Annotated in this window: 69 protein-coding genes and 1 tRNA gene (1 of these 70 cut by a window edge); 34 read left to right on the top strand and 36 right to left on the bottom strand. The window is 58.1% G+C overall.

What is annotated here, in order from left to right; all coding sequences use genetic code 11:
* A protein-coding gene (locus tag TPEN_RS00350; RefSeq protein ID WP_011751744.1) for a thiamine-phosphate synthase family protein crosses the window boundary here: on the bottom strand, window positions 1–712 show its 5' portion. 251 nt of this gene lie to the left of the window's left edge; the window shows 712 of its 963 coding nt (coding positions 1–712); the start codon lies at window positions 710–712; the stop codon falls past the left edge of the window.
* 183 nt (window positions 713–895) lie between these two features.
* Here TPEN_RS00350 and TPEN_RS00345 point away from each other — a divergent pair, with 183 nt between their 5' ends.
* Genes TPEN_RS00345 through TPEN_RS00335 form a run of 3 tightly spaced genes read left to right on the top strand, consistent with a single transcriptional unit; the run spans window position 896 to window position 3762 of the window.
* Entirely contained in the window at window positions 896–1498 is a 603-nt protein-coding gene (locus TPEN_RS00345; protein WP_011751743.1) for an ECF transporter S component, read from the top strand.
* 37 nt (window positions 1499–1535) lie between these two features.
* Window positions 1536–3062, top strand: coding sequence for an ABC transporter ATP-binding protein (locus TPEN_RS00340; protein ID WP_052884968.1), 1527 nt, complete (start codon window positions 1536–1538; stop codon window positions 3060–3062).
* Entirely contained in the window at window positions 3046–3762 is a 717-nt protein-coding gene (locus TPEN_RS00335) for an energy-coupling factor transporter transmembrane component T family protein (RefSeq protein WP_011751741.1), read from the top strand. Before TPEN_RS00340 ends, TPEN_RS00335 begins: the two co-directional genes overlap by 17 nt.
* On the opposite strand, the gene TPEN_RS00330 is transcribed toward TPEN_RS00335, so the two are convergent.
* The 7 genes from TPEN_RS00330 to TPEN_RS00300 form a co-directional block, all read right to left on the bottom strand.
* Window positions 3723–4529 (bottom strand): PH domain-containing protein, encoded by an 807-nt coding sequence (locus TPEN_RS00330; RefSeq protein WP_011751740.1) that lies wholly within the window; start codon window positions 4527–4529, stop codon window positions 3723–3725. The two genes, TPEN_RS00335 and TPEN_RS00330, sit on opposite strands and share 40 nt — an antisense overlap.
* Before the next feature lie 31 nt (window positions 4530–4560).
* Complete coding sequence (locus TPEN_RS00325) at window positions 4561–5082, bottom strand: ECF transporter S component (protein ID WP_011751739.1); 522 nt, start codon at window positions 5080–5082, stop codon at window positions 4561–4563.
* 23 nt (window positions 5083–5105) lie between these two features.
* Window positions 5106–5537: a hypothetical protein gene (locus TPEN_RS00320; RefSeq protein ID WP_011751738.1), complete on the bottom strand. Its 432-nt coding sequence runs from the start codon at window positions 5535–5537 to the stop codon at window positions 5106–5108.
* A 13-nt stretch (window positions 5538–5550) separates the two neighbouring features.
* On the bottom strand, window positions 5551–6258 hold the full coding sequence (locus TPEN_RS00315; protein WP_148677854.1) for a purine-nucleoside phosphorylase: 708 nt from the start codon (window positions 6256–6258) through the stop codon (window positions 5551–5553).
* Window positions 6259–6348: 90 nt separating this feature from the next.
* The gene (locus TPEN_RS00310; RefSeq protein WP_011751736.1) at window positions 6349–7128 is read right to left on the bottom strand and encodes an FkbM family methyltransferase; all 780 of its coding nucleotides are present in this window, start codon (window positions 7126–7128) and stop codon (window positions 6349–6351) included.
* The gene (locus TPEN_RS00305) at window positions 7128–7847 is read right to left on the bottom strand and encodes a purine-nucleoside phosphorylase (RefSeq protein WP_011751735.1); all 720 of its coding nucleotides are present in this window, start codon (window positions 7845–7847) and stop codon (window positions 7128–7130) included. Before TPEN_RS00305 ends, TPEN_RS00310 begins: the two co-directional genes overlap by 1 nt.
* 22 nt (window positions 7848–7869) lie before the next feature.
* Window positions 7870–9216 carry an amidohydrolase family protein gene (locus TPEN_RS00300; RefSeq protein ID WP_011751734.1) on the bottom strand — a complete coding sequence of 449 codons (1347 nt, stop codon included), beginning with the start codon at window positions 9214–9216 and terminating at the stop codon, window positions 7870–7872.
* Between the two features lie 396 nt (window positions 9217–9612).
* Between TPEN_RS00300 and TPEN_RS00295 the strand changes: the two genes are divergently transcribed.
* Window positions 9613–10377 (top strand): thioredoxin/glutaredoxin, encoded by a 765-nt coding sequence (locus TPEN_RS00295; protein WP_011751733.1) that lies wholly within the window; start codon window positions 9613–9615, stop codon window positions 10375–10377.
* Between the two features lie 62 nt (window positions 10378–10439).
* Here the strand turns inward: TPEN_RS00295 and TPEN_RS10095 are convergent, their stop codons facing one another.
* Complete coding sequence (locus TPEN_RS10095) at window positions 10440–10571, bottom strand: hypothetical protein (protein ID WP_011751732.1); 132 nt, start codon at window positions 10569–10571, stop codon at window positions 10440–10442.
* Window positions 10572–10771: 200 nt separating this feature from the next.
* On the opposite strand from TPEN_RS10095, the gene TPEN_RS00290 reads away from it, so the two are divergent.
* Window positions 10772–11179 (top strand): hypothetical protein, encoded by a 408-nt coding sequence (locus TPEN_RS00290; RefSeq protein ID WP_011751731.1) that lies wholly within the window; start codon window positions 10772–10774, stop codon window positions 11177–11179.
* Window positions 11180–11182: 3 nt separating this feature from the next.
* On the opposite strand, the gene TPEN_RS00285 is transcribed toward TPEN_RS00290, so the two are convergent.
* Window positions 11183–11259, bottom strand: a tRNA-Gln gene (locus TPEN_RS00285).
* Window positions 11260–11386: 127 nt separating this feature from the next.
* Here TPEN_RS00285 and TPEN_RS00280 point away from each other — a divergent pair.
* The 3 genes from TPEN_RS00280 to TPEN_RS00270 all read left to right on the top strand — a co-directional run bounded on the left by TPEN_RS00280 (window position 11387) and on the right by TPEN_RS00270 (window position 13763).
* Window positions 11387–11860, top strand: coding sequence for an archaellin/type IV pilin N-terminal domain-containing protein (locus TPEN_RS00280; RefSeq protein WP_052884967.1), 474 nt, complete (start codon window positions 11387–11389; stop codon window positions 11858–11860).
* 214 nt (window positions 11861–12074) lie between these two features.
* Complete coding sequence (locus tag TPEN_RS00275) at window positions 12075–12392, top strand: hypothetical protein (protein WP_148677852.1); 318 nt, start codon at window positions 12075–12077, stop codon at window positions 12390–12392.
* A gap of 33 nt (window positions 12393–12425) precedes the next feature.
* Window positions 12426–13763 carry an APC family permease gene (locus TPEN_RS00270; protein WP_011751728.1) on the top strand — a complete coding sequence of 446 codons (1338 nt, stop codon included), beginning with the start codon at window positions 12426–12428 and terminating at the stop codon, window positions 13761–13763.
* Here the strand turns inward: TPEN_RS00270 and TPEN_RS00265 are convergent.
* From TPEN_RS00265 to upp, 6 genes are all read right to left on the bottom strand, one after another.
* A complete protein-coding gene (locus TPEN_RS00265) occupies window positions 13751–14152 on the bottom strand; it encodes a hypothetical protein (RefSeq protein WP_011751727.1) in 402 nt (133 codons plus the stop codon). The genes TPEN_RS00270 and TPEN_RS00265 overlap by 13 nt on opposite strands.
* A gap of 92 nt (window positions 14153–14244) precedes the next feature.
* Window positions 14245–15012 carry a sulfite exporter TauE/SafE family protein gene (locus TPEN_RS00260; RefSeq protein WP_011751726.1) on the bottom strand — a complete coding sequence of 256 codons (768 nt, stop codon included), beginning with the start codon at window positions 15010–15012 and terminating at the stop codon, window positions 14245–14247.
* 124 nt (window positions 15013–15136) lie between these two features.
* A complete protein-coding gene (locus tag TPEN_RS00255; RefSeq protein ID WP_011751725.1) occupies window positions 15137–15559 on the bottom strand; it encodes a type II toxin-antitoxin system VapC family toxin in 423 nt (140 codons plus the stop codon).
* Complete coding sequence (locus TPEN_RS00250; protein ID WP_011751724.1) at window positions 15540–15773, bottom strand: hypothetical protein; 234 nt, start codon at window positions 15771–15773, stop codon at window positions 15540–15542. The genes TPEN_RS00255 and TPEN_RS00250 overlap by 20 nt, the downstream gene beginning before the upstream one ends.
* A 41-nt stretch (window positions 15774–15814) precedes the next feature.
* Window positions 15815–16147, bottom strand: coding sequence for a hypothetical protein (locus TPEN_RS00245; RefSeq protein WP_011751723.1), 333 nt, complete (start codon window positions 16145–16147; stop codon window positions 15815–15817).
* A gap of 25 nt (window positions 16148–16172) precedes the next feature.
* Window positions 16173–16826 carry a uracil phosphoribosyltransferase gene (upp, locus tag TPEN_RS00240; RefSeq protein WP_011751722.1) on the bottom strand — a complete coding sequence of 218 codons (654 nt, stop codon included), beginning with the start codon at window positions 16824–16826 and terminating at the stop codon, window positions 16173–16175.
* An 81-nt stretch (window positions 16827–16907) separates the two neighbouring features.
* On the opposite strand from upp, the gene TPEN_RS00235 reads away from it, so the two are divergent.
* Window positions 16908–17801, top strand: a complete 894-nt coding sequence (locus TPEN_RS00235; RefSeq protein ID WP_011751721.1) for a damage-control phosphatase ARMT1 family protein — start codon at window positions 16908–16910, stop codon at window positions 17799–17801.
* A 73-nt stretch (window positions 17802–17874) separates the two neighbouring features.
* Window positions 17875–18708 carry a formate dehydrogenase accessory protein FdhE gene (locus TPEN_RS00230; protein ID WP_011751720.1) on the top strand — a complete coding sequence of 278 codons (834 nt, stop codon included), beginning with the start codon at window positions 17875–17877 and terminating at the stop codon, window positions 18706–18708.
* A gap of 9 nt (window positions 18709–18717) precedes the next feature.
* Here TPEN_RS00230 and TPEN_RS00225 read toward each other — a convergent pair whose 3' ends face one another.
* Window positions 18718–20046, bottom strand: coding sequence for a TldD/PmbA family protein (locus tag TPEN_RS00225; RefSeq protein ID WP_011751719.1), 1329 nt, complete (start codon window positions 20044–20046; stop codon window positions 18718–18720).
* Window positions 20043–21434 (bottom strand): TldD/PmbA family protein, encoded by a 1392-nt coding sequence (locus tag TPEN_RS00220; protein ID WP_011751718.1) that lies wholly within the window; start codon window positions 21432–21434, stop codon window positions 20043–20045. The genes TPEN_RS00225 and TPEN_RS00220 overlap by 4 nt, the downstream gene beginning before the upstream one ends.
* A gap of 77 nt (window positions 21435–21511) precedes the next feature.
* Between TPEN_RS00220 and TPEN_RS00215 the strand changes: the two genes are divergently transcribed.
* Both TPEN_RS00215 and amrS read left to right on the top strand, forming a co-directional pair.
* Window positions 21512–22525 (top strand): phosphatase domain-containing putative toxin, encoded by a 1014-nt coding sequence (locus tag TPEN_RS00215; protein WP_011751717.1) that lies wholly within the window; start codon window positions 21512–21514, stop codon window positions 22523–22525.
* Window positions 22526–22576: 51 nt separating this feature from the next.
* Entirely contained in the window at window positions 22577–23665 is a 1089-nt protein-coding gene (gene amrS, locus TPEN_RS00210; protein ID WP_011751716.1) for an AmmeMemoRadiSam system radical SAM enzyme, read from the top strand.
* On the opposite strand, the gene TPEN_RS00205 is transcribed toward amrS, so the two are convergent.
* Complete coding sequence (locus TPEN_RS00205; protein WP_011751715.1) at window positions 23662–24684, bottom strand: NAD(P)/FAD-dependent oxidoreductase; 1023 nt, start codon at window positions 24682–24684, stop codon at window positions 23662–23664. The genes amrS and TPEN_RS00205 overlap by 4 nt on opposite strands.
* 70 nt (window positions 24685–24754) lie before the next feature.
* Between TPEN_RS00205 and TPEN_RS00200 the strand changes: the two genes are divergently transcribed.
* Window positions 24755–25189 carry a hypothetical protein gene (locus TPEN_RS00200; RefSeq protein WP_011751714.1) on the top strand — a complete coding sequence of 145 codons (435 nt, stop codon included), beginning with the start codon at window positions 24755–24757 and terminating at the stop codon, window positions 25187–25189.
* On the opposite strand, the gene cyaB is transcribed toward TPEN_RS00200, so the two are convergent.
* The 3 genes from cyaB to TPEN_RS00185 are packed head-to-tail and all read right to left on the bottom strand — an operon-like array spanning window position 25170 to window position 26415.
* Window positions 25170–25712: a class IV adenylate cyclase gene (cyaB, locus tag TPEN_RS00195; RefSeq protein WP_011751713.1), complete on the bottom strand. Its 543-nt coding sequence runs from the start codon at window positions 25710–25712 to the stop codon at window positions 25170–25172. The two genes, TPEN_RS00200 and cyaB, sit on opposite strands and share 20 nt — an antisense overlap.
* Before the next feature lie 2 nt (window positions 25713–25714).
* The gene (locus TPEN_RS00190; RefSeq protein WP_011751712.1) at window positions 25715–26140 is read right to left on the bottom strand and encodes a hypothetical protein; all 426 of its coding nucleotides are present in this window, start codon (window positions 26138–26140) and stop codon (window positions 25715–25717) included.
* A complete protein-coding gene (locus TPEN_RS00185) occupies window positions 26131–26415 on the bottom strand; it encodes a hypothetical protein (RefSeq protein ID WP_011751711.1) in 285 nt (94 codons plus the stop codon). The genes TPEN_RS00190 and TPEN_RS00185 overlap by 10 nt, the downstream gene beginning before the upstream one ends.
* A 124-nt stretch (window positions 26416–26539) precedes the next feature.
* On the opposite strand from TPEN_RS00185, the gene TPEN_RS00180 reads away from it, so the two are divergent.
* Window positions 26540–27607: a helix-turn-helix domain-containing protein gene (locus TPEN_RS00180; protein ID WP_052884964.1), complete on the top strand. Its 1068-nt coding sequence runs from the start codon at window positions 26540–26542 to the stop codon at window positions 27605–27607.
* Between the two features lie 39 nt (window positions 27608–27646).
* Entirely contained in the window at window positions 27647–28063 is a 417-nt protein-coding gene (locus TPEN_RS00175) for a hypothetical protein (RefSeq protein ID WP_011751709.1), read from the top strand.
* On the opposite strand, the gene TPEN_RS00170 is transcribed toward TPEN_RS00175, so the two are convergent.
* The 4 genes from TPEN_RS00170 to TPEN_RS00155 form a co-directional block, all read right to left on the bottom strand.
* Window positions 28060–28530, bottom strand: a complete 471-nt coding sequence (locus tag TPEN_RS00170; RefSeq protein ID WP_148677851.1) for a ferritin-like domain-containing protein — start codon at window positions 28528–28530, stop codon at window positions 28060–28062. The two genes, TPEN_RS00175 and TPEN_RS00170, sit on opposite strands and share 4 nt — an antisense overlap.
* Window positions 28451–28951 carry a putative metallopeptidase gene (locus TPEN_RS00165; RefSeq protein ID WP_011751707.1) on the bottom strand — a complete coding sequence of 167 codons (501 nt, stop codon included), beginning with the start codon at window positions 28949–28951 and terminating at the stop codon, window positions 28451–28453. Before TPEN_RS00165 ends, TPEN_RS00170 begins: the two co-directional genes overlap by 80 nt.
* Complete coding sequence (locus TPEN_RS00160) at window positions 28932–29858, bottom strand: NAD-dependent epimerase/dehydratase family protein (protein ID WP_011751706.1); 927 nt, start codon at window positions 29856–29858, stop codon at window positions 28932–28934. The genes TPEN_RS00165 and TPEN_RS00160 overlap by 20 nt, the downstream gene beginning before the upstream one ends.
* A gap of 177 nt (window positions 29859–30035) precedes the next feature.
* Window positions 30036–30398, bottom strand: a complete 363-nt coding sequence (locus TPEN_RS00155) for a hypothetical protein (RefSeq protein WP_011751705.1) — start codon at window positions 30396–30398, stop codon at window positions 30036–30038.
* Between the two features lie 92 nt (window positions 30399–30490).
* Here TPEN_RS00155 and TPEN_RS00150 point away from each other — a divergent pair, with 92 nt between their 5' ends.
* The gene (locus TPEN_RS00150; protein ID WP_052884963.1) at window positions 30491–30745 is read left to right on the top strand and encodes a hypothetical protein; all 255 of its coding nucleotides are present in this window, start codon (window positions 30491–30493) and stop codon (window positions 30743–30745) included.
* A complete protein-coding gene (locus tag TPEN_RS00145) occupies window positions 30733–31152 on the top strand; it encodes a PIN domain-containing protein (RefSeq protein WP_011751703.1) in 420 nt (139 codons plus the stop codon). The genes TPEN_RS00150 and TPEN_RS00145 overlap by 13 nt, the downstream gene beginning before the upstream one ends.
* Here the strand turns inward: TPEN_RS00145 and TPEN_RS00140 are convergent.
* Entirely contained in the window at window positions 31149–32351 is a 1203-nt protein-coding gene (locus tag TPEN_RS00140) for a pyridoxal phosphate-dependent aminotransferase (RefSeq protein ID WP_011751702.1), read from the bottom strand. The two genes, TPEN_RS00145 and TPEN_RS00140, sit on opposite strands and share 4 nt — an antisense overlap.
* Before the next feature lie 203 nt (window positions 32352–32554).
* Between TPEN_RS00140 and TPEN_RS00135 the strand changes: the two genes are divergently transcribed.
* The 5 genes from TPEN_RS00135 to TPEN_RS00115 are packed head-to-tail and all read left to right on the top strand — an operon-like array spanning window position 32555 to window position 35777.
* A complete protein-coding gene (locus tag TPEN_RS00135; RefSeq protein ID WP_011751701.1) occupies window positions 32555–33856 on the top strand; it encodes a DsbA family protein in 1302 nt (433 codons plus the stop codon).
* A 17-nt stretch (window positions 33857–33873) separates the two neighbouring features.
* Window positions 33874–34131 carry a hypothetical protein gene (locus TPEN_RS00130; protein WP_011751700.1) on the top strand — a complete coding sequence of 86 codons (258 nt, stop codon included), beginning with the start codon at window positions 33874–33876 and terminating at the stop codon, window positions 34129–34131.
* A 24-nt stretch (window positions 34132–34155) separates the two neighbouring features.
* The gene (locus TPEN_RS00125) at window positions 34156–34695 is read left to right on the top strand and encodes an ECF transporter S component (protein WP_011751699.1); all 540 of its coding nucleotides are present in this window, start codon (window positions 34156–34158) and stop codon (window positions 34693–34695) included.
* A 13-nt stretch (window positions 34696–34708) separates the two neighbouring features.
* Complete coding sequence (locus TPEN_RS00120; RefSeq protein ID WP_052884962.1) at window positions 34709–35185, top strand: DUF4430 domain-containing protein; 477 nt, start codon at window positions 34709–34711, stop codon at window positions 35183–35185.
* Window positions 35166–35777, top strand: a complete 612-nt coding sequence (locus TPEN_RS00115) for a DUF4443 domain-containing protein (RefSeq protein ID WP_011751697.1) — start codon at window positions 35166–35168, stop codon at window positions 35775–35777. Before TPEN_RS00120 ends, TPEN_RS00115 begins: the two co-directional genes overlap by 20 nt.
* Here TPEN_RS00115 and TPEN_RS00110 read toward each other — a convergent pair.
* Both TPEN_RS00110 and TPEN_RS00105 read right to left on the bottom strand, forming a co-directional pair.
* Window positions 35713–36414 (bottom strand): HAD family hydrolase, encoded by a 702-nt coding sequence (locus tag TPEN_RS00110; RefSeq protein ID WP_011751696.1) that lies wholly within the window; start codon window positions 36412–36414, stop codon window positions 35713–35715. The genes TPEN_RS00115 and TPEN_RS00110 overlap by 65 nt on opposite strands.
* Window positions 36414–36653 (bottom strand): hypothetical protein, encoded by a 240-nt coding sequence (locus TPEN_RS00105; RefSeq protein ID WP_148677848.1) that lies wholly within the window; start codon window positions 36651–36653, stop codon window positions 36414–36416. Before TPEN_RS00105 ends, TPEN_RS00110 begins: the two co-directional genes overlap by 1 nt.
* 82 nt (window positions 36654–36735) lie before the next feature.
* Here TPEN_RS00105 and TPEN_RS00100 point away from each other — a divergent pair, with 82 nt between their 5' ends.
* From TPEN_RS00100 to TPEN_RS00080, 5 genes are read left to right on the top strand one after another with little or no spacing between them, the layout of a single operon-like run.
* The gene (locus tag TPEN_RS00100; RefSeq protein WP_052884960.1) at window positions 36736–37440 is read left to right on the top strand and encodes a hypothetical protein; all 705 of its coding nucleotides are present in this window, start codon (window positions 36736–36738) and stop codon (window positions 37438–37440) included.
* Between the two features lie 41 nt (window positions 37441–37481).
* Window positions 37482–37994 carry an Lrp/AsnC family transcriptional regulator gene (locus TPEN_RS00095; RefSeq protein WP_011751693.1) on the top strand — a complete coding sequence of 171 codons (513 nt, stop codon included), beginning with the start codon at window positions 37482–37484 and terminating at the stop codon, window positions 37992–37994.
* Between the two features lie 34 nt (window positions 37995–38028).
* Window positions 38029–38469 carry a nucleoside 2-deoxyribosyltransferase gene (locus tag TPEN_RS00090; RefSeq protein WP_148677847.1) on the top strand — a complete coding sequence of 147 codons (441 nt, stop codon included), beginning with the start codon at window positions 38029–38031 and terminating at the stop codon, window positions 38467–38469.
* Complete coding sequence (locus TPEN_RS00085; RefSeq protein WP_011751691.1) at window positions 38466–39242, top strand: molybdopterin-binding domain-containing protein; 777 nt, start codon at window positions 38466–38468, stop codon at window positions 39240–39242. The genes TPEN_RS00090 and TPEN_RS00085 overlap by 4 nt, the downstream gene beginning before the upstream one ends.
* Before the next feature lie 32 nt (window positions 39243–39274).
* On the top strand, window positions 39275–39631 hold the full coding sequence (locus tag TPEN_RS00080; RefSeq protein WP_011751690.1) for a cupin domain-containing protein: 357 nt from the start codon (window positions 39275–39277) through the stop codon (window positions 39629–39631).
* 351 nt (window positions 39632–39982) lie between these two features.
* On the opposite strand, the gene TPEN_RS00070 is transcribed toward TPEN_RS00080, so the two are convergent.
* Window positions 39983–40720 (bottom strand): ABC transporter ATP-binding protein, encoded by a 738-nt coding sequence (locus TPEN_RS00070; protein WP_011751689.1) that lies wholly within the window; start codon window positions 40718–40720, stop codon window positions 39983–39985.
* A gap of 1 nt (window position 40721) precedes the next feature.
* Window positions 40722–42215 (bottom strand): ABC transporter permease subunit, encoded by a 1494-nt coding sequence (locus tag TPEN_RS00065; RefSeq protein ID WP_011751688.1) that lies wholly within the window; start codon window positions 42213–42215, stop codon window positions 40722–40724.
* 78 nt (window positions 42216–42293) lie between these two features.
* Between TPEN_RS00065 and TPEN_RS00060 the strand changes: the two genes are divergently transcribed.
* The gene (locus tag TPEN_RS00060) at window positions 42294–42776 is read left to right on the top strand and encodes an AAA-associated domain-containing protein (RefSeq protein WP_011751687.1); all 483 of its coding nucleotides are present in this window, start codon (window positions 42294–42296) and stop codon (window positions 42774–42776) included.
* Window positions 42777–42910: 134 nt separating this feature from the next.
* Here TPEN_RS00060 and TPEN_RS00055 read toward each other — a convergent pair whose 3' ends face one another.
* Window positions 42911–43411, bottom strand: a complete 501-nt coding sequence (locus TPEN_RS00055) for a hypothetical protein (RefSeq protein WP_011751686.1) — start codon at window positions 43409–43411, stop codon at window positions 42911–42913.
* 39 nt (window positions 43412–43450) lie between these two features.
* Window positions 43451–44110 (bottom strand): adenylate kinase family protein, encoded by a 660-nt coding sequence (locus TPEN_RS00050; RefSeq protein WP_011751685.1) that lies wholly within the window; start codon window positions 44108–44110, stop codon window positions 43451–43453.
* Between the two features lie 91 nt (window positions 44111–44201).
* On the opposite strand from TPEN_RS00050, the gene TPEN_RS00045 reads away from it, so the two are divergent.
* From TPEN_RS00045 to TPEN_RS00025, 5 genes are all read left to right on the top strand, one after another.
* Window positions 44202–45605 carry a transglutaminase-like domain-containing protein gene (locus tag TPEN_RS00045; RefSeq protein ID WP_011751684.1) on the top strand — a complete coding sequence of 468 codons (1404 nt, stop codon included), beginning with the start codon at window positions 44202–44204 and terminating at the stop codon, window positions 45603–45605.
* Between the two features lie 132 nt (window positions 45606–45737).
* On the top strand, window positions 45738–46613 hold the full coding sequence (locus tag TPEN_RS00040; RefSeq protein WP_052884958.1) for a QueT transporter family protein: 876 nt from the start codon (window positions 45738–45740) through the stop codon (window positions 46611–46613).
* A gap of 41 nt (window positions 46614–46654) precedes the next feature.
* On the top strand, window positions 46655–47431 hold the full coding sequence (locus tag TPEN_RS00035; protein ID WP_011751682.1) for an energy-coupling factor transporter transmembrane component T family protein: 777 nt from the start codon (window positions 46655–46657) through the stop codon (window positions 47429–47431).
* A complete protein-coding gene (locus TPEN_RS00030; protein WP_148677846.1) occupies window positions 47410–48249 on the top strand; it encodes an energy-coupling factor ABC transporter ATP-binding protein in 840 nt (279 codons plus the stop codon). Before TPEN_RS00035 ends, TPEN_RS00030 begins: the two co-directional genes overlap by 22 nt.
* Window positions 48246–49055, top strand: coding sequence for an energy-coupling factor ABC transporter ATP-binding protein (locus TPEN_RS00025; RefSeq protein WP_011751680.1), 810 nt, complete (start codon window positions 48246–48248; stop codon window positions 49053–49055). The genes TPEN_RS00030 and TPEN_RS00025 overlap by 4 nt, the downstream gene beginning before the upstream one ends.
* Window positions 49056–49057: 2 nt before the next feature.
* On the opposite strand, the gene TPEN_RS00020 is transcribed toward TPEN_RS00025, so the two are convergent.
* Together TPEN_RS00020 and TPEN_RS00015 are read right to left on the bottom strand one after the other, a co-directional pair.
* On the bottom strand, window positions 49058–50344 hold the full coding sequence (locus TPEN_RS00020) for an MFS transporter (protein WP_011751679.1): 1287 nt from the start codon (window positions 50342–50344) through the stop codon (window positions 49058–49060).
* 1 nt (window position 50345) lies between these two features.
* Entirely contained in the window at window positions 50346–51233 is an 888-nt protein-coding gene (locus TPEN_RS00015) for an alpha/beta hydrolase (RefSeq protein ID WP_011751678.1), read from the bottom strand.
* A 151-nt stretch (window positions 51234–51384) separates the two neighbouring features.
* Here TPEN_RS00015 and TPEN_RS00010 point away from each other — a divergent pair, with 151 nt between their 5' ends.
* Complete coding sequence (locus TPEN_RS00010; protein ID WP_011751677.1) at window positions 51385–52482, top strand: M42 family metallopeptidase; 1098 nt, start codon at window positions 51385–51387, stop codon at window positions 52480–52482.
* Between the two features lie 5 nt (window positions 52483–52487).
* On the opposite strand, the gene TPEN_RS00005 is transcribed toward TPEN_RS00010, so the two are convergent.
* Window positions 52488–53339: a phosphatase PAP2 family protein gene (locus TPEN_RS00005; protein ID WP_011751676.1), complete on the bottom strand. Its 852-nt coding sequence runs from the start codon at window positions 53337–53339 to the stop codon at window positions 52488–52490.
* Window positions 53340–53368 lie beyond the last annotated feature (29 nt).

The raw sequence follows: 53368 nt of genomic DNA, 5'->3' as shown, positions 1-53368 counted from the left end.
GTAGACCCATGCTTACCAGTGCCTCCTCGACTATCTCGTCGTACTTGATGTTTATCACCGCCCGGTACTTTCCGTTTATCGACAAGAGTATCCCGCTCAAATGTCTGCTGGCGCCGAACTCCGGTTGCCTGTAGAGTATCTCGCCGCTCTTCGACCTGGAAATACGCCCGGGGACAGCCGCTACGTCGTAAATGCTCTTCGCCCCTGGAATAGCCATCGCTATGTTCGTCAAAACCTCCGGGATGAGCAAACCGAAGTACTCGGAGGACCACAGGACGATCAAGGCCCGCTCCATGTCCGCCATTACAAGCCCCCTGCTTACATCGAGATTCGGGTAGACAACCTTAGTACATATGTAGCACTCACTTTTTCTCCAGCCGTACTTCTCATGGGCCTTGCAGGCATCCCCGGAAGCCGCTATCAACCACCAGTACCTGTTAGACAGGAAGCCAGCCTCGTTTATGTTCCCTTGGCTTAGAATCTTGGCTATCTTCCTGGCAACGACCCTTATCTCGTTCTCCGGGACGTCCAGCCCCGTACTACCGTACCTGGATCCTTGCTTTTCTCGGAGAATCTTGCTGACAGCAGCCTGAGTAACCCCAGTGAGCCGAGCTATATCCGTTTGAGACATGTTCAGCTTGCGTAGCTCTGAGACGAGAACCCTCCTGAGGTACGGGACGAACACGCTGGAAGCGACGGTCTCCGGGAACATTACCCCCAGCTCTACTTGTAGATAACCGAATTATAAACATATCCTTTGAATGCATTAACCGCTAGAGGATATAACTTGGTTAAATTGAAAGATTCTTCCTCATAACCGAGTTATATAAAATAATTGTGCTTAACCTTAAGGCTACGGGAAAATTTATAACCAGGTTTTGTAGTTTTCAACGCGATGAGGGAAGAAAAACTCAGAGTAGAAGAACTGGTGCTAACAGCCGTTCTATCGGCAATCATAGGGGCTGTGTTCCTTGTATGGTCTAACGTAGTCTGGGGTGCATCGAAGCTGGTTCTCGGGCTTACGCTTACACCGATTATCTACGGGATGTGGTTCATAGGGGCAACCGTGCCTGCCTACATCGTGAGAAAACCGCTAGTAGCTCTTCTCGGCGAGTTCCTGGCAGCCGTGCTAGAGCTATTCTACGGGTCTCAGTTCGCCTCCACGGTTCTACTCTACGGCTTCATGCAGGGGCTCATGTCCGAGCTCGTATTCTTCGCCACTAGGTACAAGAGGTGGGACTGGGCGACAATGGCTCTCGCAGGAGCGGCGCCCGCGCTGTGGGCTGCCCCCGCGGACACCGTGCTCTACGGTATAACCAACCCCCTGTCTCCCGGCCAAAGGGTAGTTTTCTGGAGCCTCTACTTCGTGAGCGGAGCCTTGATCGCCGGGGTACTCGTTAAAGCTTTGATAGACTACGTTGCAAAGAGCTCTTCGCTGCTAGACTACTTCGCCGTCGGAAAATCGGTGAAAAAGATTGGCGGAAGTACTAGTCAATAATTTATCTGTTTTTTACCATTCGTCCGGCTTACAGGTTTTGAAGGGCGTCTCGTTCCAGCTTGACCGCGGGGAGTGCCTCTTACTGCTGGGACCCACGGGTAGCGGGAAGAGCACGCTTCTACTCACGCTAGCCGGGGCAATACCGCAGGTGATCCCGGCTAGCGTCAGCGGCGAGCTAAGCGTGGGGGGTAAAAACCCCGTCGAGGAGGGGCTCCTCGGGATGGCTGGGAAAGTGGGGCTTCTCTTCCAGGACCCTGAAGCCCAAGTTGTCATGCCGACGGTTTTCGAGGAAGTAGCATTCCCCATGGAGAACCTCCTCGAGCCCCCAGAGCGCATCGTGGCGAGGGTAGGCGAGCTACTCGACTTGGTGTCTCTTAAGCGCTATGCGCGTAGCGAGGTGGACACGCTCTCCACGGGCCTAAAGCAGAAGTTAGCGCTAGCAAGCGTCCTGGCCATGGATCCCGAGGTGTTCCTGCTCGACGAGCCCACGGCGCATATAGATCCGCGAACAGCCAAGGAGATATACGCGCTCGTTAAGCGGCTGAAGGACGAGGGGAAGACCTTCATACTCGTAGAGCACAGGGTGGAGTACGTAGCGGGAATAGCAGACAAGGTACTCTACCTGGAGGACGGCAGAGGCGTCCTAGCCAGGAGCATCGGAGAACTCGTGGAAAAAGTCGGCGCCGAGAAGCTTGTAGACGCGGGCGTTTGGATACCGCCCGAGTACCTCCCGCGGAAAAACCCCGCAAACCCCCGCACAGCTGGTACACCTAGGGAGAACCGCGAACCGCTGGTAGACGTTTCATCCCTAGAAGTGAGGGCAGGCCCCGAGGTCATACTGAGGGATGTATCGTTGCGGGCGAGGAGAGGCGAGGTAACGCTTGTCATAGGGCCGAACGGGAGCGGGAAGACAACCCTCCTGAAGGCAATAGCCGGGCTTGTAAGGCCGAGTAGCGGCGAGGTGAGGGTAGCCGGAGGAAGACCCTCGCCGAGGCTCGTGGCTTTCGTCGCGCAGATACCGGACCACCAGTTCACGGAGAGAACGGTTGTGGAGGAGGTTGCCAGCGTGCTCGGAGGTTCCAGGCGGGAGGAGAGGCTGAGAAGAGCCCGAAGAGTGCTTGAAGCGAGAGGGCTCGGGCACCTCTCCGACAGGGTTGTCTACGAGCTGAGCCAGGGCGAGAAGAGGCTCGTATCCTTCGTGGAGATGTACATGCTGGACAAGCCAGTCTACCTGCTCGACGAGCCGACCTTTGGGCTCGACTTCAAGTACAGCCTAACCGTAGCTAGGAGTATCGCGGAGCTCGCATCCTCCGGAAAAGCCGTCGTCGTGGTTACGCACGACTCCTGGATACTGCCCCTGCTCAGCCCCAAAGTCTACGGCCTGTCACATGGAAGGATAGTCTTCGAAGGGGAGCTTCCCGAGCTACTGACTAAGAGCGACGTCTGGAAATACCTCAACTTCGAGCCGCCAGCCCCCCTTAAGGGTCTCGCGAACATTGAAGAGGCTAGGATAGCCGTGCAAGAGTACGCTGAGAGGTTGAGGAACTATGGCGAGGTTGCCTAGCCCTAAGGACTTCCTATCGAGCCTAAACCCTCTGACCAAGCTAGCGCTGTTCCTCGTGGGAATATTCCAGGTAGCCCTGCTCGGAGACCCGAAGTACGCGCTTCTCCACCTCCTCCTGTCCTCCACCCTCCTAGCACTCGTGAGGCCGAAGGTTGGGAAAGCGGAGTTCGCGGCGGCCCTCTCGACCCTCGTGGGCTACACGTGGGTGAACACCGCCCTCTACATCTACAACTACTCCATGAGCCCGTGGGACGCCGCTAGAAACGCGTTGCAGCTAACGGCGCGCGTAGCGATCATAATACTCTACTCGATGACGTTCGTCGCCACCACGACCCCGAAGGCCTTAACCGTGGCGCTCACAGAGCAGCTGGGTGTACCCTACGTGTACGCGTTCATGTCCTTCGTCACGCTCAGAATGGCGCCACTCATAAGGAGAGACCTAGAGAACATGATTGCCTACAGGAGGATAAAGGGGTACTTCTCCTGGAAGGCTCCCCACAGGTACGTAGCGTCCTACGCGTTCCCGCTACTCTTCCTCGCCGTTAGGCGTTCGATCACGCTAGCATTATCCATGCAGGCGCGCGGCTTCGGCAAGTACGCCGAGCGCACGAACCTCGAGAAAACCCGTTTCCGCAGAGGAGACCTCTTATTCGCACTCGCCTACCTCTCGGCGGCGGCTGCCCCGGCGCTTCTCCCCTGAGGCGCGCACCCGAGCAGTATTAGGTCCCTAACTCTGTCGGGGTTCTTCACCCCGTAGAGACAGTTCCACTCCCTCGGTGCAATATCCCTTACAATCCTCCCCCCACCGACACCCACGGCTAAGCCTTTAAACGCGGACGCCCCAGCCGCGCCGACGCTGAAAGTCTCTCCCAGCCCAAGCCCACTGGGAGTTACTGGGACAACGTGCCCGAAGCCCAGGAGCCTCCCGAGGAGAGGCTTAACCACTATCACGTCGCTAACCATGTCTCCGCTAATGTACCGCTCAACCCTCCTGAGAAGGCCGCCCGTAATCCCGACCTTCCTGTACCCCACGAAGTACCTGTAAGTCCTCCTCCGCAGGTCTACGGCAAGAACCCAGCCCGCGGAGAACAAGGATAGAAGTGCCAGCCTCGCTCCAAGCCCTAGGCTCAACCCGAGAACAACCCTTAAAGCCTCGACGCCTACGAAAGCCACCAGACTAAACGCGAGTAGCCCTACCCTGACGTTAATTATCCAGTCTAAGAGGGCTACGAGGATCGCGAGCAAGGCGCCCAAAACGTAGAGAAGCCCCTCTACCGGGCTCATCCCTGGCAAAGCCCACTTCAGTACAAACGCAAGGCTGCTCGAGAGCCCGGCGAGTACCGGTGGGAGGAGCCCCGCGGAGGACTCCAGGGCCGCCACGGCGACAGTAGGTACCAACCCTCTGAGGTAGGATCCCAGGTAGGAGGCCGGAGAAGGGCTACCGCTCCAGCAGATATCCTCGCCCACAAGGTACAGTGTGTATTTGGAGGAAAAAAGTTTACTTTCGGAGAAGCTCCTGGGCCCTCTTAACCGCCGGAGCCTTCTCGAGGGCTTTAAGGAGTAGCGACGCGAGTACTATCGAAACGAGGGTTTGCCCGAAGATGTCCCTGGCAAGCGATACGAGCGCTGGCCCGAGCCCCTTGACGTAAACGTTCACAACGAAGTAGGTGAACGACATCACAAGCCCGGCGGCTACCATGAGCACTAGCTGCGTTTTGAACTTCTTACCGGCGCCGTAACCCGCTATGAAGCCCTGCAGCCCGTGCGCTACGAGCGTCACGTACCACCTCGGGTAGCCTACGAGGAAATCGGCGATCACGGGGCCAACGAGCCCTACCACGAGCCCCATCCACGGCCCGAAGAGTAGCGCGGAGACGTAGATTATAGTGTCTCCAACGTGCGTGTAGCCGCCGGTTGGGGACGGGAGGGCTAAGCCGGGAAAGTACGTTAGGACGGCGGTTAGGGCGGAGAGTATAGAAGCAAGCGCTATGAATAGGCTCGCTCTTCCTTTTCCGGCCACAAGGTAAGGTGTAGCCTAGCTCCTTATAAGCTTTTATCGAGGAGCCTCTGAACCCTAGACAGGTACCGCGCCGTCTTCACGGCTTTTTCATCAACCTCCACGACTTTTCCCTCTTCGATCACCAAGTGCCTAGTCCTCGGGCTCCGACCGGTAACCTTCTTCGCCTCCTCGACAGCGTGGTGTAGCTGAACGCAGTGAGGCGAGCCGTCAACGGTGAGTACGACGACCTCCTCTACGTCCACGCGGGCAAGCATCGATGCCAGCTTGAGCGCGACGACATTGAAGTGCTCAGCCTCTAGGCAAACGGCTAGGTCCACGCGCCCCTCGCTGTACTCGCGGAGCAACTCGGGATACTCGTAGGCCAGGCAGGAGCCGTACACGAGGAGCTTCCTCTTCTCTCGTATCTCCTTGCCCGCCACGTTGAACTCCGTTAGACGCCTAGGGCAGACGCCCACGGGCTCCCACCCGCTACGGGCTCTTCGCGAGAACGTCTAGGGCTACCTCGGCGCCCTTGACGAGCCTTTCCTCCAGCTCGCTCTCGGAAACCATTCTCTTGCCCGGTTGCACCAAGCTACCGTTAACCAGGAGTATGGCGGCGCTCCTCGCACCCCTCAGGCGCGTAACGGCGAAGAGGGTGGCGCACTCCATCTCCACACTGACGGCGCCGAACGAAGCCCACCTCGATATGACCTCGCCTGTCTCCGCGTAGAAAGCATCGCTACTAACGACCGGGGCGGTCCACACCTTCAGCCCCGCGGATCTAGCCTCGCTCGCGAGGAGCCACGCGAGCTCTAAGTCGGGCGAGGGGGAGACACAGATGTCCCCGAAGTACTGCAGGAAGAGCCCTCCGGGGTGGTGGAACGCCGAGGAAGGAACCACGAAGTCTCCCACCTCGACCTCCCCCCTTATAGCTCCGGTCGTGCCGAGACGCACGAGGGTCCTGCCCCCCAGCTGTAAGAGCTCCTCGAAGACTATCGCCGCGCCCGCACCCCCCATGCCGTGGGTAGCCACGGACACCTCGACGCCCCTCCAGAAGCCGTTGTAGACTAGGAGGCCTCTGTTCTCGTTCACCAGGCGGGCATCTTCGAGCATCCCTGCGACAAGCCTAGCCCTCCCGGGGTCGCCGACTACGAGCACTCTCCCAGCTACGCGCTCAGCCTTTATGTGGTAAGGCATGGTCATGTACGGGCGGGCGAGGGATATAGGCTTTACCGCGCCCCGCCACCTCTCCTAGGCTCTCATAGCCCCTCAAAGAGCTGGGAGAATTTACCGCTTAGCCCACCCGTACACGAAGACCTGGAACGGCGCCTCGTAGTCGTAGTACGTAGCCACGTGGAACCCCCGCTCCAGTAGCTCCACGACCCTGGACGGGGAGGAGTACGGCGGGTGAACCTCCACGACGACCCTGTCGACGCAGCCCGGCGTTAAAACGTCCCTGGAAGCTCTGAGTACGCGTTCCTCGACCCCCTCGACGTCGACTTTCAACAGTGACGCGTGTCCCACGTCGAGCCGTCTCCACAGGCTGCTCAGCGAGAGCTGGGCGACCCGTGCAACTCCGGAAACCCTGGAGAAGCTTGAAGAGTATTCCTCCAGTAGCGAGGAGTTCACAGGGTCCTCCGCCACGAAGAGCCTGCCAACCCCGTCGCTCTCCCCCACGGCCAAGCAGTACGCCTCGGAGCGTACCCCGTTCATGCGCAGGTTGTGCCTGAGGTACCGGCACGCCTGGGGGTTCGCCTCGACGGCTACGAGCCTCGCGCCGGGGCTCTCGGAGTGCACCTTTACGCTGAAGAAGCCCACGTATGCCCCGAGGTCCACGACTGTGGAGCCTCGCGGCACCCGGGTGAACCCGGGGATCCTGTCGTAGTCGTGCTTGACGAAGACGTGCTCCAGGTTTCTCAGTGAGGAGTCCGCCCACCCCTTCGGGACGACGAACCTGTGGGCTCCGAACACCAGTACGGCGTGGCTCGACGACAGTACGCGCTGGGACTCGTACAGCAGTTCTCCGAGTAGAAAAAGGATTTTTTCGGCCCTTTCCCTGGAAGGCATCAAACTTTCACGCTTATAACCGCGTCTAGCACGGCTCTCGAAGCCTTGTCGACAGCCTCGCGTAGCTCCTCGGCCGTCGCCATCTTCTTGTAAGCCTCACCGATCACGTCGCTCACGACGAAGGAGGCACCGGTCTTCACGCGCCTAAGCCTGCCGACGACGAACAGCGTGGCAGCCTCCATGTCGACGGCTATCATGCCCCTGTTTATCCACCTGTTCAGGTACTCTATACCTGAGTAGAAGTTATCGCTGCTAACCACGGGCCCCAGGAAGTACTTCAACCCGTGCCTCGAAGCGCTCTCGACGAGTGCGCTGAGCACGTCGTAGTCCGGCACGGCGGCCATGCACTCGCCGGGGCTGTAGGTATTCATTGTTCCCCCACCGCTGTACGAGGCGCCCGTCGCTATCACGAAGTCCCCTACGCGCATCTCCGGCAGGAAGCCGCCGCAGGTGCCGAACCTGACTATCAGCTTCGCACCCAGCATTATGAGCTCCTCGAAGACTATCGCGGCGGAGGGAGCACCTATCATGTGGGTAGCAACAGTCACGGGTACCCCCTTGTACGTGCCGGTGTATACCAGGAAGCCCCTGTTCTCGTTCACCAGCCTGGGGTTATCGAGGTAGCTTGAGAGTTGCTTCACTCTGGCGGGGTCCCCCGAGGCGATAACCCTGGGGGCTATGTCCTCCGGCTTTGCGAGTATGTGTAACGGCTTAGCCACGGTTACCTCGATGCATGCGCGGCTATATTTCTTTATCCCTCCCTATTATGCTCTCGAGCTCGGGGCTCTCGTCGAGCGCCCTCCTCAAGAGCATCCTCGCCTCGGCCTCGGCCTGGCTGACAATCCTCTCCTCGTCGAGCGAGACGTGCCTCCCACCCTTCAGTACTACCCTGCCGTTAACAATCACCGTGTCCACGTCACCGCTACTAGCGGCGTAGACTATGTTCGAGAAGGGGTCCAGGAAGGGTCTAAGCCTCACGCTGGAAAGGTTCACGAGCACGAGGTCTGCCAAGGCCCCCTTACCGACGAAGCCGCCGCGGACCCCCACAAGCCTCGCGCTGAGCCTTGTAGCCATCTCCAGGACGTCGTAGGCCCTCCAAACACCGCTCTTCTCGAGCTTCATGCGCTGGCCGTAGACCAGGAGCCTCATCTCTTCGAAGAAATCCACGTTGTCGTTGTAGCACGGGGCATCCGTGCCTATCGCGACGTTGCCGCCAAGCTGCCAGTAGTCATAGGCGTGGAACGGGGTACCGGACATGAAGTACGTGGAGGGGCACTGGACGATCACGCTACCACTGTGCGCCAGAAGGGCTTTCTCGTTCTCGTCCACGTAGTTCGCGTGAGCCACTATGCTCCTCCCTCCTAGGAGCCCCAGCCTCAAAGCATACCTCACAGGGGTATAGCCGGTCTCCTCCTTCACTGTTTTAAACTCACGTAGAGTCTGCGCGAGGTGCATGTGTACGAAGAGGTTCTTCTCCCTGGAGAGCTCCGCGAAGTAGAGCAGGTTATCCCTGCTGACGGTGTCGGGAGCGTGGGGCGCCAGCACGGGTGTGATCAGCTCGTGCCCCCTCCACCGCTCGACGAAGTCCAAAGCCTCCCTAAGCTCGCGCTCCCCGGTGAAGGGGCCATCCCTATCCATGTACGTATGCCCCAGAAGCCCCCTCAAGCCCAGCTCTACCAGCGCCCTCGCGACGTCCCGCATGAAGAAGTAGTGGTCAGCCACAAGCACCACGCCACTCTTCAAAGCCTCCAACCCGCCTAGCAGGGCGAAGCGGTAAACCGACTCCCCGCTCAGCAACCGCTCCAGCGGCCAGAAAACCCTGTAGATAACGTCGCCGGCGTCCGCCGCCAACCCCCTGAAACCCGCCATCGCGATGTGAGTATGCAGGTCGTAGAAACCCGGCAAAACGACCTTTCCACGACCATCGATAACCTCGTCGGGAGCCCCGTAGCTCGCGACAAGCGAGCTATAATCCCCCACGGCCGCCACAACGTTGCCGTCAACGAGGATCGACTGGTGCCTAAGCACGGGCCTCGCGCTGTTCATCGTCAAGATTGTGTCAGCGTCGCGGATAACCAGCGTAGCCACAGAGAGCTTAGGCGTTAACGGGGCAAATAAACCTAAGCCTCAAGTTGCGGCGCCCCACGCCTAGCCCACCCCAAAATAAATATTTCGTTTAAAATAACGTCCTAGAATCTTATCCTAAATGCTAGATTTTAATAGAAAACCTGTGATACAATACATGGGAGTAAAATGCACACGCCGCTAACTGGAAAAAAGCGGTTGAATTTTCGCAGGACAATTCCCGGGGAACTGATACCGGAGAACGTTGAACGAAGCACGAATAACGTTATACGACAAACGTAATACGAATTTCGAAAAACGAAAACCAAGTTATAAAATAGATAAATCAGGGAAGAAAATTCTCCCACACAAAGGATACCTCAGCGTAACAGATAAATCCCACGGAAAAATTCCCCTCCTATGTTAACGGTCTACGTGCACCCCAGGTGCGCCGACTCCTACAGAGTCTACCGGCTACTAAGCTCCCGCACACCGCAAAGCACCCGGATAACTTATCTCGACACGGAGAAGTACCCATTCCGGGCCCTCGAGTACGGGGTATTCTCTGTGCCGGCGTTCTCCCTGAACGGTAGGCTGGTGCTCCAAGGGTACTTCGAAGACGAAGAAGTGGTATCGCTGGCTAGCGGTGCCGGTCTCCGCGTCTCGTCCCTCGATGAAGCTTTCTCCAGGCTCTTGAAGAGCGTCTACTACTCCCTCACCGTGGCGTCCGCGGTTTACGTCGCCGGAGACCTTTCCGTCGTGGCGGGCTCGAAGAGCTACTTGATGTCGGCTAGCGGTGCGTTCTTTGTTCCGGAAGGCGAAAAGTTCCCGGAGTACGCGGCGCGGAGGCTCTCGCAAACCCCCTTCTCGGAGGTCGAGCAAGGGCTGCTCAGGAACATTGCGGGCAACTTCGCGAGGGACCTCTACTGGCTAACCGGCGAGGTCCCGACGAGGGAGCGGGTCGAAAAGCTAGGCGAGGGGTTCTTCGAGGCATGGCTGCTCGCGAGGGCGAGCATCGGGAGAGTCTTCGTGCCTCAGTCCTCTCCTCGCCCCGGGCTCAGGGAGAGAGTGTCGAAAGCTTGGAGCTACGTACTCGGCGTAATCGATAAGGCCGGTGCGAGAGTCAAGGAGGAGCAGGAATCCATACCGCAAGGCTGGGTGGAGGAGGCATCCGCGCAGGCCTAGAACCCCGGCGGAGCCTCGACCGTAAAAGATGGCGGAAAAGAAGGGGCCCAGAGACTTTCTTTCTACTTAAGCCCCAGCTCCCGTAGCACACCTTCCGCGACGCGCCTAGCCCACTCCGACCGGGCATCGTAGGCGACGACAACCTTACCGGTGTCCTTAACGTCCACCTCTCTCTCCGCCTTGCCGAACTTCACGCCCTACCACCCGCACACCTCCTCGCGCCGGGGGTTTAATTCTTTCCCGGTGATTCATCATGACAAAACGAGGCGGGCGCCGGGGCGTTGAGGGGGCTAAATTCGCCTCGAAAAAACTGTTTTTTCGAGGGGGTTGTTGCCCGTGGCCGGGCGCGTTTTCCCGGGGTTCTTCCCGGGGCCATCCGCGGACTGTTTTGTAGATGCAAAACCGCGCAACCGATATAAGGGGCTTCCGCGCCGAAAAAGCCGTGGAAGTGCCCGGGGAAGTAGTGGTACTGGTGGTAGTGGTGGCAGTGGCTGTCGCGGCGGCCTTCTGGCTGGCGAACATGGCTACCCAGCAGATGGGCCTAGAGATCCTCGACCTCAAAGCGTCGGCCAGCAGGTCCGGCGGTAAGACGGTCGTAACGGTGTACGCGTGGAACAGGGGCACGAAGCCCGCAACGATAGTCGCGGTGAAGGTGAACGGCCAGGTCTACGAGCAGCGGGTAGCCGTGGAGCCCGGCTCGTCAGCGTCGATAACGGTGGAGGCTCCGCCCGCGGACGCCCTAGAAGTAGTCGTGGTTACGGCTAGCGGAAGGGAATACCCCCTCATAGTGGGCGTGCCGTAGAAGTGGTAGCCCGGCGGGGATTCGAACCCCGGATCTGCGGGTCCAAAGCCCGCCATGCTTGACCGCTACACCACCGGGCTCGCCTAGAAAAAGGGGCGCCGGGGGATTTAAACCTTCAGCTTTAAAACGCGCGAGAACAGCGTGGCCGGTAAGCCTTCCCAGCCTTCCACGCGCAACCTTTTTAAGTCCTAAGCAGTTAAAAAAATGATGGCGGCGCAGAAAAGAAGGGGCATCAGCCCCGTGATAGCAACGGTCATCATCGTCGCCGTAACGATCGCTATAGCAATAGCGGTAGCATTCTGGATGACGGGCATAGTTGGCATCTTCACAGGCACAGTCGAGAAACTCGAAATAGTATCGCTTTATGCTGTGCCCAATGCTCAAGGAGGGTGGGATGTAACAGTTATCGTTAAAAATACTGGTACGATCTCGACGAGCATTGACAATATATTCATTAATGGAGTACCCGTAAAGAACTGCAACCCCGCAATAACTCCAAATCCTGATGTTACTGCTACTCCTCAACCTCTTAAGCCTGGTGGAGATCCCCTCACAATAACGTTTACTCTCGGAAATGGAAATGAATGCGGCGGGACAAAGTTTACTAGTGGCGTTAGTATTGAGGTGAAGCTTCACAGCACTGGTGGTAAGGAGTACCCCAAGCTAATAACCCTGCCGTAAAAATTAGGACAAGGATGGGTATGCAAAAGCAATCTTTTTTAATGTATTCTCTCATTGTAACCCAGAAAGAAAAACAATCATAAAGAGAGTGAGTAACTTGTGCACACTTATCGATTGAGTGGCAGCATTTGTGCTTGGAATGTCGTCACCTTTGGGCCTGTTCTTTTCTTTCTGTGCGCTAGGTATATTTACCTGCGTGTTTTTCGTGTTTTCGATGAGCGAGACGATTGAGTTTGAATTGGTTAGGCCCGTGAATCCGGCTGGAGTGAGCTTCATCAAGTACCTTTGGGGGGCTATAGGGGCGAGGAACAGGTCTTTGCTGGAGGACAGGGAGAGGAGGGGCGAGCTTACAAGGTTGATCCAGAAGCTTGGCTTCGCGCTCGAAGAGAAGGTTGGGGGCAACAAGCTGGTGACGGGCAGGGTTGTCTTGACGCTGGAGAACGGTAGGCCTGTGAGGCTAGCGCTCAGGGACGTGAAGGTCTGGGCGGAGACTGGGGCGCTGGAGGGAGAGGTTGCCGTAGAGCTCAAATAAAGATTTTTTAATGTTTCTGCGCCTTTCTATACCGTGTCGCGGCTTAAAAGAGAGCTTGGGCTGGGCTACGCGACGCTGTTCGGCGTTGGGTTGATACTCGGCGCCGGTATATACGTCTTGATCGGGAGGGCTGCGGGCATCGTGGGCGACGCTGTGTGGGCTAGTGTCGCGTTCTCCGGCGTCATAGCCGTTGCGACGGCTTTTTCTTACGCGGAGCTTTCCTCTATCTTCGCGAAGGCTGCGAGCACGTATACCTACGTGAGGGAGGCTTTCCCGGGGGCTGGGCTTCTGGCTTTCTTCGCCGCGTGGATGCTGTTCTTCGGCGGTGTCGCGGGGGCGGCTACGGCGGCGCTGGGCTTTGCCGGGTACTTCTCCAGGCTGGCGGGGCTGGGGGAGGGCTGGGTGGTCCCGGTCACCGTGGCCCTGCTCGCCGTGCTGTCTGTGCTGAACTGGTGGGGGATTAAGGAGTCGGCTTTCCTGAGCGCTGTCTTCACGGTGATAGAGGCGGGCGGGCTCGTGCTCGTGGTGTTGCTGGGCTTCCTCTTCCCGGCGAGGAGCCCCGGCTACCTCTCCTTCAACCCCTCCGTCGACCCCGTGATGGCTGTACTCGTGGGCGCCGCCGTGTTCTACTTCGCGTACACGGGCTTCGAGTACCAGCCGACGCTCAGCGAGGAGACCGTGGACCCCGAGAGGGTTATCCCGAAGTCCATAGTCCTAGCGGTCTCCGTGACGACGTTGCTGTACCTGCTCGTCTCCCTGTCTGTCGTCAGGCTTATGAGCTGGGAGGAGCTCGGCGCCAGTAAGGCCCCGATGGCTGACGCGGCTTCGAGGGCGTGGCCCCCCGCGTTCCACCTCTTGATGTTCATAGCCCTCTTCGCCACGACTAACACCTCGCTCGGCTTCCTCGTCTCGGCCTCGCGGCTAGCCTACGGGCTGGCGGAGGAGGGGGTTGCGTGGAGCGGCTTCGGGAGGGTTGACGGGTGGAGGAGGACTCCTCACGTAGCCGTCGCCTTCACGGGTGTTCTCGCCGCCCTGCTCGTCTTCGCGACGGACTACCTGCCCAGCGTCACCGGGTGGAGGCTGAGCTTCGGGGGGCAGGAGTACCAGCTGATAGACCTCGTCGGGAAGACTGCCAGCCTGGCTGTTCTCCTCGCGTTCTTCGTCGTGAACGCCGCCGTGGTCGCCTTGAGGAGGAGGGAGGGCCTCTCGAGGCGCTTCAGGGTTCCGCTCAACGTCGGCGACTTCCCCGTGTTGCCCGTGCTGGCGGACATACTCATAGCCGTGTTCGTCGCTCTGAGCTTCTGGGACTGGATCGTCTGGCTGAGCACAGCCCTCGTAGCCGCGCTGGGGCTCCTGCTCTACAAGCGCTGAGCTCTTAAAACCGGTGCTTTTTCTGGTAGTGTCGCCGCGGCGACTCTCTCGACTGTAACCTCTATCTCTACCTTGAAGTCGTCCTCGGAGGTCCTGGGGGACACCGCGCCTAGGCGGAGCGCCCCCGACTCCCCGGGGTGTACGAGTACTTCGAGCGTTACCCCCGGCTTCGTGCTGCGACCCACGTACGACGTCTTGCCGCCCGCCTCCAGCTTAACTATCGTGTAGGACACGAACCCCTCGATCCTCCTCAAGGTGAACCTGTAGACCAGGGTCTCCGGGGAGCGGTTCCCGAGCTCAACCTCGACCGTTCTGCCGGGCTCAAGCTCGAAGGTCAAAGGTTCACCGGAGCCCTTGAACCTCAGCTCTACTACTACCCTGCTAGCCATGCGTACCACGTGCTCCCCGAAGCCCAGCGCTTTAAAAGGATTTTAGTTCAAACGCTCCCGCAACCCTTCCCGGGCGTGCGAATGCGCGCCTGCTAGCCCAGGGCTTTCAGCACCGTGTATACTCCTACGGCGGCTATGAGCGCCGAGTATGCTAGCGCTACTTTCTCCCTCGGAGCCCTCGTGGACACGTGTACTCCGAGCCTCCCGCCAAGCACTCCGCCGGCGAGGTAGGCGGCGGCTATGGCGTAGTCCGCGTAGCCCGCCGAGGCGTAGACCGCGGACGTCGATAGCCCGAAGAGCCCTACGGCGAGGAGGGACGTGCCTATAGCCTTCTTGACGTCTAGCCCTGCCCAGAGGAGGGCTGGGGCTACGAGGAAGCCTCCGCCTATCCCGAGGAAGCCGGAGACGAAGCCTACGAGGGCGCTCCCGGCGGCGAGCCGTTTGAGGGAAGTCTTCCCGCCTGCGTACCTTCTCTTCGAAGCTACCCAGAACGAGAGGAGGACCATGGCTACCCCGAGGAGCGCTAGGAGTAGTTGCCCCTTCGTCTGCCTCCCGAGTAGCGCGCCTAGCGTCGAGGCGACGGTGCCTATACCGGCGAACACGGCGCCTGCCTTTAGCTCGGCGTTCCCGCTTTTCAGGTGCATCGCGAAGTTTGCGAGCGCGTTGAGCCCCACGGCTACGGAGGTCGTGCCTATCGCGACGTGGACGGCGGTGTCCTGGTCTAGGACCGAGGAGAGCCCGGCGAAGTAGAGTAACAGCGGTATCGCGAGTATGCTGCCTCCTCCCCCGACGAGCCCCAGCGCGAACCCTACGAGGACTCCGGATACGGCGGATAGGGCGTAGAGCGTTAAGGGGTACATCGGTTGTGGCTCCGCGGCGGGGGTTATACGCGTTGTGTCAAGGTTTATATCTGTGCGTACAGCTGGTAGTCTCGGTGATGAGGGTTTCTGGTCCCGAGGGGTGAGGAGAGCTTGATTGGCTGAGCTATAGGCTCGAGATGAGCTTTACCCTCCCCGAGTAGGGCTCGCCGAGCCTTCTCGCGAGCTTCTCGTCCGCCGTGTATACGTAGGTGTCCCTGAGGACTGCCAGCGCCACGTAGGAGGCGTCGTACACCGTTACGTCGCACCTATAGGAGATCTCTAGGGCTTTCCTCGCGTACTCGCCCTTGAGGGGGTAGAGCTTGAAGGAGTAGGCTTCGAGTGCTTCGAGTACCTGCGCCATTTCCTCCTCCGAGAAAAGCCTCTTGTAGTACAGCGCGTTGAGAACCTCGTACACGAGGAGCTCTGGGGCTACGAGCTCTACCTCCCCCTCGACGTACATGTCCCTTACTTTCAGCGCTTTATCCGAGCCCTCCTCCTCGACGAACCACTTCACAACCACGCTGGCGTCAACTACCGCTTCTCGCATCCCTGAACCTCCTCACGATGTCTTCGGCTTTTTCCTCTCCTCTGCTCCTCTTCCTAACTCTCTCGTTTATGAGGACTGCTTTCGCGAGGTTCTTTCTCCTCTCCTCGGCTATCTTCTCCCTGATAGCCCTCCTTATGAACTCGCTCCAGTTGATCTTCACGCTCTCCATAAGCCTCTTCGTCTCCTCGTCTATCCTTACGGTGATCACTGCCATTACTGTAATTCGCGTAAAGCTCGTATATAAAGGTCGCGGGGCTACCCTGCGAGCTCGGCTACAAGCCTCTTGACCTCGTGGTACGCGACGCCCAGGGATATGTCCCTGTAGACCGCCACTACGTAGCTCGTGAAGCCGTACTTCGCGTAGACGAGCCCGCCCCCCTCGCCCTCCGCCACTAGCACCTTCACGCCTATCCCCCTAGCCTTCCTCAAGACCTCCGAGGCGAAGGAGAAGGCCTCCGCCGCCCGCTCTACCTGTTCCCGCGTAATCTCCCCGGCGAGGTATACCTTGCCCCCCTCGACCGCGGCGACCCCCCTGAACCCCCTCGCCCTCGAGAGAAAGCTTCTCAGCACCCCCTCCCTGGAGCTCAAGCCGTGCACCCCGTCGGGCTGGGCTTCAGCCGAAAGCCCTGTCCCCGGCGTCGCCGAGCCCGGGCACTATGAAGGCTTTATCGTTGAGCTCCGGGTCCACGCTGAGGGTATAGATCCTGGCCTCCGGCTCGACGGATAAAACCCTCCTTATCCCCTGCTCCGTGGATATCACCGTGGCTACGTAGAGCCTCCCGTAGGAGTAGCCGCCTCCCTTCAGCCTCTCAATCACGCTCGCCAGCGTGGAGCCTGTTGCGAGCATGGGGTCTACTATTACCAGGTTCTCGGCGTCCGGCGGCATGGAGACGTAGGGAACGGAGACCTCGAGCCTCCAGTCCCGCGGCGGCGCGTCGGCCTCTAAGCGCTTCGCGGCGACGAAGCCCAGCGCGGCGTCGGGGAAGACTTCCAGCATCCCCATCGCCATCGGTAGCGCGGCCCTGAGGACAGCGACTATCGCCAGTTTTCCAGTAACCCTGACGCAGGGAGCCCTGCGTCCGAGCGGTGTCTCGACGGAGCACTCTTCGGTGGGGAGCTCCTCTGCTATCTCGTACGCCTCGAACACGCCTGCCTTGAACAGCAGCTCCCTGAACTCCCTGCGCGGAGTATCCCTGGATCTCAGCTTGCCGAGTATCTCCTGTAGCACCGGGTTCCCGAGAACCTTGACGCTACCCAAGGAAACCACCAGCCACTACCCGGTATCGGTATATAAGCGTTTTCACACGACGCGCAGGGTATATAAGGGGCCCGGAGGGCTGGGTGTACCGTGAGGATACACCCGGAGTGCGTGCTCTGCATCTACAGGACGAGGGCTGGGGAGGTGCTGGCGTCCAACCTCTCCGACGAGGCGAAAGTGGAGGCTCTGGGCAAGCTCACTGTTTTCTACGGCGGGCTCGTGGAGCCGTCGTCCTCCACGGTCGTCCTGGCGTGGAAGGCTTTCAGGAAGGTCAAGGAGCTGTTGGGAGCCGAGGACCCCTACAGGTATTTCAAGGAGCAGAGCCACGCGGCGGCAATGAGCGTTGTCGAGAGGCTCGCGGCGAGGGCTGAGGGGCTGGAGGGCTACGAGAGGTTCAAGTACTTCCTGTCGCTGAGCGTCGCGGCGAACCTCGTGGACCCGGGGTCCCCGATGGGGGTTTCGCCGGAGCAGCTCCTCGAGAAGGCCTCCTCGCTGAGGTTCGCGAGGGACGAGACGGACAGGCTCTACCTAACGCTCCTGCAGAGCTCTAGGGTCACGTACCTGCTGGATAACTGCGGCGAAGCGGTGTTCGACGGGCTCGTCCTGAGGGAGCTCAGGAGGATGGGAATCCAGCTCAAGATAGTGGCGAAGGGTGCTCCCTACCAGAACGACGTGACGCACGACGACGCCCTGAGGATGGGCTTCCAGGAGCTCGGCGAGGTCGTGAGCACGGGGAGCGATTTTCCCGGGGTGGTCCCGGGCTACGTCTCGGAGGAGGCTGTGAAGGCCCTCGAGTGGGCAGACGTCGTGATATCGAAGGGCATGGCTAACTTCGAGGCTTTCCTGATGAGCCCGCCGAAGACCGCGGTATTCGTAGCTTTCGTGGCAAAGTGCAGGCCCATAGCGCAGGCAGCCAGGGTGAACCCCGGCGACGCCGTCGCCGCCTTCCTGAGGTACCCTCAAGGGCTTAGGCAGTCCCTTTGAGGAGCGCGCGCTCCGCAGTCGCCAGGTTTTTTAATGTGTTTTTCGCATAGGTATCCGCCGAGAGATGAGTTAAATGAGCAAGGGAAACTTGAAGGAAAAGCTGAAGGAGATACAGAAGGACATTCCCATCGAGGAAGGTTCTCTCGCTACGTACGTAGGGCTCATAGAGGTGCAGGAAGAGGCTAAGGGGTTCTACGCCGAGAAGTTCAGGGATATAGACGTGGAGAAGGTTCAGGAGGGCTTCAAGGAGGGTAAGCCCGCTTTCCTGTCGCTACCCCTTGAGATAAGCGAGGAAGACATCGAGAAGGCCTACGCGGCGGTGACGGGCTACCTCTCCGAGAGCCTTCCGGAGACCAGGGAGCCTATAGCGAGGATAGAGGAGTCCAGGAAGACCGGGGAGCTCAGGCTGAAGGAGCTCTCGGACGCACTGTTCGCAGGCGACGAGGAGCATGTCCATGGGGTGGCGGAGAGGGTTGGCGTGGACCCGGAGATACTGGAAGCCGTGATCGCCTGGTCCCTTCAGCCGATATTCCAGGCCCTCTCGGACGCCGTCAGCTCGAAGGTAGACTTCTCGACGTGGACCAGCGGGCGTTGCCCTGTGTGCGGCGGCCCGACCAAGCTCGAATACGTCGACGCGGGTGGTCACGCGCATCTCCGGTGCCAGTTCTGCGGGACGGAGTGGGGCTACCCGGAGGGGAAGTGCCCGTACTGTGGTAACTCGGACAGGAAGACGGTGGTCGAGATCCCCGTTAAAGGCGAGGACAAGTTCAAGCTGATGGTTTGCTACAAGTGCGGTGGCTACTGGAAGGTCGTCGACGAGAGGGTTGTAGGGGGAGGCGTACCGAGGGAGCTCTACGACATATGGTCCTTTAGGCTGGACCTGCTGGCGACGGGAGGAGAAAGGTAGAATCTTTTTCTAGCCTGATACCGTGACTTTTCCTACGAGCGTTTCGGGCAGGTAGAAGCCGGTGTAGGTATTCCTGGGGGTTCTGGAGAACCTCAACGTGGGGGCCGACTGGTATATGTTCCCGGCTATCGTTACGGGCTTGAGGGGTTTAAGTTCCCCGTTCTTGACGAGGTATGGGTTCGTGGCTACAACGCTGAAGTTACCCGTGACGTAGTTCACCGTGTGAACGCTTAGGAGGCTTCCGTCCACAACGACGGCGGCGTCTCGCGCTAGCTCCTCCTCGGACTCGTCTCCTCCCTCCACTACCATGTTCGAGCGCGACACCGTGTACGAGCCCCTAGCCCTACCGGCGTTACCGGTGCTCTTCGTCGACATCCTCCTGGCGGTGTACGTGTTGTGCAGGTAACCCCTAAGCACGCCTCTTTCGACCAGCAAGGTCCGCCTGCGCGGCACACCCTCGGCGTCGAAGAGCGAGGTCTCAATGCCTCCGGGGAGGGTTCCGTCGTCTAGGAGCGTCATCTCTCCGAGGACCTTTTCGCCAACCTTGTCTCTCAGCGGGCTGAGCCCCTCGAGGACGTTCATAGCGTTGAGCGCGGGTACGAGCAGGTAGTCCAGGAGCTCCGCCAAGGGGTAGGGCTTGAAGAGCACGTTCCCGGTTACCGAGGATCCCAGCTTCTCACCCCTAGCCGCGTCGAGCGCCAGCCTGCTGGCTCTCTCCGCTAGCCCCTCCAGCTCCGCGACCATGCTCCTCGAGTGGATGAACGCGAAGCCCGTCCCCTCTCCGCCCGCGTGCGAAGCCTTCGTGGAGAGGTACACGCCCATCGACGTCCCCCTGTCCTCCGCTCTCAGCCCCCTGCTGTTGTAGACGTAGCTGTAGCCGGAGGCCGCGCTCGCCCCCGACCCGGTGACCTTCACGTCCGGGAATCTTCCCCGCACCTCCTCCGCCAGCTCTCTAACCGCGGCGATAAGCCAATCCGCGCCCAAAGTCGCTACCCCCTCGTCGAAGCCCACCCAGCCGTGCGTCGGCCCCTCGGGGTCGGGTAGCCCTCCCCAGTGTGGGTCCTCCTCGGCTACCCTCGCCATCGCCACCCCCCTCTCGAGGATTTCGGAGAGGACGTCCCTGTCCAGGGAGGTCGCCGTGACGATGGCGACCCTCTTGCCCTTGGCCACGCGTATCCAGACGTCCACGGATGCCCGCGAGAGCGCCTTGGGGTAGGCGCCCTCCGACTTGACGCTCCTCTCCCTGTACACCGAGAAGCTAGCCTCCGCCTCGTCCGCCCCTAGCTCGAGGGCGCGTTTTACGAGCCACTCCGCCAAGTACGGTATCTCTCCGATCATCTCTCACCACCCACGAGCAAGCGGGAAACTCTGAGCGTCGGTCCACCGTCGCCTACGTGGACCATCTGTCCCCACTTGCCGCAACCGCCGAAGGGGCTCGTGGATATTTCTACGTTTTTACCGGCGGCATCTACGTACTTCAGCATCTCGAGTATGTTCCCCGCCAGTACGACGTCCCTGACTGGCTGCTTCAGCTCCCCGTTCTCCACTATATACCCTATCCTGGCGTTGAACGTGAACGTGCCGTCCTCCTCCACCTGCCCGCCCGCCGGCTTGTCCAGCAGTATGCCGTGCCTAGTCTCCCTGATTATCTCTTCCTCGGTCCAGTCGCCGGCCTCGAAGAACGTGTTGCGCATGCGGACGATCACGTCGTGGGCAAAGCTCTGCGCGCGCCCGTTGCCTGTAGGCTTCATCCCCGTGAGTGCCGCGCTCTCCCTGCTGTGCAGGTAGCCCTTGAGCACCCCCTTCTCCACTAGGATCGTGCGCTCCGTGGGAACCCCCTCGTCGTCGGCGAGCAACACGTAGCCTCCCCTCTCGTCGAACCCGGAGTCGACTATTGTTACCTGCTCGCTTGCGAGTACCTCTCCCAGCCTCCCGACCAGCGGGCTGGACCCGGCGAACACCCCGTCGCCTTCCGTCAAGTGCCCGAAGCTCTCGTGGGCGAACACCCCCGTGAGCTCGGGGCGGGTGATGACGGTCTGTAGCCCGGCGGGAGGCCTAGACGCGTTCAGCGCGGCCCTAGCGACCTCGAGTGCCTTCTCGGCTATAGCCTCGGGCGCGCGGTCCCCCGTGAACGCCTCGAGGCCCTTCGACGCTCCGTAAGTCTCGGTCCCGTCGCCCACCCTGCCGTTCTCCCTAAGCACGGCGGTAGCCGAGACGCCCGTAACGAGCCTCTCCGAGGACACCTCCAGCCCCTCGCTCGTATAGACCTCCACCCTCCCGTAGTACGCCCCGTACCTCACGACAGCCGAGGAGGCGCCCCCGGACTTTAGGGTCTCGTAAGCCCTCTTGACGAGGTCGAGCTTCTCCGCGAGCTCTGCGCGCGCCGGGTGCCTCTTCACGCCCTCTATGCTGTACCGCCTCTTGGAGGCCTCCACCTCCGCTAGCCTCTTGTTGCCGGGCCCCAGAGCCCTAGCCGCCTTGAAGGCCTCTTCGAGCGCCGAGAGCAACCCATCCCTGCTCAAGTCGAAGGTGGATGCGAAGCCGAAGTTGCCGTTGTAGAGCACCCTTACGCCGACTCCCCTCAGGCGCTGGTTGCTCATAGAAGCTATCCTGCCGTTAACGTAGGAGATGATCTCGCGGGTGCTCTCCTCGAACCGGACCTCGGCGAACTGTACGCCCAGAGAACCCGCTTTCCCGAGTACCAGCTTCACGTCGTCTTCGTGCATCAAAGTATACGCGGGCACGCCCTTTATGAGCTTAGCGTCGCGGAGAGGTTTTTAACGCCGATCCGGACCTAAAGCACGTGGCGAGGTTTAGGGATCTCGGGGGCGGGCTCTACTGGTCGTCGTGCCCAGACGACGACCTACTGGAAACCCTCGCAAAGCGGGGGCTCGGGCTCGTCGTAGACCTCACCGAGGAGGAGTGCCAGTACAGCGTTCCGAGCGGGGTCGACAGGGTGAACTACCCCATCCCGGACTTCTCCTTCAGGGCCTTCGAGGGGGTCCTCGTGAAGGCAGTCCTCCCGTCGCTACGCTACCTGGAGAGCGGTAGAGGGGTTCTCGTGCACTGCTACGGCGGGATAGGTAGGAGCGGGAGCACTGTCGCCATGATCCTCGCGCTTAGGGACGGTTCCTCTTTTGAAGGCGTGCTCCGCAGGTTGCGGCGCCTCGGGTACGAGAACGAGACGCTGTCGCAAGCTCTAGCCGTGAGGTGGTTCTACCGCGTCAAGGGGCTTCTCGACGTCGGCTTCCTCGAAAGGCTCCTCCTGGAGCTCGAAGACGAGGGGTACTGGAAGTTCTTGGACCACGCGTCGAGCGTTGCCGGCGTCGCTCTCGACGTGCTCGAATCCCTCTCCGGTATCTACGGCTTCGATAGGAGGGACTACGTGAACGCCTACCTGGCGGGACTCCTGCACGACGTGGGAAGGGTTCTCGGCCCCGAGGAGAGGCACCACGAGGTTGGGGCTGAGTGGGTTAAGAGAAACCCCCTCCTAAGGGGGGTCTGCGACGTCGACATAGTCTCGTTTGCCGTGTACCACCACAGGAGGAAGACCAGGCTGACGGAGGACCCGCGCATCGAGAGGCTCGGGGTAAAAGCGGGAGTCATAGCGGCGGCCGTCAGGCTCGGAGACGCCTTCAAGAACGCCTACGCCGGCGAGGGGACCTACGTGGGCACAGAGCTGCGCGGCTCGAGGCTCGTGATTGTAATCAACGGCCACCTCAACAAGGGTGTCGACAAGCGGAGAATCGAGGAGAAGGCGAAGGCGCTCGAAGAGCTCGATAGGAGCATCGCTGTGGAGGTCGAGGAGGAGCTCTAGCGTAGCGCTTCGGTAAAGGTTTTAAAGGCGCGGGGCGTTTATTCTCGTAGAATGAGCGATAAGTTGCTGGGTAAACCGTTCGTCAGGGAGGCGGCATTCTGGGAGCCGGTTCAGGGGAAGCCGGGCTACGTGAAGTGCAATCTCTGCAACAGGAGGTGCGTGATAGCCCCCGGTAGGTTCGGGGTTTGCGGTGTGAGGAAGAATATCGACGGCAAGCTTTACACGCTGGTCTACGGCCTCTTGACAGCCGCGAATCTAGACCCTATCGAGAAGAAGCCTCTCTCCCACTTCTACCCGGGTAGCGCGGTGTTCTCGGTGTCCACGCCCGGCTGCAACTTTTTCTGCCAGTTCTGCCAGAACTGGGAGATAAGCCAGAGCAGGCTGGAGAGAGGGCTCTACGGGCACTACTACCCCCCGGAGGACGTCGTAAGGGAGGCTAAGAGGCTGCAGGCGGACGGGATCTCGTACACCTACAACGAGCCAACGATATTCTACGAGTTCATGCTGGACACTGCGCGCCTAGCGAAGAAGGAGGGCCTCTTCAACACGATGGTTACGAACGGCTACATATCCCCGGAGGCCCTCGACGAGCTGGCGCCCTACCTGGACGCCGCCACCGTGGACTTCAAGGGAGGAGGCGACCCGGAGTTTTACAGAAAGTTTATGGGGGTGCCAGACCCAAGCCCCATCTACGACACGTTGCTCAGAATGAAGGAGAAGGGGATCCACGTAGAGATAACGAACCTTGTGGTTCCAATAGTGGGCGACGACGAGGAGAAGCTGAGGTCCCTGGCTAGGTGGGTAGCGGAGAACTTGGGCGACGAGACGCCCTTCCACCTCCTGAGGTTCTACCCCCACTACAAGATGATCGACTACCCGCCGACGGAGGTCGGGGACCTCGAAAAGCTCGCGGGGGTGGCGAGGGAGGAGGGGCTCAAGTACGTCTACATAGGGAACGTGTGGGGGCACCCCCTCGAGAACACTTACTGCCCGAAGTGCGGCCACAGGGTCATAGAGAGGAGGGGCTTCTTCATAGTGAAGTGGGATTTAACGGAGGACAACAGGTGCCCGGTGTGCGGCGCGAAGATAAACATAAAGGGGAGCTACAGGAAAAGAAGCTGGGACGTCTTCTTCTACTAGCGTAGCTTTATCGCGAGCCCCCCGCCCTCCTTCTTCTTCCCCGGGATCTCCACGTGCCTCCAGTCCGCGGTCGAGACAACCTTCCTGCCACGCTTCTCCATCACGTAGGCGTACGCGCTGAGGGCGGCGCACGCTCCCATAGCGGCAGCGATCACTGCCTGCTTGTGCGGCATCTCGGTCACGTCTCCCGCCGCGAATACTCCGGGCCTGCTTGTACGGCACGCCTTGTCGACCACTATTTCCCCCTTCTCGTTCAGCTCCACGAAGCCCCTCAGGAAGCCCGTCTTCGTCACGTAGCCTATCTCGACGAAGACCCCGTCTACCTCCAGCGTTCTGAGCTCCGAGGTTCGCTTATCCCTCACGACGAGCGCTTGCACTCTCTTATCTCCCTTCACCTCGGCGGGCTCCGAGAACGGCACGAGCTCCACGTTGCCCTTCGAGAGGGCCTCCCTTAGTAGCTCGTCTTCTTCGATGGGCTTCTCGCCGGGGAACACCCAGTAGACCTTGCTCGCGTAGTCTCTGAGCAGGATGATGTTCTCGTAGTTGTGTGCCCCCCACCCTACCAGCGCGACTCTCCTACCCCTGTACAGCGGGGCGTCGCATATAACGCAGTAGGACACCCCCCTACCCTTGAACTCCCTCTCTCCGGGGACTCCCATCTCCCTCGGAGACTTCCCGAACGCGAGTATCAGCGCGTCGGAGGCGTACTCAGCGCCGGAGGCCGTCTTCACGACGAACACGCCTTCCCTCTCCTCGACGCCTACGACCTCGTCGAACACTATCTCGGCGCCGTACGTCTTCGCCTGCTCCTCTACGCGCCTAATTAGCTCCAAGCCGCCTATAGACATGAATCCCGGGAAGTTCTGGATCTCGGTCGTGAGGAGTAGCTGTCCTCCCAGGTCGGCGCTGACAACGAGTGTTGATAGCTTCTGGCGCGCCGCGTAGAGCGCGGCGGTTAGGCCGGCGATACCGGCCCCCACTATTACTACGTCGTACTTCTTCATGTGCGTCCCCGCCATAGCTTTTCGGCTAGGCTTAAATGCTTTACAGCCGAAAAGCAGAAAAACCCCGGGAGGCTTCTACCCGTTTGTGTCCAGCCACGTCACAATGCGGGGTCTCCTGGTAAGAGGTGTCACGGCGCTCGCCATAGTGCTAGCCCTGATGTACTTGTTCTCGACGAGCCTCTACATACCGGTGCCAGTCTATAAAGGGGTAAGTGTCGGCAATATCGTCGTAGCTGTTCTTTCGATTGTCTTCCTGATTAAAGCAGAGTCCCTCGCAACGCCTCTTGCAAGCGAGGTTGCGCTCCACTTGAAGCTTCAACCCGGGAGGGTGGGAGGCGTTGCGAAGTGGGCTCTAAGGCTCTTGTCGCTCCTCGTACTTTATGGAGGCTTCTTCGGGGTCGCCGTGCCGGTGTTCGACGTCTTCCTGGAGCACCACGTGTCGCGCGTAGTCTACGACTCTGTATTCGTGGTAGCAGCCGCAGTAACCGTCTACGAGCTTGTTAAGTCCGCTGTCTCGTAGCTTTCTCCTCGAGGTAGAGCTCAAGGTAGGTCTTTGGGAGGGGTTCTCCCGTCAGCCCAAGCCTGCTTACAACTTCTCTCAGGGCCTCGACCCCGCCGCCCTTGTCCTCGATCTCCACGAAGAAGCCGAGCCCCTCGACGTAGTCCAGCGAGACCTCGGTTCCGTCGAGCACGTAGAACTCTCTGTGCTTCCTCAGGGTGGCAACCTCGGAGAAGCCGAGTCTCTCGAGTATTTTCCTCAAGGCCTCCGCAGCCTCTACCCTCGCTACGATCTCCTCCCTGTTCTTCGCCCATCCGCCCTCCTTGGGCCCCTTGTACGTCAACTCGGCGTAGGAGCCGCTACCCGAGTAGTTCACCCTGAGCCTTAAAGCCTCGTCCGTCGATGCGAAGTCCCTGCAGGGGTGCTGGAAGTATATGTCCACCTGGTCGACGGTGTCAACGTAGGCGGCGCCGGCCTCGCGCAACTTCCTCCTTAGAACATCGTGCCCCTCTACCCGGAACTTAACCTCGACTTCTCTAGGCATCGCTACTCCTGGTTCCCCACGACAACGACGTTCTTAAGTGTTTCCGCGAGCATATTCACCCTGTAGGATACTCTCAGCATGGAGGAAGAGGCTAGCAGGGCCCTGCACTTGTCTCCAGAGCTTATAGCCTCCCCGATCTCCTGGAGAGCGTGGGAGAGCTCGGACTTCACCTCCTCTATAAGCGCCTCCGTCTTACCTCTGTACTCCATCGAGAGGGGCATGGAGGAGACTTTGAGGAACGATGAAAGAGCGTCCGCGAGGGTGTACATAGTGTTGCTGAGCACGAAGAAGTAGTTATCCTCCGTTAAGAGCGCCGTCGAAAGAAGCACCATCCCGAGCTTGTGGAACTCCTGGGGGTCTATTACCCCGCTCTTCAAGCTTCTCGAAGCCTCGAGGAGCAACCTGTGGATGTTACCGGTCAGATCCACCTAACCACCTTCCTACTCCTCCCCTTGGTGGACATCAGCACGTAAGCTTTGTACAGGAGCTTTTTAGCTTTTTCAATGTCCTCCAGAAGGCTCTCCGCGTCCCTCCTCTCCTCCTCTCCACCCCCGCACATAACGATCTTCGCCTTCACCTCCGCGATCACGAGCTCGAGAGCGAGATCCTTAAGCTCGGCTATGTCAGCCTCTCTGAGTACAGCCTCGGCTACCCTCCTGTAATAGTAGTAGCTTTTCTCGCAGGTTTTCCCGCCCTCAGCCATCGATGCGCCACTCTAGCTGTCGCGCGCCGACACTTGAACTTTTTTCGTAAAATTCACGGAAAACCCCGGTTGACAAGCGATAAATACATAATTAGCCTCGGAGAGGGATACCCAGGTGCCTGTTGTGGCGCTACTTGAAGGCTGGTACGCGTCGATAGCGAGAAGCGGGGAAGCCTTCAGGCTGACTCCGAACGAGTGGAAAGTCCTGGTATCCGTCGTGAACTCTACGACGGTCTCGCGCGTATCGGAGCAGGCGAAGCTACCCTACAGCACTGTGATAGACGTTATGAGGAGGCTCTCGGGGAACGGTCTCGGGATACACTTCATACCGTACTTCGACCTAGCGGGCCTGAGGAAAGTCTTCGCGTTGATAGAGGGTGCTCCCATTTCCGGGTACCCCCTCTACACTACAAACGTTTACAGGCTCATCGGGAGAGGTTTCTTCACGGGGGTTCTGGGTCTTGTCCCGGACTACCTGGTCAACGAGTTCTTCGCTAGCCTGCCGCGGGAGCCCGTCGCTACGGTGGTCGGGGATGAGTACAGGCACTGGGCTCCAACGGGGAGGCTAACGAGGTACGTCGCGGCGCACGGCATAGTAGTCCCCGCCTACGACCAGCTGGAGGATGTGCTCTACGCGTCGAGGGGACCCGTGACGAGGAGGGAGAAGAAGTGGGTGGACTGGGTGGACGTGCTGATAGTCTACTTCAAGATGAAGTACGCGTTTACGAAGCTGAGCGACGTCTACTCCCTGGCGAAGAGCGTTTTCGGCACGGCTCCCCCCAGCAGGCAGCTGATGAGCTACCATTACAGAACCCACGTCTCGCCCCTATGGTCCTACAACGGCGTGAGCTTCAGGATAGACAGGCACCTCGCGCCCGAAAGGGTTTACGTTCTCCGGGGTAACGCGAGCAAAGTCGCCGCCAGGACGCTTATCGAGGCACCCTTCTTCTTCGAAGCGCTTGTGAACGAGGAGTCTTCCGTCCTCCTCGCGCAGACCCCGTGCTACATGTCCCCCCTTGTATACAGGGTTCTTGCCGAGACGCGCGTGGACCTTCCCTACGGCGAGCTCTTAGTAGCCGAGTCCTGGAGCTTCGAGTGGCTTACTAGCGACGCGGTGAAGCATTACAGGGACCACAACGAGTGGCTCCACCCATCTGTGAGCGTGAGGATGCTCCCACCCGATGCAAAGTAATAACAAAACTTAATAATAACCCCGTTTACTTCAAGTATTGTGGAAACCGGGAAAAACGTCGAAGAAGTAGTGCTCAGGGTGAGCGAGGAACTCGAAAGATTTGGGTTAAAGAACATAGTCTCGGAGGATTCGAGAACCCTGATCGTGCTCCTCGACGTGGCTGAAGGTAAGGAGGTCCCCGTCCTAACGACGTTCAGCGAGGAATCCTTCTCCATAGTAGTGCCCGTTAACGCCAGTGTGTCCGAGCTAGAGGAGCGCCTTAGCGGCCTAGGAGGCAAGGTACACACAATGGATCTAGGAGAGAACCTAGCAGGCATAGTTGTCGAGGCAGAAGGCTTGCCGGGCGCTGAGGAGCTTGCAGGGAAGCTAAGGGAGGTGGGCAGGCTCTTGGAGAGCCTCTTATCCTCAGAAAAAGTAGGGGTTTGTTGCTCTGGGGAAGTACTAGTGGAAGCTTAGCCGCCGGGAGTGCCGTGGAACGGGACCTCTCTCCATATAAAGTCCCAGATGTCTTTCTCCGTAACAACCTCTCTTTTAACTATTAGCTCCAGTATGTTGAGCAGGAGGCGGTGATGCTTTACCTCGTCGTCGAGAATGTACCTAAACAGGTACTCCACTCTCTTGTCGTCCACCTCCTTAAAGAACCTGTTCAGGGTTTCTATCATTTCCTCCTCCATCCTTATGTGCGTCTTCACTATCCCCTCAAGCCTTGAAAAGTCCTCCTCCGTGATAGCAGGTCCTACCTCGCGGAGTATCCTCAGTATGCCGGAGTAGATTTCCGCGTGCTTCCTCGAATCGTTTGCAATGCTACCCAGAATACTCTTGATCACCTCGCTTTTGAGGCTTTTAACGCCCTCTTCTAGTTTTTCCGCGTTTAACAACTCCAGCTTTACGGCTTTTTCCAGCTGGTCTAGGAGCTTTTCCATGGGTCTCGATCCTATTACCTAGTGTCCCGTATATATTCTTGCTTCTCTTCCTCGCAAGGTATTCTTTGAAAAGCTTCTCCACGTTCTGCCTGGAGGTATACTTGCCGTGTGGCCTGAGCCCCCCGGAGAAGCTCCTCGGTATATGCATCAACTCGTGGATAAGCACCTTAATCTTCTCGGCATCGCCCAGCTTGTCGAAGTTCTCCGAGACTACCTCGATTATGTATAAGGGCTTAAGCCCCAGGGCGACCTGAAATATCCTCGGAACGCCGTAAATCCTGGCGTAAGCCTTGGAGCGTGAACCGTGGCTTCTCACGAAGTGCAGGCGCCTTACATCTATCCAGTCCAGCCCTAGGCACGCCACTATATCCTCTACAAGCTCTTCAACGTCTCTGGCGCGCTCATACCTTATCCTCGGCATACCTAGCTACCCACTCGACTACCCTCCTCACGCCCTCCTCGAGGCTCGTCGAAGCCCTGAACCCGAGCATCCTCGCCGCTTTCTCGGTGCTCGCACAGCTACGCCTAATCTCCTCAGGTCTTGCCGGCTCTCTCAAGACCCCTACGCGCTTGCCGGTAACTTGCTCGAAAAGCCTGACTAGCTCGTTCACCGAGACGCAACGCCCGCTCGCAACGTTAAACACTTCGAAGCCACCGCTCCACTCGGCGATCACAGCCTCGAATGCCCGCGCTACGTCCCCCACGTAGACAAAGTCCCTAGTCTGGTTTCCGTCACCGTACACCTTCACCGGCAAACCCGAGAGCACCCTGCGGGCAAACTCGTAGATCACTCCCCGCCTGCTGTACTCCCCGTACACGTTGAAAATCCTCAAAGCAACGCAGACCACGCCCCTCCCCGAGAAAAACCTACAGAGCTCTTCGCCAACCCTTTTCGTCAACCCGTAAAAAGACTTCGGCCTCGCGTCTACCTCCTCCCCCGCGGTAAGCCCCCCTAAGTCTCCGTACACCGCCGCGCTCGACGCGAACACGACCTTCCTAACCCCTGCGCGCGAAGCCTCCGCTAATAGAGCCCGTGTACCCTCTACGTTCACGCTCCAGTACTCCTCCGGCCTTTCCTCGCTCTCCCGGACGTCCACGAGGGCTGCCAGATGGATTACCGCGTCGACTCCCGATAGAAACCTCCTCAAGGCTTCGGCGTCCCGCACGTCGCCCTCGTAGACCTCGGCGCCCACCTTCTCCAAGTCCTCCCTCCCCACGGTCGCCCTGGAGAAGTCGTCCAGCACCACTACCTGGAACCCGCGCGACGCGAGGTACCTGGCCGTGTTGAAGCCTATGAAGCCGGCGCCCCCCGTTATACCTACATTCACGAATCCCCGCTCTAACTTTTAGAATTAATATGCCTTTCGCGGTGTACGCACGATGCTCTCTGCAAACTAAACTAAACTTTAGTAAGTGTGCAATTGTTTTTAATCACACGCGCGACGCCCGAGGACATGGGACGCAGGCCCGAAACTTTCGCATAAACGCGCAAGCTAGAAGCCAGGCTATTTACTAGAGACCGCCAGTAGCGCTGCCAGAGTTCTTCTGAACTCGTTGATCTTCTTTATGATCGAGTGGTAGATGAGAGTCCCCTGCATCGGGTACCTCGTGAACGCCTTCAGCTTCAGAGTCCCGCCTTCGGGCACTAGGGTTATGTCCGGGTCGGTAGGCTGAGGGATAGGCCCGGCGGGGGCTTCTACCTCGGCGTACATTGCAAGCAACAGCGCGTCCCCCGTCGAGACTATCTCTGCTGTCATGAACTCGTCCACTACGAGCAGGTCCCACCGCTCGCCCCGGGGCTGTCTTTGGAGCGCAGCTGGGAGTTGCTTGAAGTCCTCTAGTAGCGAGAACCTGACGCCGTCGCGCACGAAGGTTTTCTCCTCGATGGCTCATCACCACCTGGCTCTTTCTGACGACTATGTGGGTAAACAATATATTTGCATTTCGCGGAGAGCTTTACGTGGCCGGAAAGAAGAGGTTTATTGCAAGGGTGGACGAGGAGGGCAACGTAAAGCTACCCTTAGCGGTGCTAAAGGATATGGGCGTAACGCTTCCAGCCTACGTCAGCATAACCCGCGAGGGCTCCGCTTTGCTACTGAGGTTTAGGACTAAGAGGTCGCCGCTCAGGCTGGGCAGGCAGATAAGGACGGAGGAGATGGAAAAGCTGATAAAAGAGGCCCTGGACGAGTTGGTGATCGCGAGATGGGAGACGTAACCAGGATAGTTGTCGACACGGATATCCTGTTGCACGACACCTTCGAGGATAGCGAGAAGCACGCCGAAGCCTCGGAGCTCCTCGATGAGGCTGACAGGATCTACCTGGCCTCCATCGTGGTGCACGAGTACCTCTGGCTTCTCCTCACGAAGTTCAAGATAGACATCGACAGTGTGCGTGAAAAGCTGGAGGAGTACTTCAGCGACGCGCGCTTCATATACATAAGTGAGAACAGCGAGGTATTCATGGGGGCGCTCGACCTGATGAAAGAGGACAAGGCTGACCCCTCCATGATCAACGACTACATAATCCTGGTACTCGCCCAGAGGATGGGTGCAACGCTGGCTACCTACGACGAAGAGCTGAGAGAAATAGCGAAAAAGCTCGGAGTACCCGTAGCGCCCTAGCTCCCGGCAACTCTCCTCATGAACCTCTCCATCCTGACGAAGGCTTCCTCCAGTTGCTGTACGGGGGGTAGGAAAACCAGCCTAACGTGGCGGGCACCTAGGGGGCCGAAGCCGGATCCGTAGACCACGAACACTTTTTCTTCTAGTAGGAGCCTCTTCGTGAACTCCTCGTCATCCATGTCGACGTCGATCCGCGGGAACGCGTAGAAGGCTCCCGCGGGGCTAGTGGCCAGGCTGACTCCCGGTATCTCGTTAAGCCTCCTAACAGTGTAGCGCCTCCTCTCGTCGAGCCTCCTCTTGAGGTCTTCGAGGTGCTTCGGAGCCTTTACGGCAAACCTTGCCAGCGCGACTTGAAGTGGGGTAACGGCGCTGAGCCTCGTCATCAGGAATCCTAGGAGGGCGGCCCTCAGATCCGCGATTTTCTCTTCAGGCCCCCTCAGGTAGATGTACCCGAGCCTCCACCCGGTTACGAGGAATGTTTTAGAGAAGCCGTTCATGCCTATCACTACGTTGTCCTCGCTGGCAACGGCGGCTGTGCTCTTGAAGGAACCCTCGAACACAAGTGCGTCGTAAATCTCGTCGGAGACTACCGGTAAGCCGTGCTCTGCCGCGATGTCGAGTATCTCCTTCACCGTTTTCTCGGGGTAGACCGCTCCCGTGGGGTTGTGCGGGTTGTTTATCACTATGAACCTCGTTTTATCGGTTATCTTCCTCCTGATATCGTCGGGGTCGGGCCTCCAGCCCTCCTCTTCCAGCGTCCGGTAAAACACCTTCTTGGCGTTGTAGAAGTCCGCGAAGTTTATGTAAAGAGGGTAGCTCGGGTCAGGTATGAGCACCTCGTCACCCTCGTTTACGAGCGCGGCGTAGAGCGCGTTTATGCCCTCGGAGACCCCGTTCGTCACGAGCACGTTCTTAGGGTCGACTTGAACGCCGTTCCAGGACTTCTCCTTGAAGGCTATGGCTTCGCGAAGCTCCTTGAGCCCCTCTGACGGAGAGTAGTAGTGGTGCCCTTCTCTGAGGGCCCTGCAGGCTTCTTCGACAAGCTCGCTCGGAGGAGTGAAGTCGTACTTCAAGGGGTCGCCGATGTTCAAGTATATTACCTTCTCCCCCTTCTCCTCGAGGGACCTTGCGAGAGCGTTGTACTTCCTTATAGGGTAGTCCAGCCTACCTATCCTCTCAGACAGTCTGGTTTTACTCACGTAAATACATTTTGCGCATATGTTTAAATATTTTTAGCACATGCCGAAAGTATAGCGCGTATAAGAACCTCCAAACGAAGGCACGGGTACCCGCGTTTTTTCCCAAGCTTAGCCAACCGGTGGCCGGAGAAGCACGTGGCGCGACCCCCCTCTCAGCGCCGAAAGCTTTTAGTGTATGCATCTCCAGCGAGGCTTGACGCGAAATGGACAAGAAAGTAGTATACGCACTACTAGCAGTCGCTGTGGCCGTCGCCGCCGGGCTGAGCCTCCTCTTGCTGAAACAGGCTGCGCCGCCGGGAAGCGTCCAGCAGCCGCAGCCGTCCTGCCAGCCTACAAGCCTAGTCTACGTGTACCTTGACGAGGCGCAGAAAAACCTGGGTGACACTATAACCTCTAACTTCAAGGTAGTGCTACAGCAGTACGGGATCAACATAGTGAATGTCCCCGTGTGCTACCTGCCGGCATCGAGCCTCCCGGAGAAGCTCAGAGTGTACCCGGCGCTCCTTCTCAAAGGGAATATCTCCGCGCTAGAACAACTGGTCGTAGGCGAGGTTGGGGGCTACAAAGTTCTAAACCCAGGTGTTTCAGCCTACATGGCTTCCTCCGCGGGGGCTTCTCCCGTTTTCACGTACCAGTCGGAAGCCATAATAGTGAACTCCACTGCTCCGTTTACAGGCATAAGGGCGGGCGAGGACGACATGAGGCGTATACTGAGCCAGCTCTCCCTCTCCAATGTCTCCAGGATAACCTACGTCACGCCGAGTAGTGTGAGTTTCACGTTGACAAGGTTACCGGCGATAGTCTTCAAGTCGGACTACAACCTCTCGAAGGGCTACGCCTTCATAAAGCCTTTAGGCAACGGATACTACACCTTCAGAGAGGACGTCTCGGGCAGAGTACTGGAATATTTCGGAGTTCAAGTCTACGAAATCAGAACACCTCCTCCCTCTTACCTGGCAAGGGAAGGTGTCCCTGTAGGCTCCTCTAGCTTAACCCTTTACATACTCGAGGACTACCACTGCCCGTTCTGCGCGAAGCTCATGGCGAGCCTTGGCGACACCTTTACGAGGCTAGCCAAGTCGGGGTCACTTAAAGTGGTACTTGTAGACCTAATAGTGCACCCCGAGGTTGCAGAGATGCACGCTCTAGCTAAGTGCGTTTACAACAAGACGGGGGACGGGTACCTCTACTTCAACTTGTCGAGGAAGCTTTACGACAAGCTGAACCAAGGCGTGAGCACTACACTCGAAGACTTATCGAGCATCGCGTCGACGTACACTGGTAAGGCTTTGATAGACGAGTGCCTCAAGCAGGTTAACGCCGGCGCGGAGCATGTGAGGTCTCTCTCCCAGAAGCTGATAAGCGATGGCTACACGGGTACGCCGACGCTTATATTCTGGAACCCCGAGAAGGGGAAAGGCCTCGTCGTACCTGGTTGCCTCGATATTAACGCGTGCATGACCCAGGGGCAGCTCGACGAAGTATTGTCCTGGCTGAAAAGCTAGGACGGGTTGAACGCGCAGTGCTGGAAAAGCTACTGCTAGGTTGGCTTCTCGCCGTGTTCTTCTCTTTCATCATCTTGGCTGTTTTAGTCACGCTAGCCGCTGCGGAGAGAGTTACCGGTGTAACGCCCTGGTCCAGCCTTAGCGTGTTTAGGGCTTACGCCGAGACTGCTGTTCTCCCACTTGTACTAGCGTTTCTCGCAGTTGTGGTCATTTACGTTCTCACGAGGTATGCTGGCAAAGCGCTGGATTTCCTGGTGCAGAGGATAAATCTTTAATATTGGATTTTTGTCCAACCAGCCGTGGACGCGAGAAGGATAGCGGCCGTGGCTGTCTTCACCTCGACGGCCGTTGTCTTCAGGGTCGCGAAGAACCTCGTTACGACAGTCCAGTTTGTAAACATTCCTCTAGCCATGGCGTTTGTCTCCTCTGCTATCCTTGGCTATAAGGAGGGCTTCCTAGTAGGCTTTCTCTCGTATGTCCTCTCGGATATGCTGATAGGACCAGGCTTCTGGACTCTCGTGAACCCCTTCCTCGCGGGAGCTTTCTCCGCTGTGTTCGGCTTCTCTTATAGGCGTGGGCTGGAGAAGACCTACCTATTTGTGTCGGCATTTCTATCGTGCTTTCTTTTCGACGTGACGACATCAGTTCTTTTTTACATGATCTTCGGTCTAAAGCCTCTGGACGCGCTGGTCTTCGGTCTGCTAGGGCTATTCGTGCCTGTGGTTGGAGGCTTCCTGGTCGGTGTGGGGCCTTTAACGGAGTTTTCCACGTCGGCGCTGGCAGTGGCGCTTCTAGAAGCGCTGGAGAGGAGACTAGGGAAAAACATAAATATTGGATAAGAATCCAATATGCGTGTCTGGAGAGAAGAGCCCTGGAAGGAAGATCGCCGGGTTACTCGTACTAGCGTTACTCGCATGGGCGATAATTGCGAGCGGCTTCGCGGCCTACCTCTACCTGGAGAACGAGCGGCTTTCAGCCTCCCTTAGATCCTACGCATCGAGAACCGTGCTCGTGAATATAGGCATTGACTACGGGAACGGGACGATCGTATGGTTTAACTCCACCCCGCTTCCCTCTGGCTCCTCGGCCTTAACCGCGCTAGTAGCTGTTGCGAAGGTCGAGTACAAGACTTCCCAGATGGGGGCCTACGTCACCAGCGTGAACGGGGTCTCCGAGAAGTTCTTATCGAAGAACGAGGGTTACTCGTGGCTTTGGTACAGGTACGACCCAGGAAAGTCCCAGCTGGTCATGGGGCAAGTGGCGGCAGACAAATATATCTTGGCGAACGGCGACGTGATAGTATGGAGGTATGAGCACTGGAAGTTCTAAAACCTACCTTTCCTTTCTGCTTTTTCTCTATGTTAGCGGCGGCTACGTAAGCAGGAAGACGCTGTCGAGCGAGCTCGGGCTCGGGGAGGGCGTGGTCAGGTCCCACCTAAGGTTTCTCAACGAGAGGGGGCTTGTGCGCTCAGTGCGGGCGGGGAACGCTCTCACGGATAGCGGGAGGAACGGCGTGCGCGGATTGCTTGAGGCGATGTCCGCTAAGAGGCTCGGGCTTGCCCCTGCGTGGGAGCTTAACGCGCGGGAAGCTGTATACGTGCTCCTGCACGGGTACCCGCCCGCTGAAAACGTTGTGAAGTTGAGGGATGAGGCGGTTAGGGAGGGCGCAGACGGCGCGGTGATAGCCGTGTTCGACGGGGGAAAGTTCAGGTTGCCGCCGGGAGGCGAGGATCTCTGCTCGTACGCCCCGAGGCTCTGCGGGGAGGTCCTCGGAGAAGCCGAGGAGGAGGACTGTCTGCTCGTAGTCTTCGGAGAGAGGCTCGGAGCTGCGGTGAAGGGCCTCGTCGGGATCTTACTCAGCGAAAAAGCCCCTTGGAGACCCAGTCTTCTAGAATCCCTGGAACTTCTCCTACGGAGTTGACCCACGCATCAGCGTAGGGGCTTCTCGGAGGCCCGGCTTTCAGCACTTGTACGGCCCTGAGCCCGGCTTTCTTGGCGCCCTCCACATCTATGCGTGGGTCGTCGCCCACGTGGACGGCGTTGCCCGGCTCGACGCCGGCCAGGTAGCACGCTAGTTCGAATATCCTCGGTGAAGGCTTTTTCCAGGCAACAGCCTGCGAGGCTACAATGACGTCTACGTACTTCAGGAGCCCGGCTTCCTCAAGCCTCCTCCGCACGATCTCGTAGCTCCCAACGTTGGTTATTAGCCCCACGGTGAAGCCTAGGCTACGGGACAGGCTCAGCGCGTGCTCAGCCTCTTCGTCCAGCGAGAAGCCTTGAACGTAGCTCTCGAGCACAGCCTTGTACACTTTCTCTGCGAGCAGGGGTTTCGGGGTTACGCCCAGCTTTCTAAGCAACACCATGGATCTGACAAGGTCCCAGGTTTCCAGCTCGTCACCGTGCACACTTGACTCCTTCCAGGCTCTGAGCACCTCCTCCTCGGAGTATTCCAGCCCTGCTTCGCGTAGAGCCAGACTGACGTTCCTGGCGAGATGGTGCGCAAACCCTCTGTCGAATACGAGCACCCCTCCCATGTCGAAGAAAACCGCCCTAGTCATTACGGCTTCGCCCTGCCCCTATACCACCTGTACAGGTTGAGGAGAGCGAGCGCCGTCGCAAGGCTATTTAAGACTAGGAACACGGGATCTCCTATGAGCACGGAGTGCACGGCGAGGAGGAAGCTTCCAGCGGCGTAAAGCGAGCTTAAGCGAGGGCTTGGGACATCCTTGAAGCTTGCAATCCATGCCGCTATTATGAGCAACATGCCCGCTACTCCGAGTAGCATGCTGGAATGCACCCTCCACCACTCCTTAGGCCTGCTTAAAAACATTCGTCTGCACGCGTTACCGTTATAAGGGGCTTGTGCATGGCAAGCAAGAGTGTCTGGTGTCGGCATGGGGGACGGTGAGAGGAGGCCTTCGAAGTTCGTTTCCAGTAGGAGGATAAGGGCGTTTTTCACCAGGGAGGGTGACGTCCTCTACCTCGACCTCGACGGGGAGACGTACAGCGGGGTCGGCGACTTCGTACCCATACCTGTAGGCAAGCTTCGGGGGTTAAGGCTGGAGGAGATCCCCGAAGGCGTGTCGATAGAGCCCGTAGAGTACATGGAGAAAAACATCTTCTACATCCTGAGGATGGGCTCTCTCTTCACATACGAGGTTAAAGTTAACAGGGGAGGAGTCGAGGTAAGCGTTGACGAGTGGTTCTCCGAGTGGAGGTCGTACATAGGGATAGAGGCGTACCAGGAGGCTCTTCTCTCCGTGTTAAAGGAGCTCATGGACTCTGGCTTCGTTAGCTACGTGGATTTGGAGAGCGGAGAGGAGATGCTCTACGTCTCTTTTGTTGTGCCGCTCCCCGGGAGCTTGACGGTGTTCAAGGCTTTGAAGGTCGTAAGGCGGCTGGTGAGAGAGCTCGAGCTAGAGGTTACTCGCCGCGCTAGTATACTGGCGCTGAGGGAGGCTAAGAGGAAGCTGAGGAGGATAGCGGAGAGAGGCTTGGAGGAGAGTTTTCTCGAGAGGGTTAGCAGGATTTTTTACAGCGGTGTAGGCGGAGGGGAGGAAGGAATTTCCAAAAAATCGAAATAGAAAAGTATATTTTCCTGGATGCTTTTGGACGTGCTGATAAAATGATCATCGATGAGAAGGATGCGGCTATACTGGAGTTGCTCCAGGAGAACGCGAGGTTAGTCATAAAGGAAATTAGCAAGAGGATAGGCTCTCCGATTACTACGACTCACGCTCGGCTTAAACGGCTGGAGAGGGAAGGCGTGATAAAGGCTTACAGGGCTATACTCGACCCTAAAAAGCTGGGCTACGACACACTCGCATACGTTTTCATCTCGTTTTCGAGGGATAGAGGGCTCGACCAGAGGAAGGTCGCCCAGGAGATAGCGAAGATCCCGGAGGTCCAGGAGGTTCACATAATCACGGGTGAGTGGGATATCCTCGCCAAGGTCCGCGTGGGGAGTGTCGACGAGCTGGGAGACCTCGTCGTAAACAGGCTGAGAAATATCGAGGGGGTAGAGAAAACCTACACGTCGGTCGTGCTCGAAGTAGTTAAGGAGACAACGAAGCTACCGATAAGGATCGACAAGGCGAACCTCGCAAGGCTCCCGGCGCGCAACCCCGGGACCACGTAAGGGATTAAAGCCTCCTTTCTATGGGCTGACCCGGGTGACCGGCGTGAAGGTCTACCTGGCGGCTCCGATGAGGGGTGACCGTAGCGCGCTGGCAAACGTGAAGAAGCTGTTGCAAGCCCTGGAGGAGAGGGGGTACGTCGTGTTGACGAAGCACGTAGCGGACGACGTGCTCGACGTGGAGAAGGGTATGACGCCTAGAGAGGTCTTCGAGAGGGATATAAGGTTGCTGGAAGAGGCGGACGTCCTGGTGGCGGAGGTATCGTACCCGAGCCTCGGCGTGGGCTTCGAGATAGCGTACTTTCTGCTGAGGGGGAAGCCGGTGATAGCCCTGGCCTTGCGCGAGAGGCTGGAATCGGTATCCGCGATGATAAGGGGTATAACGTGGGAGAACTTCAGGCTGGTAGCCTACTCGGACGTCGACGAGGCAATAGAAAAATTAGACAGCATGTTGCCAGGTAGCGTTGACATGCAATGAAGGTAGCCGTAGTCGCCCTGCCGGAAGCCCGGGAGCCCGAAGCCGCGCTTCAGTGGCTTAAAGGGTACCTCGGAGCTATAGGGGTAGAGCCCTCTCTTGTGCGGGCGAACGTCAGCTTAGAGGAGGTCGCCGCGGTCATAGCCGAGCAGGACGCCGTGATAGTAGTGGGCGCGGCGGGGAATAGGAAGGCCGTGGAAGTAATAGGTAACGCGCTGGGACTAAAGCTGGAGGTAAACAAGGAGGCTTTGGAGCTCGTAACCGGGTACTATATGGACCGGGTGGACATCCCGGGCAACGTCGAAGAGCTGGCGATAACCCCGGAGTTCAGCTACGTTATTCCGAACGAGCGCGGACCCGTACCAGCGTTCGTTGCCTTTAGCCTGACGGACGACCGATTCGTGGCAGCGACGCCGCCGGGGTTCGAGGAGACGATCGAGACCTTCGAGGCAGGCATACAGGATTTCTTCCGGGAGAAAACCGGGAAAAAGTACTCGGTGACGTTCTCGATGGACGTTGAGTGCGGCGTCGAGGAGGCTGAAAGCATAGTTTCCGAGGTAAACAGCGGGGTGAAAGGCGTGTTCGCGCGGCTCGACGCGAGGTTCTACACCGGGAAGGGTCTTCCGCTGACGTTTACAGCTTACTCGGAAACCCCCGAGGGCCTCTCGGACGCCATGGAAAGAGTAGAAGAGCTCGTGAAAAAGCTCGCCGCCGAGAAGGGGCTTCGGCTCGTGGAGAAGGAGAAAGCGGGGGGCGTGAAGGAGGAAGATTTATAGCTTCCCGTGTGCCTGCTAGTGGGTGTTGCGCCGTGAAGGTGCTTGACGCCAGGCTTTACGGGGAAAGGTGGACCGTGGCTTACAGGGAGAACGACAAGTGGCAGGTTGGCATCTACATCCCCGAGAACGCCTCTCTACGGGAAGTCACTGTACTGGAGAAGCACGATAGACCGGAGCTCTTCGTCCTACTCGAGGGGGAGATAACTCTGGTCGTCAGCGAGGACGGGTCGGAGCTGAGGGAGGTAAAGATGGAGCCCGGCAAGCTCTACGTGGTAGACGAGTGGCACAACGCCTACAGGCCGGGCGGTAGGCGCGGCGTTGCCCTCGTCGTAGAGGCTCCCGGCGTGGAGACCGAGTACATGGAGGTAAGCCCTAGGTGCAACGAGTAGGGGTCAGAAGCTTACCCTGCACTCACCAGCTTCGTACAGCCACCGCCTCCTCATCCCCCAATGTTCTACAATAATGTCTTCTTTTATTCGTTGCGAGTAGCGCGTGCTTCAATGAGGGGGCCGGGCACCGCTTCCCCGGGGGTCCTACCCCTTATTCTTGTGCCCCAGCTGGTTTAATTCTTAGCAGTTCTTCGACTAGCTTCTTCGCGGCTGGCTTAGCCTGTGCCTTTGCAACTGCGAAGCGGTAGAGCGCTTCCCATAGCGTTGCATCTTCCGCCGCGTACTCACGCGCGGCTAAAGCGAAAAACCGACAGGGAAAGGCGTTCAGCACTTCCTCTCAGCTCCGCGCGCTTAGGCGCTTATGTACTCGTATACCTGGTCCTCGACCTTCTGGAACTCCGGCGACCTCCTATCCCTAGGCCTCGGCAGGTCGACATGCACTATTCCAGCGATCTTCGCGGGCCGCGTTGTTAGCACGATGATTCTGTCGGCCATGAAGACTGCCTCGTCGACGTTGTGGGTAACCATTATTATCGCTCTTACGGTCGTTACACCCCACATCCACATGTCCAGAATCTCCGACCTGAGCGACTCCGCGGTCAACGGGTCGAGCTGCGAGAAGGGTTCATCCATGAGTAGCAGTACTGGCTCCACCGCGAGTGCCCTCGCGATATTGACTCTCTGCTTCATCCCGCCGCTCAGCTCGTGCGGGTAGAAGTTCTCGAAGGCTTGGAGGCCCACCAGGGAGATGTACTTCCTGGCCTTCTCCTCGGCCTCCCTGCGCGGAACGCCGTTAGCCCTTAGGGGGAGCGCCACGTTTTCGAGTACAGTCAGCCAGGGTAGCAGGGTTGGAGACTGGAAGATAAAGCCTATGCGCGAATCGCCTCTAGCGAACACTATCTCCCCGCTATCGGCTTTCTCAAGCCCGGCTATTATCCTTAAAAGCGTGGTCTTCCCGCACCCGGAGGGCCCTAGGATCGCGACGAACTCTTCTCCGACGTCGAAGGATATGTGGTCGAGAACCGGTAGTGTCTTCCCGCCTTCCTTGAACGTCTTGACGATGTTCCTTATGGAGAGTATCGTCTGCATGCTACTCACCGGCAAACTTACCGCTAAGCCTTGAGAACAGCCTCGCCCAGACCGCTTTATCCACCGCTACTATAACCAGCGACAAGAAGAGTGCCGCCAGCGCGGTTTTCCCGGCTTCTCCCTCAACAGTATACCTGTTAAGCAGGGCTCCGACACCTCCCAGGTCTATCGTTCTCTGGCCCAGCGTAACGTATTCAGCGGCTATCGTCGCGTTCCACGCCCCACCCCACGAGCTTAAAGCACCTGTGAGAAGCGAGGGAAAAACCGAGGGGAAGAATATCGACCTGAAGAAGTGCCACCCCTTTACGCCGTACACGGCGGCGAGCTCTTCGTGCTCTTTTCTTATGCTTCCAAGCCCGAAGACGAGTATATTGAAGTACAGGTACCACAGAGAGCCTTGCAGGAGAACCGTAAACAAAACCACGAGAGGCCCCCAGGAGAAGGTCAAGGCTACGTAGCCCAGTAGAGGCCACCATATGATTGCCGGCACTGAGGCGAGTAGCTCGCCCGATGCGCCAATAAGCATCGCAGCTCTCCTGAAGCTGTACGTCAGGTAGGCTATTAGGAGCGAGAGGACCAGGGAAAAGACGAGCACTATAGACACCCTTGCGAGGCTCAGCGGTAGCTCGTGAAGGAAGCTCTTAGCCACGCCTACTACGTCCAAGCTTAGAAGACCCGCCACGCCGGAGCCAAGGTAGAACAACGCGACCACTAGTAGCGTAGCCCCGACAACCCTGGGGACGAAGCCTGGAAGCTTAACTCTCGCCTCGACCCATACCAGAGCCTCTCCTAGACCACTCCACACGCGGGAAACAACCTCCGAGAACTTTTCGTAGAAAGCGCTCACGGACGGGAGGGGTAGGTCTCTAACGGACTTTACGGCTGGGTTCCATAGGAGAACATACGTCGCCATGATAGTCGCGAACAGCGCGGCAACGCCGATGTAGAAGCTCGCGTAGTCCCCCCTGTTGTAGCTCTCCATTATAAAGGCGCCTATACCCGTCAGCTTGTACTCCTCCTCTCCCAGAGTGATGACCTCGGCTGCCGTCAGGAAGAACCAGCCGCCAGCCCACGAGATGAGGCTGTTCGCCAGGAGCGCCGCCCTAGAAGCCGGCACGTATATGTAGAAAAACCTCGAAACAGCACCCAGCGAGTAAACCCTCGCCATATCGAAAACGGAGGGTTCAAGGGACTTTATAGACGCGTAAACCCCGAATATCATGTTCCACACAAGGCTAGTCACTATCAAGAATACAGCTGCCGCCTCTACGCCCAAAGCCCTGGGAAGGTTAGCTATGAACATAGCGAGGGCAGCCGGGAAGAAGCCGAGTATGGGTATTGACTGGAGGATGTCGAGCACGGGTAGCATGATGGATTCGACAACCTTGTTACGAGCCATTAGCGAGCCCAGAACTAGAGCTATGAGCAGGGATACGATGTACGCTTCCGCCATGCGTGCAAGGCTCGCCGAGACCGCGATAAGCAGGGCTAGCATTAGCGTTCACCGAGGACAATTTGCGAAAACGTTAAAAATGTTAATATAGCTATTTCTTAGAGCGGGTGGGACCTTAAGGTGTCACAACAAAGCTCTAAGAAGATCGTGCTTCCAAGGGATGTTTCCCCCGACCACGTCCTCGGGTTGCTAGAAGTCCTACACACAATGGGAGGGTTGACTGACTCGATGTACGTAGGGGACGCTGTCCACGAAAACATACAGGTTCTCCCGAAGGCTATAGACGTCGCGGAGGCCTTAGGGCTCATAAAGACCCATAAAGGAAACCTACAGCTAACAGAGCTGGGGAAGAGGGTTGCCCGAAGCGATCCGAAGAGCATCAAGAAGCTGTTAAGGAACGCTATCAGCAACATCGAGCCTCTAGCCGAGATAGCATCGACCCTCAAGGAGAAAAAGAGGATGACTGTGGAGGAGTTCGACGCCATAATAGGCAAGTACTACCCGGGAAACGTGGAGGAAGCCAGGAAAAACGTGCTCATATGGGGGGCCTTCCTCCACCTCTTCGTCATGGACGAGGAAGACGAGGAAATACTCCCCATTTAGAGCGCGATGGGTTTATCCGCTCAACAAGCCTTTCAAGCATGGTGATGAAGTTCGCTAGGACCGAGCTGTGAGGCCTACGGCGGAAGCTGACACTCCCCCGGTACGCCTCTTCTGTACGCTGTTGCAGGGGTGGCTTAGAAGAGCGTTGTCTGCCTCCCCTTTCTAGGGGGAATCTCGGGGAAGGAGTCGCGCACAGGTAGGTAGACCTTCTCGTAGAAGTCCGCTTGGCTTAGAAGCGTCCTCTTGTCGAACGACTTCACGTACTCGACAGCGATCCTCCAGGCCTCCTCGAAGGGCATAACTTTCTCCACCCTGGACTTAACTTCGCGTTCGAAGAGCTCCGGAGTCTGGTCCTGCCCGCCCATCGTGAACCACCCGTGCTCGCTGAGGTATGCAGCCTCGTCGCCCACGTATACGAGCGTCCTCCCTGAGGAGTCTTTCTCGACCTCCACGCCCCTAGCGATCTTTTCGCGCGAAGCGGCAACGGGGACTCCTCTCCTCTTCGCCCAGGCGTAGAATATCGCCCTGTTGAGCCCGAAGGAATAAGCTTTTTCAAGGTCGCCTGTCAGCACGTAGTACCGCGCGGCCTGCAGGAGGGCCATTACTTGGAACCTGCCGAGCCTTTCTCCAACCATCCTAGGAGGAGATCGGGAGGCGGGTAAAAAGCCTAACTTTTAGGTAGAGGTCTTCGCCAACGCTCCCGCGAGTATGGATACAAGCCTCGGCGCAAGCTCCCTGGAATCTCCGTTTGCGTCGAACTCCAGGAGCTTGCCTTTCTCCCTGTAGAAGTCCACGACGGGGAGCGTGAGTCTCCAGTACTCGCGGAACCTCGCCTCAACGACTTCCGGGTCGTCGTCTCTCCTCCTCACGAGCCTAGACCCGCAATTGTCGCATACACCCGGTTTTCTCGGAGGCTTCCAGGACACGTGGTACGTTTCGCCGCAGTTGGGACAGTAAAGCCTTCCCGAGAGCCTCTCAACGGCGACCTTCAGGCTTACACTCAGAAGCACAGCCTTGTCCAGGGGGTAGTGCTTTTCGAGGAAAAGAGCCTGTTGTAGCGTCCGCGGGTAGCCGTCCAGGACGAAGCCCTTCGCGCAGTCGCCCTGCGAGAGGCGGCTTCCAACAAGCTCGTTGACCACATCGTCGGGGACCAGTAGCCCCCTGGAAACGTACGTAGCGACGCGCCTACCCAGCTCGGACCCCTTGCGTATCTCTTGTCGCAGAAGCTCCCCCGTGGATACGTGCGGCACTCCGAAGAACCTAGCCACCTCGGACGCGTACGTCCCCTTACCGGCTCCCGGCGGTCCAAGTATTGATACCCTTATGGTTTGCACCCGAGTTATAGACTAAGCTCTCTGCATGCTAATAAGGGTAACGCCTGAGGCCTAGCGATGGCTTTAAGGCTTCGCGCGTAGCTAGCTTTGTGTGAGCGGGGGATCCTGCTACACGAACACGCTGGAGTACTTGAAGCACCCGTTGCCGGCTGAGGTCTCGGAGCTTTTGAGGAGAGGGGAGTTGAGGAAGGCGGAGGGGGAGTTGAGGAGGCTTGCAGAGACGTCTCCGCAACCGTTGGCAAAGCGCTTCGAATTCGAGCTTGAAAGGATTAGAAGGATGGGCTACGAGTACCCCTACACCGTCGAGGAGGCATTCAGGCAGCTCAGGAAGCGCGTAGAGGATCTCACGCTGGAGGAGTTCGCCTCGCTGATATCCAGGGGGTGCGTGGACCACGCGGTTATAGAGGGGGAGGTAAGAGTGCACAGACGCTTCGAGCCGAACGCTTTCTGGCTCTGCGGGGACCTCTCAAGCCGTAGGAAAAGCCTGGGCGACGAGCGGAGCGACCTGAACGAGCTGACGTTGAAGTGGAGAGCCGAGAGGGTTCTCAGCGCCGCACGCGAGAAGGGCGGGGGCTACGTCCTACCTTTAAGGTACCGCGTAAGGGCAAGGGTGAGCCTGAAGAGGAGCCCGAGGGAGCTCGGAGAGCCCGTGAGGGTCTGGATCCCGCTACCGAGGGTCGAGGGTATTCACTCGGAGTTCAGGCTTCTCGACTACAGCGTGAAGCCTGTACACGTAGCGCCCCCGGATCACCCTCAGAGGACAGCTTACTTCGAGCTTTACGGGGACACTAGAGAGGTGTGGGTGGAATACGAGTTCACCTCTAGGGGCTTCCACGTAGAGGTAGACCCCAGGGAGGCGAGCGTCGACCCGGACTCCGAGGTCGCTAGAAGGTACCTGTCCGAGAGGCCGCCGCACATAGCGTTCACCGGCGAGCTCAGGGAGTTCGTGGACCGGTTGACTAGGGGCGCCGCGTCCCCCTACGAGAAGGTTCAGCGGATATGGGGCTGGATAACCGAGAACGTCAGGTACACCTACGCCAAGGACTACATATTCTACGACAACATACCGGAGTACGTTTTCCGCGAGAAGAGGGGCGACTGCGGCATGCAGGCCCTGCTCTTCATAACGATGTGCCGTATCGCCGGGGTACCCGCCAGGTGGGAGTCAGGCTGGTACATGCACCCGTTATCGCCCGGCATGCACGACTGGGCGCAATTCTACCTCGAGCCCTACGGCTGGCTGTACGCGGATCCAAGCTTCGGGAACAAGAGGAAGGGCGGCGAGTGGCGCAACACCTTCTACCTGGGGTCAACCGAGGGGTACCGCCTAGCCTCGAACATAGAGGTGTACGCAGAGTTCGACCCGCCTAAACGCTACATACGCTCAGACCCCGTGGACAGCCAGCGCGGAGAGGTGGAGACACCGTCAAGGAACCTGTACTACGACGAGTGGGACTTCGCTCTGGAGATAGTGTCCGTCGAAAAGCTTGCGTAGGTTTCGCCGAAAACAACGTGGGTGCAGGCTCCGCTGAACAGTTAAATAGTTGCAGGCGTATGCATAGGAAATATAAACATTCCTTTTTCTTCAAAGAAAAGCTAATATACTTTTCCTCATAATTAAATCCTTGTGAACAAAGCAAAAACAATCTACTACCTAGCAATAATCATAGGGCTAGCGATTGTCGCGGCAATCGTTTACTCCTTCTGGCAGGCATACCAAACGGCACTCCAGATGTTTGGACCTAAAGAGGCGCCCAACAAGGTTTGGGAGCTCTTCCCTGTATCTGTTGCTTTCATGAAGGCACGTGATACTCTGCTCATAGTAGGTGGTGTGATCTGGATTCTGGGAACCATAGTATTCTTCGCGGAGCTCGCCGGCTACACAATTACTAAGTCCGGCCTCGCTAAGAACAGGATGGGGGTAGGAGACTGGAGCGTTATAGACGTGGCCCTCGTAGCCCTAAGCGCCGCCGTCTATGGAGGGCTACTCGCGGCTACAGCCCCCATAACCATAGTACCCGGCTTCACGTGGTTGCGCCCTGGCAACGCTCTCGCTCCGCTCTTCGGAATGTTCTTCGGCATACCCGGGTGCCTCGGAGCAGCGATAGGCAACCTACTGGCAGACATACTTTCAGGGTACTTCGGGGTAGGCTCTTTCGGAGGCTTTATAGGGAACTTCCTGATAGCCTACATACCCTTCAAGTTCGTCAGGGATCACAGCTTTGGTAGCGCGTCCTCGATAGGAGAGTTCTACATATGGGGCGTCATAGTCCAAGCCTTCGTGAGTGCCATCTACATATGCTGGTGGCTCGACGTGATGCAGAGCGTCGTAGGGCTACCTGTATTCGTGATATGGGCGGTTATAGCGACCTCGATACTCATAAACAACATCACCGTTAACGCCGTCCTCTCGCCAATCCTCGGCGTGATACTCTTCCCGCTAGTAAAGTCCAGGGGTCTCTACTGGAAGGACAGAGTAATGCCGCAGAAATCCACGGCGTAAACATAATAAACCTTTACTTTTTTCTTTTCTTCTGACAAGCGATGCTGAGCGGGCTCTACGTCGAGAGGAAGTCGTTCTTTCACTCGCTGGATCCGAGAGTGAAGCTCCTCTGGGCCACCCTCGTGCTCGCCGCCTCCATAGCGACGCAGTTCAACGGGTTGAAAAGCTTCCCCGTGTTCGTCTCCGCTATAGCCGCGCTGACCCTCTCCGGAATAGGCGCGGGGCTGGCGGCCGTACTGATATTCAACTCCCTGGTGTTCCTACTTATAACGACGCTCGTATGGGCGGGGATGTACAGCGGCCACGGAAGCCCTGTGTTCGTGCTAGGATTCCTGAGGATCACGGACGTAGGGTTGCTTGTAGCGAGCGGGAAGTTCTTCCTCATAATGAGCCCTGTATTCGCTTTTATAACGTTCTTCGTTACCACGAAGCCTTACCACGTCGCGTGGACGCTGGAAAAAATGGGTATGCCCTCCAAGGTTTCCACGGCGTTCGTGATAGCTGTGAGCCTGTTGCCCACCATGGTTAAGGCTACCCGGGACGTCATAGATATACAGAAGTTGAGAGGCCTCGCGCTCGACAGGGGGAGCGTGCTTGACAGACTTAGAAACTACATCCCCATTATAGTACCGGTTATCTCCAGGCTTCTAAGCGACGTGTGGGATCTAAGCCTGGTCCTAGCATCCAGGTACGTAGGGTACTCGAAGAGGAGGACTTACCTCCTGGAGCCGAGGTGGAGCTCCAGGGACACTGTGTTCGCGCTTCTTTCACTGGTGTTTTACGGGGTGATAATAGCATGGGGACTTCAGTTACTGTGAGAAACCTGAACGTAAAGTACCTCGGATCGAAGGACTGGACTCTGAGAGCTGTCGACTTCGAAGCAAATAGAGGAGAGCTGGTTATCATAATGGGTCCCAGCGGTTGCGGTAAAACAACCCTTTTCAGGGTGCTGGCGGGCCTTATACCCTCCCTCCTCCCGGGCACTGTGGAGGGCCAGGCGGTAGTCGAGGGTATAGACGTTGTTTCGAGCGGCTACAAGGGGCTCGCCGGCGTGGTGGGGCTTGTATACCAGAACCCGGAGATGCAGGTTGTAACGAGGTCTGTCCTCGAGGAGCTCGCGATGGGCCCGGAGAACCTCGGCTTGCCGCGCGAAGAGATACGCGCCAGGATAGACTGGGTTGTCGACATGCTGAACCTTCACGACTTCCTCGGGAGGGATCCCCAGACGCTCTCGGGCGGCGAGAAACAGCTGGTAGCTATAGCCAGCGTGCTTACATCGAAGCCCAAGGTGCTGTTACTCGACGAGCCTACGTCCATGTTGGATCACAGGGGGACGAGGCTCGTTCTCGACGCCATAGCCGAGCTGAAGAAGGAGGGCTTGACGGTCATAGTCGCGGAACACCGCGTTGAGTGGGCTGCCGAGGTAGCCGACAGAGTGGTAGTGATGGGGAGGGGTACCATCCTCCTGGAGGGGAAACCCGAGGAGGTGTTCTCGAGGGTAGAGGACATCCAAAGGTACGGCGTGAGGCCTCCGGGTGTCGCCGAGGTAGCCTATGAGCTTAGGAAGAGGGGCGTGAACGTGCCTATACCGGTGAAGATGTCTGACAGCTGGGTTCTCCTGGGTGAGAGGGGATGATCAGGTTCGAGAACGTTAGGTTCAGCTACGGGGAAGGGCTCTTCGAGATGAGGGACCTCAACGTAGAGATTAAGCGAGGAGAGTTCGTTGGCGTTATAGGGCACAGCGGCGCCGGGAAGACCACGTTCGCCAAGCTGGCCGTGGGGCTCCTCAAGCCGCGTAGCGGCAGGGTGCTCGTCGACGGGAAGGATACGAGGACGACCCCCGTCTCCGAGCTAGCTAGGAAGGTCGGCTACGTGTACCAGAACCCGGATCTCATGATATTCTCTCCCACGATACTCGACGAGGTAGGATTCGCGCTGAGGAACATGGGCTACCCGGAGAGCAAGGTTAAAGACATGGTGCTACGAGCGCTTGAAAGCGTCGACTTGTCGAAGCCTCTCGACGCCTCCCCGCACATGCTGAGCTTCGGGGAAAAACACAGACTCGCAATAGCCAGCGTGCTCGTGACGGAGCCCGACGTCCTGATCCTAGACGAGCCGACAACCGGGCTCGACTACGCGAGGTGCCTTCAGCTATTCAGGGTTCTCGAGAAGCTTTACAAGGGCGGGAAAACAGTCGTTGTGATAACGCACGACTTGGACCTGCTGGGCATGTTCTCGACGAGGGTTCTCGTATTTGAGAAGGGTAGGCTGATTAGGGACGGCGCGACGGAGGAGGTCCTTCTGGACACGGAGTTCCTTGAGGAGAAGGGCTTCATCCCGACGCAGCTTCAAAGGCTGTCGAAGATGCTCGGCTTAAAGGCTTATTCTCCCTCGAAGATCGCGGAGTACATAATCGAGCTTAGGAAAAAGAAGGGTATTTAAGGCTATATCTTCTCCTTCGGGTAGACCCTGTGGAGCAGTAGCCAGCAAAGTGCAGGTATGAGCCACAGGGAGACTATCGTCGACGCTGCCGCGGTCATCGCCGATACTTGGTCTGCGTAGACGCCGCTGAATGCCTTGAGGAGAAGAGTGTAGACCGTTGGGCCCAGGGTCCAGCCCAGGTTGTTTAGAACGCTGTAAACAGCGAACACCGTGCCTCTATGCTCCGGGACTACCACCTCGCTTAGAACGGTGTTTATATTCGGGTACGCAAACGTGGTGAACATCATTCCGCCAACTGCTAGCGCTGAGGGTACAAGGAGGTCTTTAAAGTTCGTACTGCCGTAGGGGTAGGGGTATGTTACCATGAGCATCATCGACACGTACCCGACTACTACTCCCAGTAGCGACACCTTTGTTCTCCCGGTGTAGTCCCCCTTGCCGGCGAGCCTATCGCTCAGGGTGCCGCCCACTATGTGTCCAAGAGCTATCGAAGCAGTCGCCGCCGCTATTATCAGCGACGCTGTACCAGTCGAGACGCCCCACTTCGTGCTAATGTAGTCTATGGACCATATGCTCAGCATACCCCAAGGGATGGTCCAGGGTATGATCATTAGGAGTACGAGCAGAACGCTTTTCTTCCTCAGGCTCGGCAGGGATTCTCTGAGCGAGTACCTCCTAGCCTCTCTAGCGCCTTTCTCCGAGTACCCTATGAATATGCCCCTCGAAGAGTAGAACAGGAGGACGGAGAACACCAGTGTGAGTAGTCCTGCAAGCATGTAGGCTGTGCGCCACGGCAGGAGTACGCCGGCGACTATCAGCCCTAGGATCATGGCGAGCACGCTTGAGACGTAGTAGGACGCGTAACCTCTCCCCCTGCTCTCGCTGGGCAGGGCGTCGGAGATAAAGGCGTATATCGCTGGTCCCACGCCCACGTATCCCACGCCGAACGCGATGAAGTAGGCGAGTAGCTCGGCGTAGCTCCTAGCCTGCGACACCAGGAGTAGCCCTAACCCCATTATTACTCCAAGCGTGAAAATCACTGGGCGCCTACCAACCTTGTCGGCGAGCACTCCCCACACGAACGAGAGGACGAGGCCCGTTCCTTGAAGTAGCGTGGCTATAAGCCCGGCGTTGAAGCGCCACTCGACCTCGCTTTTCCCGGGAATGAGCCCCTCTGCGTGCAACGTTCGCAGTATCGGGTTAAGCATGTAGTACCCCATGAAGTAGAAGAGCACGAAGAGCGCTAGGGAGGCTACTATGACTTTAACCCTGGGTCTTCCCTCCGGCATCTTACAGCCACCTCTCGAAGAACTCCACGACTCTTTTCTCGTACTCCTTCGGGTAATCCTGTATCGCGGAGACGTGCTTCGAATCCGTTACCCATAGCTCGGTGTTCGGGTTTACCTTCTTGTTCTCGTTGAAGAACGTCTCTATCTCCTCTAGTGCCACGAGGTCGTCGTTTCTCCCGGCGATTATGAGTAGCGGCTTGCGGATCAACGAGGCATAGTTGAACATGACGAGCTTACTGGGGTCGGTCCGGGTAGTTTTACTCGTGAAGTAGATTATCAGCGGGTACGAAGCTAGGAGCAGGTACCTTAGGGGCGCGCCAACCCTTTTCACCCACCTTTTGCCCGAGGCTCTGATGTCGATGTACGGGCTATCCGCCACCGCGGCCTTCACCCTGTCTTCGCGCGCAGCGGTCATTAGGGTTATCGCGCCGCCCATCGAGTAGCCGATCATGCCGAGCCTGGACGCCAGCCCCTTTTCCTCTAGTAAGTCGATTATCTTGCTTATGTCTTCCACCTCGCGTAACCCCAGCGTAGTGTACCTCCCATCGCTCTCGCCGTGGGCGCGCATATCGAAGGCTACGACGTTGAAGTTGTTACGAGCTAGGATGTCTATAACGGGCTTTATGTACCACTCGTCCCACTTCGAAGACGTATAGCCGTGGACGACGAGAACTGTCCTGTCAGACCCCCTAGGGATAAGCCACCCCCTAAGCGTCAAGCCGTCGCTCGTCTTTACTTCGAGCTTCTCGTAGGTATAGCCCATGTCGCCCGGAGACCACTGCCCCACCTTTCTCGGAGGGCTCGCTAGTTTTCGCGAAGCCGAAAACGCTACAGCTACCAGTAAGAGGACGACAACAGCTACTACTGTGGTTAACAGCAGTGTTAACATCGTTGGTCCTAAATAAGTATTTCCAGCAAAATATATATTTTTCGTTTTCTCCTTGCCGCTAACCTCTACCTGGCATGGCCTTTTTTAAGGGGCTTACTATGGTTCTCTCCTGCGCGGAAGAAATTTAAACTCCCACGTGTAGTAGCACGCTGTGTCAGCGTACAAATTAGATGAAAAATCCCTGAACGTTTTAAAAGAGATAACGGAGATAGTGGCGCCTTCCGGCTTCGAGGAGCCCGTCCTCGAGAGGATAAAGCAGTACTACTCGGAGTACGCAGACGAGGTGAGACGCGATAACCTTGGCTCGCTGATCCTCGTCAAGAGGGGTTCGAGCGAGAGGCCCAAGGTTCTTGTCGCTGGTCACGTGGACGAAGTGGGCTTCCTCGTAACGGGGATAACCCCCGAAGGTTTCATCACGTTCACCACGCTGGGAGGCTGGTTTGAGCAGGTTCTCCTGGCTCAGCGGGTCGTCATAAGGACGAAGAAGGGGGAGGTCTACGGCGTCATTACGAGCAAGCCTCCGCACCTGTTGACACCGGAGGAGAGGCAGAAGGTCGTCCAGTTCAGCCAGATGTACATCGACGTCGGCGCTACGAGCAAGGAGGAAGTAGAAAAGCTAGGTGTAAGAATAGGGGACCCGGTGGCGCCGTGGTCTCCCTTCACGAGGACCGCGTTCGAGGACAGAATCATGGCGAAAGCTTTGGACGACAGAGTGGGGGCTTTCATAGCGATGGAGGTCCTCAAGCACCTCAGGCTTAACGGTATTGACCACCCGAACACGCTCTACGCGGCTGCAACTGTGCAGGAGGAGGTTGGGCTTAGGGGCGCCGAGACTGTTGGATGGGTGGCAGACCACGACGTAGCCATAGTTACGGAGGTAGACATAGCCGGCGATGTGCCGGGGATAAAGCCTAGCGAGGCTCCGGCTAAACTCGGGAAGGGACCGTCCATAATCGTGTACGACAGGTCGATGATACCTAATCCTCGCTTCAAGGAGTTCGTCATAGAGGTCGCCGAGGAGGCAAAGATCCCCTACCAGCTATCGGCTGTGAGTGGCGGCACGGATGCCGGCAGGCTTCACCTTTACAAGGGAGGAAGGCCCAGCATTGTGATAGGCGTGCCCACTAGGCATATACACAGCCACGTCAGCATCGTGAGTCTGAGCGACGTGGAGAACGCCGTTCGACTAGTGCTGGAACTCGTGAAGCGGCTGGACCAGGAAACCCTAAAAAGGTTCGTGAATATATAGGGTCTCTAAGCTTTTTCTGCTCTTTTCAGTAGAAGCGGTAGACTTACAACTGTAGCCCCCGTAGCCAGGTAGGCGATGAACTGTACCGGGACTGGTTGCGCCTTAGCAACCGTCGTTAGAAGCATGGCGACCACGAGGGCTACCGCAGCGAGCACCGCCCTCCACGCGAGAGGCTTGCCGGCTAGGCTCACCTTCTCGCTTACCAGCGGGTATACGGAGAGGCCTACTATCAGCCCCCCTATCCTAGCGATCGTCGCGTCCGCGACTACCAGGTAGAGGCCCCCCACCGCGAGCCCGTAAACCGCCAGAACAGCGGAGGATAGAGAAGCCTTCCCCGGTAGCCTGTCGAAGAGGTAGTACGAGGCGTAAGACACAGCGAGTCCCAGCGCAATGCCGCCGGCAACGTCCCAGGGATAGTGCACGTTCAGCATTATCCTGGAGGCACCGACTATCGCTACGACCGCTACACCCAGAACCACTACTCCGAGCCTCCGCGTTTTAAGCGAGAGGCTGGACCAAAAAGTGGTGGATGTCTGCGAGTGCCCACTCGGAAAACCGTACCCCTCTGCGTTCGCAAGCCACAGCTCCCTCGGGGGGCGGGGGAGCCGAAGGGTATTCTTCACTACGACGTTCAACCAAGCAGTCGTGGAGAGCGCTAGTAAAACCGAGAACCCCAAGCCCTGGTCGACGAGGAAGTACAGCACAACGGCTAGAGCCACGTAGGCGGGTTCGTCGCCCAGGTTCGTGGCAAGCCGCCAGAAGCCGACCCAGTTACCAGTCAGGTAGGCGATCAGCGGGGAGACAAGTAGCAAGACTGATACCGCCGCGAAAAGGTAGTCAAGCTTACTCCTCGCCATCCCTCTATACTCTCACCCCGGGAATTTAT

Origin of the sequence: Thermofilum pendens Hrk 5, assembly GCF_000015225.1 — an archaeon.
GTDB lineage: Archaea > Thermoproteota > Thermoprotei > Thermofilales > Thermofilaceae > Thermofilum > Thermofilum pendens.
Note: the sequence above shows the minus strand (reverse complement) of the source record. Positions and strands in the feature narration are given on the sequence as shown.

What these genes read in the sequence shown, in the direction of transcription:
- TPEN_RS00135 (WP_011751701.1), top strand. Translation starts at nt 32,555, where the DNA reads ATGGACAAGAAAGTAGTATACGCACTACTAGCAGTCGCTGTGGCCGTC.
- TPEN_RS00070 (WP_011751689.1), bottom strand. Translation starts at nt 40,720, where the DNA reads ATGCAGACGATACTCTCCATAAGGAACATCGTCAAGACGTTCAAGGAA.
- TPEN_RS00065 (WP_011751688.1), bottom strand. Translation starts at nt 42,215, where the DNA reads ATGCTAGCCCTGCTTATCGCGGTCTCGGCGAGCCTTGCACGCATGGCG.
- TPEN_RS00170 (WP_148677851.1), bottom strand. Translation starts at nt 28,530, where the DNA reads ATGGAAAAGCTCCTAGACCAGCTGGAAAAAGCCGTAAAGCTGGAGTTG.
- TPEN_RS00165 (WP_011751707.1), bottom strand. Translation starts at nt 28,951, where the DNA reads ATGCCGAGGATAAGGTATGAGCGCGCCAGAGACGTTGAAGAGCTTGTA.
- TPEN_RS00220 (WP_011751718.1), bottom strand. Translation starts at nt 21,434, where the DNA reads ATGCACGAAGACGACGTGAAGCTGGTACTCGGGAAAGCGGGTTCTCTG.
- TPEN_RS00005 (WP_011751676.1), bottom strand. Translation starts at nt 53,339, where the DNA reads ATGGCGAGGAGTAAGCTTGACTACCTTTTCGCGGCGGTATCAGTCTTG.
- TPEN_RS00315 (WP_148677854.1), bottom strand. Translation starts at nt 6,258, where the DNA reads ATGCCTTACCACATAAAGGCTGAGCGCGTAGCTGGGAGAGTGCTCGTA.
- TPEN_RS00145 (WP_011751703.1), top strand. Translation starts at nt 30,733, where the DNA reads ATGGGAGACGTAACCAGGATAGTTGTCGACACGGATATCCTGTTGCAC.
- TPEN_RS00260 (WP_011751726.1), bottom strand. Translation starts at nt 15,012, where the DNA reads ATGTACCCCTTAACGCTCTACGCCCTATCCGCCGTATCCGGAGTCCTC.
- TPEN_RS00265 (WP_011751727.1), bottom strand. Translation starts at nt 14,152, where the DNA reads ATGGCTAGCAGGGTAGTAGTAGAGCTGAGGTTCAAGGGCTCCGGTGAA.
- TPEN_RS00030 (WP_148677846.1), top strand. Translation starts at nt 47,410, where the DNA reads ATGGGGACTTCAGTTACTGTGAGAAACCTGAACGTAAAGTACCTCGGA.
- TPEN_RS00275 (WP_148677852.1), top strand. Translation starts at nt 12,075, where the DNA reads ATGAGCGAGACGATTGAGTTTGAATTGGTTAGGCCCGTGAATCCGGCT.
- TPEN_RS00035 (WP_011751682.1), top strand. Translation starts at nt 46,655, where the DNA reads ATGCTGAGCGGGCTCTACGTCGAGAGGAAGTCGTTCTTTCACTCGCTG.
- TPEN_RS00015 (WP_011751678.1), bottom strand. Translation starts at nt 51,233, where the DNA reads ATGTTAACACTGCTGTTAACCACAGTAGTAGCTGTTGTCGTCCTCTTA.
- TPEN_RS00025 (WP_011751680.1), top strand. Translation starts at nt 48,246, where the DNA reads ATGATCAGGTTCGAGAACGTTAGGTTCAGCTACGGGGAAGGGCTCTTC.
- TPEN_RS00250 (WP_011751724.1), bottom strand. Translation starts at nt 15,773, where the DNA reads ATGGCAGTGATCACCGTAAGGATAGACGAGGAGACGAAGAGGCTTATG.
- cyaB (WP_011751713.1), bottom strand. Translation starts at nt 25,712, where the DNA reads ATGCCTAGAGAAGTCGAGGTTAAGTTCCGGGTAGAGGGGCACGATGTT.
- TPEN_RS00225 (WP_011751719.1), bottom strand. Translation starts at nt 20,046, where the DNA reads ATGATCGGAGAGATACCGTACTTGGCGGAGTGGCTCGTAAAACGCGCC.
- TPEN_RS00230 (WP_011751720.1), top strand. Translation starts at nt 17,875, where the DNA reads ATGAGCAAGGGAAACTTGAAGGAAAAGCTGAAGGAGATACAGAAGGAC.
- TPEN_RS00335 (WP_011751741.1), top strand. Translation starts at nt 3,046, where the DNA reads ATGGCGAGGTTGCCTAGCCCTAAGGACTTCCTATCGAGCCTAAACCCT.
- TPEN_RS00095 (WP_011751693.1), top strand. Translation starts at nt 37,482, where the DNA reads ATGATCATCGATGAGAAGGATGCGGCTATACTGGAGTTGCTCCAGGAG.
- TPEN_RS00345 (WP_011751743.1), top strand. Translation starts at nt 896, where the DNA reads ATGAGGGAAGAAAAACTCAGAGTAGAAGAACTGGTGCTAACAGCCGTT.
- TPEN_RS00280 (WP_052884967.1), top strand. Translation starts at nt 11,387, where the DNA reads ATGGCGGCGCAGAAAAGAAGGGGCATCAGCCCCGTGATAGCAACGGTC.
- TPEN_RS00085 (WP_011751691.1), top strand. Translation starts at nt 38,466, where the DNA reads ATGAAGGTAGCCGTAGTCGCCCTGCCGGAAGCCCGGGAGCCCGAAGCC.
- TPEN_RS00290 (WP_011751731.1), top strand. Translation starts at nt 10,772, where the DNA reads ATGCAAAACCGCGCAACCGATATAAGGGGCTTCCGCGCCGAAAAAGCC.
- TPEN_RS00110 (WP_011751696.1), bottom strand. Translation starts at nt 36,414, where the DNA reads ATGACTAGGGCGGTTTTCTTCGACATGGGAGGGGTGCTCGTATTCGAC.
- TPEN_RS00055 (WP_011751686.1), bottom strand. Translation starts at nt 43,411, where the DNA reads ATGGTTGGAGAAAGGCTCGGCAGGTTCCAAGTAATGGCCCTCCTGCAG.
- TPEN_RS00205 (WP_011751715.1), bottom strand. Translation starts at nt 24,684, where the DNA reads ATGGCGGGGACGCACATGAAGAAGTACGACGTAGTAATAGTGGGGGCC.
- TPEN_RS00115 (WP_011751697.1), top strand. Translation starts at nt 35,166, where the DNA reads ATGAGCACTGGAAGTTCTAAAACCTACCTTTCCTTTCTGCTTTTTCTC.
- amrS (WP_011751716.1), top strand. Translation starts at nt 22,577, where the DNA reads ATGAGCGATAAGTTGCTGGGTAAACCGTTCGTCAGGGAGGCGGCATTC.
- TPEN_RS00020 (WP_011751679.1), bottom strand. Translation starts at nt 50,344, where the DNA reads ATGCCGGAGGGAAGACCCAGGGTTAAAGTCATAGTAGCCTCCCTAGCG.
- TPEN_RS00295 (WP_011751733.1), top strand. Translation starts at nt 9,613, where the DNA reads ATGTTAACGGTCTACGTGCACCCCAGGTGCGCCGACTCCTACAGAGTC.
- TPEN_RS00255 (WP_011751725.1), bottom strand. Translation starts at nt 15,559, where the DNA reads ATGCGAGAAGCGGTAGTTGACGCCAGCGTGGTTGTGAAGTGGTTCGTC.
- TPEN_RS00185 (WP_011751711.1), bottom strand. Translation starts at nt 26,415, where the DNA reads ATGGCTGAGGGCGGGAAAACCTGCGAGAAAAGCTACTACTATTACAGG.
- TPEN_RS00310 (WP_011751736.1), bottom strand. Translation starts at nt 7,128, where the DNA reads ATGCCTTCCAGGGAAAGGGCCGAAAAAATCCTTTTTCTACTCGGAGAA.